Below are 57,671 nucleotides of genomic sequence, written 5' to 3'. Positions count from 1 at the left end.
CGCCAGCAACGTGAACGTGCCGTCGACACCGACGGCCTGCTCGCCCTCGGTGTCCTTGAAGTAGACCGCCGACCCGTCGGAGACGAGCGGCACATGCGGCGCCAGCCACCACCACAGCACTCCGAGCAGCGCACCCCCGAGCAGGGCCATGACCACGGTGACGACGACGGCCTCGATCAGCTCGGTCTTCAGCCCGGGGCCGGCCGGCTTCTCCGGCTCGTACCAGAGATGCCCCTCGCCCCCACCGCTGGTGGGCGGCGGAGCCCAGGGGTCGTTCGGCGGCTGGTTGTGCGGAGGAGGAGTCAACGGTGCGGTCACTCTGCCATCGTGCCAGGCCGGGCTGTGCGCCGCGTCACCGGACGGCGGCCCGACGATACGCCCAGGTGGCGACCGCGAGCGAGACGACACCGACGCCCGCGCACACGGCGAGGTCACCCAGGACGAACGCCCAGTCGGGATTCGGCGCGAACGTCCGCGCGAAGGCCTCCACGCCGTACGTCGAAGGCAGGAGATCCCGTGCGAACTGAATGAAGCCCGGCATCCGGTCGGCCGGCAGCACACCCAGCAGCAGCGCCGCCGACATGCCGAGCTGCCCGAGCACGGTGGCGAGTTCCGGGCGCGGGGCGAGCAGTCCCAGCGCGGCGCCCAGTCCGGCGAGCGCGGCCCCGGCGAGCGGGATCACGGCGACGAGCACCCAGAGGTGGACCATCGGCAGGCCGAAGAGCACGCATCCGAAGACGGCGGTCACCAGGGTGCCGGGGACGGTGAAGGAGGCGTACGCGCCGGCCGCGCCCAGCACCACGGCCGCCGGTGGCACGGGCAGGGTCGCGTAGTGGTCGAGGCCACCGCTGGACCGTAGCTGCCCGAAGTACTGGGCCAGCAGGTTCAGCGCGACGAAGGCCACGACGAGCACCGACGAACCGGCGACCACCGCATGCGCCTCGGCTCCGCCGTCCACCACACCGCGCATCAGGATCATGATCCCGATCGACTGGAAGGTGGCCACGAACAGCAGCGGGATCCGCGCGACCCGTGCACGGGAGAGCTGCGCCCGGTACACCGCGCAGAGCGACGGCCACAGCCGCGCGCGGGGCCCGAGCTCGGCGGCTCCGCGCTCCGCGTGCTCCTCGACGGCCAGGGCGCTGCCCGGCAGGATCTCGGCGGGTACGACACTCACGTCGAGCTGCTCCTCTTCGCTTCGGCTGTCGCCCATTCTCGTACGGCCGCGGCAGCCCTGCCGTTCACATCCGCACCGGCTGTTCTCCGGATCACGCCCGCGTCCCTCACCCCTTGACCAGCCCCTGTGCGCTGCCCGCGCTGCCGCCGAGCGCCAGGTAGACGTCCTCCAGGCTCGGTGTGGCGAGCGTGAAGTCGTCGAGCGCGACGAAGGCGGCGCCCCCGGTCACGGTGGCCACCACGGCGCGGGCTTCCTCCGGGGCCAGCCGGAGTGTCCAGCGGCTCCCGGACTCCACTGCGCGCGGGCGGAGCGCGGCGACCTCGGGCACGTCCAGCGGGGCCTTCTCGCGCCAGACCAGTTCGACACGGACCTCGCCCGCGACCCGCTCTTTCAGTCCGGTCGGCGTGTCGCAGGCGATGACACGCCCTTTGTCGAGGACCGCTACCCGGTCGAGCACGGTCTCCGCCTCGATGACGTTGTGGGTGACCAGCAGCACGGTGGTGCCCGACTCGGCGCGGCGCCGGTCGACGGCGGCCCACACCGCGCGCCGGGCCACCGGGTCCATACCGCTGGTCGGCTCGTCGAGGACCAGCAACGGCCGCTCACCGACGAGCGCGGTCGCGAAGCAGGCGAGCCGCCGCTGCCCGCCGGACAGCTTCTTCAGGGGCCGGGCGGCGAGCTCGGTCAGCCCCAGCTCCGCCAGCACGGCGTCCCGCTCGGCCCGCGCCCGCCGTACGTCGAGTCCCCGCAGCCGCCCGGTGGTCTCGGCGGCGAGCGCCACGGTCAGCTCGTCGAGGGCGGTCGACTCCTGCCCCAGATACGCGAGGATCCGCGCGGCCCGCTCCGGGTGCCGCACGATGTCATGGCCCAGGATCTCCACGGTGCCGTCATCGGGCCGCATCAGCCCGGTGAGCTGCCGAACGAGCGTGGTCTTGCCCGCCCCGTTGGGACCGAGCAGCCCGAAGATCTCCCCGCGCCGGACCTCCAGCGCGACCGCGTCATTGGCCCGCACCTCGGGAGTCCCCGGTGCCCCGCGCCGCCCGCGCGTCGCCGGGTACGTCTTGGTCAGTCCCCGCACAGCACACACGACGCCCCCACCCTGCCGGACCGACTGTGCCGTACGCGTACTCACGAGGGACGAGCCTACGGGGTCCTGGGTGCCGCATTTCCTCTGGGTCGCCCAGCCGAGCCCCCAAGGGGCGGGGACACCGCACTACCAGCCACGACACATGCGCAGCCGCCCCCAACAGTCGGCCCCGAGCCGCTGGGCGCCTTCAGCGCTCTCCCGCCGGCGCGTGCTCGGCCCCCGTCCGCGCATCGATCTCCCGCCAGAACCCGGCGCGAATCGCGTACCGGTCGTGCTCGTCGATCTGGTCGTCCTTGTGTGCCAGCAACCCGAACCGGGCCGCGTACCGCAGCAACTCCCCGTCCACCCGGTGCGGAACCCGCGGATACATCCCCGACAGCTTCTGCAGATGGGACTGGTCGGTCAGCCGTGCCATCCACCGTCGCGCGAACACCTGTCCGACCTCGAAGGGGTCGCCCCCGACGGTCGTGATGTCCTCCTCCCGGTCGGCCCACCGCTGCTCCGCACTCGTGAGCTGCGCCAGCGTCGGCATCGCGGCCGCCTCCGGCGGCTCCGCCGCGCCGCCGGGCCGGTCGACCCACCCCTTGTCGGACGACCACCGCAGCGTCGCGGTGGCCGGGTGCTGCACGGCGTGCGCCCCCGGCCCCCGCATCGCCGCCAGATCCTTCGGTGTCGGTACGCCCTTGGGTGTGGCCGTCCGCTCCTCCGTCCCGTTCGGCGAGGCGTCGGCCGCCGAGGCGTGCTCGGGCTCCACGGGCGCCCGCTCGGCGGCGGCGTGGGCCGACTCCGGCAGCGGCGCCGAGAGGATCGCGGCGATCTCCGGCACCGGCCGCGGCGCGCAGGCCCCGCCGAGGTCCTTGGCCCGTACGGCCTTGGTGATCCACATCCGGTCGAGCACGCGCCGCTCGTCCGCCTCGGCGACCAGGTCCTCGGACTGGTTGTAGTCACCGTCGGCGGCCTGCACCGCCCACAGGTGCACGGCGACGCCGTGCTCCTTGGCGGCCATCATGCCCGGCAGCAGGTCCCCGTCGCCGGTCACCAGGACCACGTCGGAACAGGCGCGGTTGCGGGCCAGCTCGGTCAGCTCGGCGTGCATGGCGGCGTCCACGCCCTTCTGTGCCCACCGCCCGTCGCTGCGGGTCAGGGCGCCGAGCCGTACGGTCACCCGGGGCATCACGCGCAGCCTGCGGTGCTCGGGCTGCGGGACGCGGTCGGGGGCGCCGTCGAACCAGTAGATGCGCAGCAGCGGCCGCTCGGTGTCGGCCTCGGCGCGCTCACGCAACCCCTGGATGAGGGCGGCGTGATCGACGGAGATGCGGGAGCGGGAGGGTTCCCCGGCGAGGAGGCTGGCAGCCGCGCCGAGCAGATACCCGGCGTCCACCAGGACGATGCAGCGGTCCACGCGATCCACCCTCTTTCCGGGAGGTTTGCTTCGGGCTTCCTTCGAGTCTGCCCGACCACGCGGAGGTTAACGGCCGGAACTCGATCTTCGGCGTGGCGATTCGCCGATGGGGCCCGTCGTCGTGGCACTCGCTTCGACCACTCTCGTCACGGACGGTGATTTTCCAACATGCGCGCCTTGTCGTGTCATGTGAGTCTGGTCGCGGCCCTGGCCCCTAGATCCCCCACAGGAGGCAGATCACCATGGCCAAGAACAAGAAGCAGGACCGCAAGCAGCCGCAGTCCGAGCGCGCACGGCAGGAGACGCAGCGCTCCCCGGTGGAGCCGCAGTCCGAGCAGCACGCGACCCCGATGACGCCCGGCGACATGGCCCGCAAGGGGCGGCACAAGCGCTTCGGTCACAACTGATCTGCGTGCACGGGCTGTTGCAGCCCGGGTACACCGAGGGGCGCATCCGGTGATCCGGATGCGCCCCTCGCGCGTGTGCGCCCGTCGGCCCGCCGGGGCCCGCTCAGCCGGCCAGGCAGGACGGGCCGAGCAGCACCTTCAGGTCACCGAACAGGGCAGGGTCGGGCTTCACCCGGTGCCGGTCGAGGCGGAGGACGGTCGTCTTGGTCGGGCCCTGGAGTCGGATGCGGACCTCGCTGTCGCCCTTGTGGTGGGTGAGGATCTCGCCGAGCCGGCTGACCATGGGCGGGGTGACCCGGGTGGCCGGGATGGTGAGGATCACCGGGGCGTTGGTGCCCGCGTTCGACAGGTCGGGGACCTGCATCTCCATCGCGACCAGCCGCGGCACATCCTCGCGCTTGTCCAGACGGCCCTTGACGAAGACGACCGCGTCCTCGACGAGTTGGGTCGAGACCAGTTGGTAGGTCGCCGGGAAGAACATGCACTCGATGGAACCGGCGAGGTCCTCCACCGTGGCGATCGCCCAGGCGTTGCCCTGCTTGGTCATCTTGCGCTGGAGGCCCGAGATGATGCCGCCGATGGTGACGACCGCGCCGTCCGCGTGCTCGCCGCCGGTGAGCTGGGCGATGCCCGCGTCGGCCTTGTCCGACAGCACGTGCTCCAGCCCGAAGAGCGGGTGGTCGGAGACATAGAGACCGAGCATCTCCCGCTCCTGGGCGAGCAGATAGGTCTTGTCCCACTCCTCGGTGGTGAACTCCACGTCAAGCCCGAAGCCCGGCTCGCTGCTCTCCTCCTCGCCCATGCCGCCGAAGAGGTCGAACTGGCCCTCGGCCTCCTTGCGCTTGACCGCGACCACGTTGTCGATCATCGAGTCGAAGTGCGCGGTGAGGCCCTTGCGGGTGTGCCCCATCGTGTCGAACGCGCCCGCCTTGATCAGCGACTCCGTGGTGCGCTTGTTGCAGGCGACCGCCTCGACCTTGTCGAGGTAGTCGGGGAAGGAGGCGTACTTCCCCTTGGCCTTGCGGCTGCGGATGATCGACTCGACCACGTTCGTGCCGACGTTGCGCACGGCTTCGAGGCCGAAGAGGATCACGTCGTCGCCCTGGGCGGCGAAGTTGTGCTCGGACTCGTTGACGTTCGGCGGGAGCACCTTGATGCGCATGCGCCGGCACTCGTTGAGGTAGACCGCCGACTTGTCCTTGTCGTCCTTGACCGAGGTGAGCAGCGCGGCCATGTACTCGGCCGGGTAGTTGGCCTTGAGGTAGGCGGTCCAGTAGGAGACGAGTCCGTACGCGGCGGAGTGTGCCTTGTTGAAGGCGTAGCCGGCGAAGGGGACCAGGACGTCCCACAGGGCCTGGATGGCCTCGTCGCTGTAGCCGTTCTTCTGGGCGCCGGCCTGGAAGATGGTGAAGTTCTTCGCCAGTTCCTCGGGCTTCTTCTTGCCCATCACACGGCGGAGGATGTCGGCCTCACCGAGCGAGTACCCGGCGATGATCTGGGCGGCCTTCTGCACCTGCTCCTGGTAGACGATCAGGCCGTAGGTGACCGCGAGGACCTCTTCGAGCGGCTCCTCCAGTTCCTTGTGGATCGGCGTGATCTCCTGGCGCTTGTTCTTGCGCTCCGCGTAGTTGATGTGCGAGTTCATGCCCATCGGGCCCGGCCGGTAGAGGGCCGAGACGGCGGAGATGTCCTCGAAGTTGTCGGGCTGCATCTGGCGCAGCAGGGAGCGCATGGGGCCGCCGTCGAACTGGAAGACGCCGAGGGTGTCGCCGCGGCAGAGCAGTTCGAAGGTCTTGGGGTCGTCCAGCGGGAGGGCGAGCATCTCCAGGTCGATGCCCTTGTTGGCCTTCACCATCTTGATGGCGTCGTCCATGATCGTGAGGTTGCGCAGGCCGAGGAAGTCCATCTTCAGCAGGCCGAGCGACTCGCACTGCGGGTAGTCCCACTGGGTGATGGTCACGCCGTCGGTGTGCCGCACCCAGATCGGGGCGTGGTCGACGATGGGCTCGCTGGACATGATCACGCCGGCCGCGTGCACACCCATCTGCCGGACCAGGCCCTCGACGCCCTTGGCGGTGTCGATGACCTTCTTCACGTCCGGTTCGTTCTCGTACATCGACCGGATCTCGCCCGCCTCGCTGTAGCGCGGGTGGGAGGGGTCGGTGATGCCGTTGAGGTCGATGCCCTTGCCGAGGACGTCGGCGGGCATGGCCTTGGTGAGCCGGTCGCCCATCGCGTACGGGTAGCCCAGCACGCGCGCGGAGTCCTTGATGGCGTTCTTCGCCTTGATCTTGCCGTAGGTGCCGATCATGGCGACCTTGTCGGCGCCGTACTTCTCGGTCACGTACCGGATCACCTCGACGCGCCGGCGCTCGTCGAAGTCGATGTCGACATCGGGCATGGAGATGCGCTCGGGGTTGAGGAACCGCTCGAAGATCAGACCGTGCGGGATCGGGTCGAGGTCGGTGATGCCCATGGCGTACGCGACGATCGAGCCGGCCGCGGAACCTCGGCCGGGGCCGACCGCGATGCCCTGCTTCTTGGCCCACATGATGAAGTCGGCGACCACGAGGAAGTAGCCCGGGAAGCCCATCGAGATGATGGTGTCCATCTCGTACTCGACCTGCTTCATGCGGTCGTCCGGGATGCCGTCCGGGAAGCGGCGGTGCATTCCGCGCATGGTCTCCTCGCGGAACCAGCTGACCTCCGTGTAGCCCTCGGGGATGTCGAACTTCGGCATCAGGTTCCGGGCCTCGAACATGCCGGTGGTGTCGATCTGCTCGGCCACGAGGAGGGTGTTGGCGCAGCCCTCCTGCCAGGCGTCCGAGGAGTCGATGGCGTACATCTCGTCCGTGGACTTCAGGTAGTAGCCGGTGCCGTCGAATTTGAAGCGGTCCGGGTCGGAGAGGTTCTTGCCGGTCTGGATGCACAGCAGGGCGTCGTGCGCGGTCGCCTCGTGCGCGTATGTGTAGTGCGAGTCATTGGTGACCAGCGGGGGGATGCCGAGCTTCTTGCCGATCTCCAGCAGGCCGTCGCGGACCCGGTGCTCGATCTCGATGCCGTGGTCCATCAGCTCCAGGAAGTACCGGTCCTTGCCGAAGATGTCCTGGTACTCCGCCGCCGACTTCAGTGCCTCGTCGAACTGGCCGAGGCGCAGCCGGGTCTGCAGCTCGCCGGAGGGGCAGCCGGTGGAGGCGATGAGGCCCTCGGACCACTGGGAGATGGTCTCCTTGTCCATCCGGGGCCACTTCTGCAGCCAGCCCTCGGCGTACGCGTCCGAGGAGAGCTTGAAGAGGTTGTGCAGGCCCGTCTTGTTCGCCGCCCAGATCGTCTTGTGGGTGTAACCACCGGAACCGGACACGTCGTCACGCTTCTGGTGCGGCTGGCCCCACTGGATCTTGCGCTTGTTGCGCCGGGACTCGGGGGCGACGTACGCCTCGATGCCGATGATCGGGGTGACGCCGGCCTTCTTCGCGGAGTGGAAGAAGTCGTACGCCCCGTGCAGGTTGCCGTGGTCGGACATGGCGATGTGGGTCATGCCCATCTCGTTGCACGCGTTGAACATGTCCTTGAGCCGCGCGGCACCGTCCAGCAGCGAGTACTGGGTGTGGACGTGCAGGTGCGTGAACGGCGGCTTTGACACGGCTTCGGCCTCCAGGGGACACGGGGAAAACAGGCGTGGAAAACGGGCGTGAACGACTTCCCCACGGGCTGCGGACAGTCTGGGGGACAGCGTCGAAGTCTATGCCTCGGGACTGACACGAGGAGGGGGCTCCCCCGTACCTTTCGGGGAGGAGTCGTGGGCACTCCCGCGACTCCTCGGACGTTGAGAAGCCGACCCACCCGTGATCCCCCAGGAGGCACCCAGCGATGTCGGTTCCGCAGCTCGACGACGAGCGACGCGGCGAGGAGATCCTCGCCGTCTTCGACACCGCCTTCGGCCGGCTCCTGGCCGCCGACCCGGCCGCGTTCCGCGTGAAGTTCCGGAAGATGGCGGCCTCGGCCTTCGCGTTCTACCGGGGCACGGCGTGCCTGTTCTACAAGGACCTGGACCAGGAGAAGACGGGCGGGCCCTACCTGGACGAGCGGACCTCGCGCGTGTGGATCCACGGCGACCTGCACGCGGAGAACTTCGGCACGTACATGGACGCCACGGGCCGTCTGATCTTCAACGTGAACGACTTCGACGAGGCGTACGTCGGCCCCTTCACCTGGGACCTGAAGCGCTTCGCGGCCTCCGTGGCGCTCATCGGGTACGCGAAGGCGCTCAGCGACGAGCAGATCACGGAGCTGGTGGAGATCTACGCGGCCGCCTACCGCGAGCGCATCCACGCCGTGGCGGCGGGCGCCAAGCGGGACGAGGTGCCGCCGTTCACGCTGGACACCGCCGAGGGCCCGCTCCTGGACGCGCTGCGGGACGCCCGCTCGCTGACCCGCTTCGGCCTGCTGGACTCGATGACGGAGATCCGTGACTTCGAGCGCCGCTTCGCGCCGGGCGGCGGCTCCATCGAGCTGGACGCGGCCACGCGCTACAAGGTGCTGGCCGCCTTCGACGGCTATCTGGAGACGCTCCCCGAGTCCTCGCTGACCCGCCCGGACTCGTACCGGGTGAAGGACGTCGTCGGCCGCCGGGGCATCGGCATCGGCTCGGCGGGGCTGCCGTCGTACAACATCCTGCTGGAGGGCAACAGCGACGCGTTGGAGAACGACGTCGTGATCTACATCAAGCAGGCCCAGACCCCGGCCGTCTCCCGGCACATCACCGACCAGCGGATCCGGGAGTACTTCGAGCACGAGGGCCACCGCACGGTGATCTCGCAGCGGGCCCTTCAGGCGCACGCCGACCCGTGGCTGGGCTGGACCGAGCTGGACGGCGCCGGGCAGCTGGTCGCCGAGGTGTCGCCGTACGCGGTGGACCTGGACTGGAGCGACATCGACGACCCGGAGGAGATCGCGGCGGTCGTCGCCGACCTCGGCCGGGCCACGGCCACCATGCACGCGGCGGCGGACGACCTGACGGGGCAGTCCCTGGTGCCGTTCTCCACGGAGCGGGCCATCGACGCGGCCATCGCGGCCGACGAGGAGGGCTTGGCGCCGCTCCTGGTGGACTTCGCGCACTCCTACGGGGCACGCGCGCGTGCGGACCACCAGATCTTCGTCGACCTGTTCCGCAACGGCCGGATCCCCGGCCTGTAGACGTCCGTCGTCCACCGTCGGCGGCAAGGGGCCTTAGCGGCGAGGGGCCTTTAGCGGTCCCTTACGTGAGCGCATGGGAGACTTTCCAACGCCATGGACATATCCGGGACCCCTCTCAGAGCCGTACGCGCGGCGCTGTTCGCGACGGTCGTCGTGACGCTCGGCACCGCGTCGCACGTGTTGCTGTCCGGGGTCCCGCTGCCGCTGACGACCGTCGCCGTGATCGCCGGCGCCGTCTTCGCCGTCTCGTACGCGCTGGCGGGCCGAGAGCGCGGCTTCGGCCGGATCGCCGGTGTGCTGGTTCCGCTGGAACTGGCCGCCGACACCGTGTTCACCGCCGGTCAGCACGCCTGTTACGGCGAGGCGGGCGGCCCGGTCACGGGTCCGCTGCGCCAGCTCGGGCTCGATGTGTTGTGCGGCGGCAGCGTCGGAGCACCGCTGGCGCGGGTCACCGGAGGTTCCGAGCGGGCGTCCACGCTGCTGGCCGGTGCCGGCCCGGCCGCCGCCTGGCTGCTGCTCGCCGCGCACATCGGCGTGGGGCTGTTGGCCGCCGCCTGGCTGCGGCGCGGCGAGCGGGCGCTGGCCCAACTGCTGGACGCCGCGGTCGCCGCCGGGTTCCGGCCGCTGCTGATCGCGGTCGCGGTGGTCGCGGTACTGCCCGCCCGGGCGGAGCACCGGCCGACGCGCACCGCGCACCGCCCGGCCACCGCCCGCACCCTCCTCCACACCCACTCCCTGGGACGGCGTGGACCGCCGTGCTCGGTCACCTTCGCGTGACCACTTTCGGTCACCTTCGCGTGACCGCTTCTGGTCACCTTCGCGTGACCGCTTCTGGTCACCTTCGCGTGACCACCTCCTGAGCAGGAGCAGGTCCCCGACCACACGTACACACGTTTCCGCGCACCACGCGTGCGCGTCCCCAGGGAGTTCACCCACATGAGCAAGCGGAACAGCAACGCGGCGAAGTCGGCGGCCCGTGAGCGGCTGCGCCTGGAGCGCGAGCGTCAGGCCAAGCGGGCCAAGGTCAGGCGGCAGGCGATCGTGGCGTCCTCGATCGTCGCGGTCCTCGCGATAGCCGGCGGCATCGGCTACGCCGTCGTCCAGAACGGCAAGCCCACGAAGTGGGAGGAGGCCGCCGACGCCAAGGTGGTCGCCCCCGCCAACACCTCGGGCAAGAACGGCACCACCGTGCTGATCGGCGACTCCAAGTCCGACAACGTGGTCCACCTGTACGAGGACCCGCGCTGCCCGGCCTGCGCCAGCTTCGAACAGACGGTCGGCGAGACGGTCGACAAGGGCATGGAGGACGGCGACTACAAGCTCTCCTTCACGCTCGGCACCTTCCTCGACGGCAGCCTCATGGGCGAGGGTTCGAAGAACGCCCTCAGCGCGCTCGGCGCCGCCCTGAACGTCAGCCCCGAGGCGTTCCTCGACTACAAGGCCGCCCTGTACTCCGCCAAGTACCACCCCTCGGAGTCGACCGACGAGTTCGCCAAGGACGGCTATCTGATCAAGGTGGCGAACACGGTCGACGCCCTGAAGAACAACAAGGAGTTCCAGGACGCCGTGGAGAAGGGCACCTACGACGCCTGGGCGATGAGGATGAGCAAGTCCTTCGACGACGCCGAGGGCGTCCGGTCGACCCCGACCATCAAGATCAACAACAAGAAGATCACCAACCCGTCCTCACCCGCCGAGTGGGAGACGGCGCTGAAGAACGCGGGGATCACCAAGTAACGCCTGCACGCCGGTGCCCGCGCCGTGCGCTTGCGCCGCGGGTTTTCGCCGCCGGTTTGCGCCGCCGGTTTACGCCGTTCGCCCCCCTGAGTGCGGGCACCCTCTGAGGATTCCCTCGGGGGCGCCCGCACTCATGCCCGGCTACGGCGCGATGAAGGGCTTGACCCGCTTGCGGTAGTCCTTTGGTTCGACCTCGTTGTAGTACTTGTCCGCGTCCTCGCCCTCCGAGGTGAAGATGTAGTACGGGCACTCGTCGGACTCGACCTTGCCGGTGTGCTCGTACCGTTCCTTGCCGGTGCGCGCCTCGACCACGCGCAGCCGGTACGCGGTGTTGTACGTCCGGATCTTGAGCGGCTTGCCGTCGGCCTCCATGTCGCAGACCTTGCCGGTCGCGGTGGCCTTGGTGCGCTCGACGCAGACGACCAGCTCCGCCTGGGCGGGCTTGTCCCCGTAGTCGAGGAACCAGCCCTTGGGAAAGTCGCCGTCGGCGGGCACACCGCTCGTCCAGCCGTCACCGGTGCTGTTCATGAGCTGTGCCGGGTGCACGGTCTTCTTCTTGGGGTCATAGGCCGGCAGCCCAGCGAAGCCGAGCCCGTCCGTGCAGACCCGCTCCAGGTCCTGGGTGGTCACCGGCACCTCCGGTTCGTCCTCGGCGGCACCGGCGGCCCCGGCCGCCGACGACCCGCCGCTCCCTCCCCCGGAGGTCCCGGAGGTCCCGGAGGGTGACGAACACCCGCACAGGACCATGCCCAGCACTCCGGCGGTGACCCACATCCGGGCACGCTGCATTGACGACCTCCCTGCCGAAAGAACGAGAAGCAGGCAGGGCATGTCCCCCGGGCCATGCCCTGTCCCCCCTGCCCTGCCGAGACAGCAGCGTGCCGGACGCCGTGCCCCCGGGTATCGGGGAAGATCCCCCATGTAGGTGTGCGGCCGCTGTGAGAGCGGGGGCTAACCTGTACGCCTCGAAGGCGCATTCGACCGTCCCAACAGGGCGCAGGGAGCCTGGAGTTGTCGTCGTTCTCGTCGTTGCCGTCGTTGTCGTCGTTGTCGTCACCCGCCCTGGTCGGCAGGGAGGCGGAGCGCGACCTGCTGGCCGACGCCGTCGGGGCGGCCAGGGACGGGCGGGGTTCGTCGGTGTTCGTGCTGGGCGAGCCGGGCATAGGCAAGTCCCGGCTCGTCGAGGAAGCCGCGTCCGCCGCCGCGTCCGACGGGGCACGGGTGTTGCGCGGGCGGGCCGCCTCCGCGGGGCGTGCGGTGCCGTTGCGCCCCCTGGCGGAGGCGGTGTTCTCGGGGTTGCGCGGCGAGGGGGCGCCCTCGGGCGTCGAGCTGGGCCTCTACGAGCCGTTGCTGTCCCGGCTGTGCGGACTGGCACCCCAGGACGGCGCGCCGCTCGTCGGGTACGCCGAGGCGGTCCTGCGACTCCTGCACGTCCTCGGCCGGGACGGCGGCTGCGTCCTCGTCCTGGAGGACCTGCATGACGCGGACGCCGACACGCTCGCCGTCGTGGACTATCTGACGGACAACCTCTCCGGTCAGCGGGCCGTTCTGCTGGCCACCCTGCGCGGGGAGTCCGGCCCGGCGCTCGACCTCGCCGAGGCCGCCGCGTCCCGGCGTACGGCCCGTACGCTCCGCCTCGAACGCCTCGGGCCCGTCGGCACCGCCGAGTTGGCCGCCCGCTGTCTGGGGCACGAGGGCGCCGAGGACGTTCCGGCGGCGGTGTTGGACCGACTGCACGCCGTCTCCGAGGGCGTCCCCTTCGTGGTGGAGGAACTGCTGCGGGCCATGGTCGACGGCGGCGGTCTCGTGCGGGAGGGGGACTCCCGCTGGGCGGTGGCCGGTTCGCTCGAGGCCGGGGTCCCCGCGACCGTCGCCGCCGCGGTTCTGCAGCGTGTGGACCAGTTGCCGCCGCCGGGTGTCGCCCTGCTGGAGGCGGCGGCGGTCCTCGGCAGACGCTTCCCCGTGGACATCGCCGCCCGCGCCGCGGGCCTGGACCACGCCACGGCCCTCGCCCAGCTCCGCCACGCCGCCCGCGCCCACCTGGTCTCCGGCGCCGCCGCCCCGTCGGAACCCGGCTGGCACACCTTCCGCCACGCCCTGACCGCCGACGCCATCGCCGGGCGGCTGCTCCCGCCGGAGCGAGCGGCCCTCTGTCTGGCCGCGGCGGACGCTATCGAGGCGGCGACAGGAGCGCGAGGGGCGAGCCACGCGGGGATGAACGCCGCCGGGGACAACTCGACACGCCCGGGCACGCCGGGCGCGCCGAGCACGTCGGCCACTACGAGCACGCCGGCCGCGCGGAGCGCCCCTGGCCCCGAGACGGACGTACCTCCCACCCCTCCATCCGCAGAGCCCGGCAGCCGTCTCGCATGGCCCCCGTCGGCAGAGACCGGCAACCTCCTTGCCCTCCCCACGTCCGCGGATGACGGCACCCACCTCACCCTCCCCACATCCGCAGACCCCGCCACCCGCCTCACCCTCCCCACAGGAGACGTCGACGACGACCTGTCCCGCCTCGCCGCCGAGCTGTGCGTGGCCGGTGGCCGGCGGGCACGGGCGGCCGTGCTGCTCACCCGGGCCGGGCGACAGGCGGTCGCGCGGGGCGCTCTGCTGACGGCTGTGGAACTCCTCGACCGGGGCCTGCAGTTGACCGCCGACACCCCGGACACGCCACCCGAGGCCGTGGCCCGGCTGCTGGAGGAGCTGCTCGCCACGCTGGTCCTCACCGGTGACGTACGGCGGGTTCCCGAACTCGGGGACCGGCTGGAGCGGGTCCTGACGGCCTGGGGCGCGCCGGCCGGCCGGCGGGCGGCGGGATTCCTGACGCGGGCCAGGGCCGCGGCGACCGCCCAGCGGTGGGAGGAGGGCCTGACCGCCGTACGGCGGGCCAGGGAGCTGCTCGGCGACACACCCGCCCCGGCCTCCCGCGCCGCCCTGGACGCCGTCGCCGCCCACCTGGTGCTCAACTCACAGCGCCCCGACCGGCTGGAGAGCGCCCGAGCACTCGCCGAGGGGGCGGTCGCCACCGCCGAGGAGGTGGGGTTGCCGGAGGTGGCCTGCAAGGCGCTGAACATGCTCGGATACTGCCTGAGGCCCCACAGCCTCGGTGCGGCCGAGGACGCGTTCACCCGGCTGGTCGGCACCGCCGAGGCCCACACGATGCCGGTGTGGCGCATCCGGGGCCTGCTGGAACTGGGCGTGCTCGACCGGGTCCGGTTCACCGGCACGGACCGGCTCCTGGCGGCGCGCGGGGCCGCCGAGGAGACCGGCGCTGTGCTCATGACGGCCTGGGCCGACATGCATCTGACGCTCGCGCATGTGCTGCGTGACGAACACGACCGGGCGACGGAGTGCGCCCGGCGGCTCGGGGCGACGGCCCGCAGACTACGGCTGCGCGAGGTGGAGTTGATCGGCGTCGGCGTGGACGGCATCATCGCCGCCTCGCTCGGCGACCGGGAGAAGCTCGAAGCCACCGTTCGTGCCCTGGAGCGCGCGCTGGCCGGGCAGGGCGCGGGCGCCGTGTGGGGTTACGCCGACACCTCCGTGTGGGGCTGGGCCCAGGGCATCTGCTCACTGCTGCGGGAGGAACCCGACCGCGCGCTGGCAGAGTTCGCCGAGGCGGACCGGGTCATGCGGGCCCTGCCGAGCACCCGTGGTGTCACCGGGTTCCTCGGCCCGTACCTCCTGCTGCGCACCCTGCGCGGCGCGACCGACTGGACCGAACTGGACGGCCCCGGCACCGCCCGGCTCACCCAGGTCCACTGGGACCGTCCCTTCGCCGGCTGGTCCCGGGCCGTCCTGCTGGGCCGCGAGGGCCGAGCCGCCGAAGCCGCCAAGACGGCGGAGGAATCCCTGACCGGGACCGCCGTCATCCCCTTGGCCGCCCACCTCTGTCTGCGTCTGGGCGCCCAGGCCGCGCTCGCCGACGGCTGGGGCCGGCCCGTCGAATGGCTGCGCACCGCCGAGCAGTTCTTCCACGAGCGGGGCACGACGCGGGTGTCGGCCGCGTGCCGTGCCCTGCTCCGCGAGGCCGGCTCCCCCGTTCCCCGCCGCCGCCAGGGACACGACACCGTCCCCCGGGAACTGCGGCGCGCCGGTGTGACCGCCCGGGAGTACGAGGTCCTGCGCCTGCTCGGCGGCCGACTCGGCAACCAGGAGATCGCCGACCATCTCTTCCTCTCCCCGCGCACCGTGGAGAAGCACCTCGCCAGCCTGCGCCACCGCACCGACAGCCCCGACCGAGCCGCCCTGATCACCCTGGCCAAGCGGTACGCCGACGGCCACTGAGGCCCGCCGCACCGTATTTGGGGGCTGTCCCCCCATGTCCCCCCCTCCCCCGCCGGGACATGCTGAACCCGCTCGTCGGCCGCCTCGAAAGGCGGTCGGCATCGGCCCGTTCAACCACAGGAGCAGCATGGGACTCACCACCCGCAAGGGGTTAAAGGCGGCAGTGACGGCGACGGCGATGGGGGCGGCGGTTCTGTTGTCCGCCGGGCAGGCGCACGCCGCGACCGGCGTCACCGCGAACTCGGCCTTCATCAATGTCAACGCCGCCGCGGGCAAGGCCAACCGGATCACCGTCACCGCTTCGGGCACCAACGTCGTCATCACCGACACCGGTGACACGGTCACCGCCGGCGCGGGCTGCACACAGCGGACCGCGAACTCCGTGACCTGCCCGGCCGGTACCCGGACGCTGATCATCCAGACCGGGGACCTGAACGACTCGGTGCTGCTGCAGGCCAGTCTGCGGGCCTCGATCTACGGCCAGACCGGCAACGACCAGCTCCACGCCCTGGGCACCGGCCAGCGCGCCGTCCTGAGCGGCGCGGAGGGGGACGACAGTCTCTACGGCGGATCCGCCGACGACGACATCGTCGGGGGCACGGGCAACGACACCATGGTGGGCGGCGCCGGCAACGACCGCATCACCGCCCAGGACGGCCTGGGCGGCAACGACTACTCCGACGGAGACCTCGGCAGGGACGTCTGCGTGAGCGATGTCGGCGACCGGGAGTTCTCCTGCGACGACTGACGACGGGCGGCTGACGACACCTCGGTCGCCGCCCGCTCCGGCCACCGCACCACTGAGCCGGTGGCCGGAGCGGGCGAGCCCGGCCGGTGCACAAAGGCCGAGCCCCGCCCGGTGCACGAAGGACGAGCATCGCCCACCACTCCCAGGGGCGAGCACCGCCGACCAGTCCCATGGTCGAGCATCGCCCACCGCTCCCCTGGTCGAGCCCCCCAGGTGCACGGGCATACCAACAGCGCACGGCCGCCTGAACATTGGGCGTATCTCGCGTCTCCTGTCTTACCTCCCGCCTTACCCATCAGTAATCTGATCGCCCGTGACCAGTCGCAGATCTCACTCCAGCCCCAACTCCCCCGCCCCGAGCCGCCGTACGGTCGTCAAGGCCGCCGCGGCCGGAGCCGTCCTCGCGGCCCCGCTGACCGCCGCGCTCCCGGCGAGCGCCGCCGACGCCCCCGCCTTCCTGCACGGCGTCGCCTCGGGAGACCCGCTGCCCGACGGTGTCCTGCTGTGGACCCGCGTGACACCCACCCCCGCGGCGATACCCGGTTCCGGGCTCGGCCCGGACATCGAGGTCGGCTGGACCGTCGCCCTGGACAAGGCGTTCACCAACATCGTGGCCAAGGGCTCGATCACCGCGACCGCAGCCTCCGACCACACCGTCAAGGCGGACGTACGCGGCCTCGCGCCCGCCACCGACCACTGGTTCCGCTTCTCCGCCGGCGGCACCGACTCGCCCGTCGCCCGCACCCGTACCGCCCCGGCCGCCGACGCCGGCACGGCCCACCTGCGCTTCGGTGTGGTCTCGTGCGCCAACTGGGAAGGCGGCCACTTCGCCGCCTACCGCCATCTCGCCGCCCGCGGCGACCTGGACGCCTGGCTGCACCTCGGCGACTACATCTACGAGTACGGCACCGGCGAGTACGGCACCCGCGACAAGGTCGTACGACCGCACGCGCCCACCCACGAGATCGTCTCCCTCGCCGACTACCGCGTCCGGCACGGCCGATACAAGACCGACCTGGACCTTCAGGCCCTGCACGCGGCGGCGCCGTGCGTCGCGATCTGGGACGACCACGAGATCGCCAACGACGCCTGGTCGGGCGGCGCCGAGAACCACACCGAGGGCACGGAGGGCACCTGGGCGGCCCGTCAGTCGGCCGCCAAGCAGGCGTACTTCGAGTGGATGCCGGTGCGCCCGGCGATCGCGGGCACCACCTACCGCCGGCTGCGCTTCGGCAAGCTCGCCGACCTCTCCCTGCTCGACCTGCGCTCCTTCCGTTCGCAGCAGGTGGGGGTAGGCGACGGCGAGGTCGACGACCCGGAGCGCACGCTGACCGGCCGGGCCCAGCTCGACTGGCTGAAGGCGGGGTTGAAGTCCTCCGACACGACCTGGCGGCTGGTGGGCAACCCGGTGATGATGGCCCCCTTCGCCCTGGGCAACCTCACGGCCGACCTCTTCGAGCCCCTCGCCGAACTGCTCGGCCTGCCGAGGGAGGGCCTCGCCCTCAACCCCGACCAGTGGGACGGCTACACCGACGACCGCCGCGAACTCCTGGCCCATCTGCGGACCAACGCGATCACCAACACCGTGTTCCTCACCGGCGACATCCACATGGCCTGGGCCAACGACGTGCCGGTCAACGCCGGTACGTACCCACTCTCGGCCTCCGCCGCCACGGAGTTCGTCGTCACCTCGGTCACCTCAGACAACCTCGACGACCTCGTCAAGGTCCCCGAGGGCACCGTCTCAGCGGTGGCCTCCCCGCTGATCCGCGCCGCCAACCGGCACGTCCACTGGGTCGACACCGACCGGCACGGCTACGGCGTCCTGGACATCACCGCCGCACGGGCGCAGATGGACTTCTACGTCCTCTCCGACCGTACGAAGGCCGACGCGAGGTCGACCTGGGCGCGCTCGTACCGGACGCGGAGCGGGACGCAGAAGGTGGAGCGCACGTACGACCCGGTGTAGGTCCCCGGTGCGGAGCTCCTCGTAGGTCTCAGAGGGAGTCGAGGAAGCCGAGGGCCACCCGCCAGGTGGCCTCGGCGGCCTCCTCGTCGTAGTCGGGCAGCTCGGGGTCGGTGTAGAGGTGCCCGGCGCCGGCGTAGCGGTAGACCTCTACGTCCGCGCCGGCCCTGCGCATCTGGAGGTACCAGGCGCTCAGCCAGTCGTCCGGCTCGAAGGGGTCGGGCTCGGCGACGTGCAACTGGACGGGCAGGTCGTCCACGGAGGCACTGGCGGCGATGTCCGACGTGCCGTGCAGAAGCAGCAGCCCACGGGCGTTCTTGTCACCCAGGGCGAGGGTCTGCGCCGTAGCCGCGCCGAACGAGAACCCGGCGTAGACGAGCCCTCGCTCGGAGTAGGGAGCGGCAGCCAGCACCGCCCGCTTGAGCAGCTCCTCCCTCCCCAGCTCCTCGTTGAAGGCCATGCCCTCCTCGACCGTGTCGAACGTCCGTCCGCCGAAGAGGTCCGGGGTCCACACCTCGTGTCCGGCGGCGCGCAGCCGGTCCGCGGCCTGGCGCACGGCCGGCCGCAGACCGTAGGTCGAGTGGAAGAGCACGATGTTCATGAGGCCCATGGTGCCAGCCGGGTACGACAACGCGTCCGCGCGCACATACCCAGAGGGCGGCCGAAGTCACATGTTCATCACCCCGTGCGGCCGGTTACGTTCGAAGGCATGGAGAACCTACTCCGCCCATTGATCGTCATCGGTGGCTCGGTCGTCCTCACGCTGCTCATCGGCTGGACGACCGATCTGCTGCTGCGCAAAGCGGACCAGCGGCACCACGAGACACCTCTGTGGGGCCTGCTGCGCCGCGGCCGCATCCCCTACCAACTGGTCCTGTGCGCGGCCTTCCTCAGAGCGTCGTACGACGAGGCGCAGCTGCTGGAGCAGCACCGGACCGCCATCGGGCGCGCCCTGACGCTGGTCCTGATCGGCGCGACGGCCTGGCTGGTGATCCGGATCGCGGCGGCGATAGTGGAGACGACGTACAGCCGTTACGCCCGCGCCCACCGCGATGCGGCGCGGGTGCGCCGGGTGCGGACCCAGGTGACGCTGATCATGCGGGTCGTCTCGGCGATCGTCGGTGTGGTGGCCGTGGCCGCGATGCTGCTGACCTTCCCTGCGATGCGCGCGGCCGGCGCCTCGCTGCTGGCCTCGGCCGGTCTCCTGGGCATCGTCGCCGGTATCGCCGCGCAGTCCACGCTGAGCAATCTCTTCGCCGGGCTGCAGATCGCCTTCGGTGACATGGTCCGCCTCGGTGACGTGGTCGTGGTGGAGGGTGAGTGGGGCACGGTCGACGAGATCACCCTCACCTTCCTGACGGTCCGCACCTGGGACGAGCGCCGCATCACGATGCCCGTCTCGTACTTCACCTCGAAGCCCTTCGAGAACTGGTCCCGGGGCGGCGCCCAGATGACCGGCACGGTCTTCCTCCACGTCGACCACGCCGCACCCATGCCCGAGATGCGTGAGCGGCTCCGCGACATCCTGCGCGGCTGCCCCGCCTGGGACGGCCGTCACTACGACCTGACCGTCACCGATTCGACCCCGTCCACGATGGAGGTCCGCGCCCTTGTCACCGCCAAGGATCCCGACGACCTCTGGACGGTCCGAGTCACCGTCCGCGAACAACTGATCAACTGGCTCACCGAGACCCACCCCTACGCGCTCCCCCGCGTCAACACCGCCGACGCGGTCCTGCCGCCGACCCATCCCCACGCCCACACCGACGGCGTGCTCCCCCGCACCGCGCGGGGCCGCGTCCACGAGCCGCCGCGTTCGACGGACCGGGCATGAGTACGGAGGAGTCGGTTGTGCGAGGAGGCACGCGAGTGAGCGGAGAGGCGAGAGAACCGGCGTGAGCGAGAACCGGTGCGGCCTGGGGCGGCCCCCCGAGCAGGGGGCCGCCCCAGAACGGATGAGCGCGAGGGTCACCGATTCGCCGGTTGTTCTCTGCGTACGGTGACCGGGTGAGTACGGTCTCCCCCCTCGTGTCACCGAGGGCTTGTCACCGAGGGCGTCCCTGAGCCGGGCCGGCACTCGGCCCGGCTCACGGTGCCCTGGAGAACGGTGAAAGGGCTGTCCGCGTCCGCCACCCTGGTTCGAGGGTCGGGCCCAGCCGCCGCCGTCAGCCGAAAGCGCCCCCGGCCCGGACGAGCCCTCCCCCCTTCTTCTCCCCCGCCCTCAGTGCCCGCGCTCAGCGCCCCCGTTGACCTGAACGATCTGCGCGGTCACGTGCCCGGCGCCGGGCGAGGCGAGCCAGTGGAGCGTGTCGGCCACGTCGGCCGGTGTACCGGCGCGCCCCGTCGAGGTCTCCGCGACGAGCCGCGCCCGCCGCGTCTCCTCCATGGACTCGCCGAAGAACTCGGTGTCCTCCACATAGCCGGGCGCCACGACATTCACCGTGATCCCGCGCGGCCCGAACTCCCGCGCCAGGTCGAAGGCGTACGGATGCAGCGCCGCCTTCGACGCCGCGTACGCCCCGCTCCCCGACCCCCGGTACGCCGCGATCGAGGACAGGAAGAGCACACGCCCACCAGGCGAGGCCAACCGTTCCTTCAGCGCCTCGGTGAGCAGCACGGCGGTCAAGGTGTTCTGCCGGAAGTTGACCTCCCAGGTGTGGGCGACGGCACCGAGCGGATCGTCCTCGCCCGCCGCCGCGGGCTCCAGCCCGCCGTTCCCCCCGGCACTGTGGATCAACACATCCACGGTCCCCAACTCCGCCGCCACGAACTCGGCGACCCCCCGCGCACTCCTCACGTCGGTGAGATCGGCCGCGTGCGTCAACGCTCCGGGCACCCCCGCCTTCTCCAACACCTCCACCCGCCGCCCGACCAGCAACACCCGGTCCCCGCCTGCCGCGAACACCTCCGCCGCCGCGCGCCCGATCCCCGTACCACCACCACTGATCACCACATTACGTGCCATACCGCAACCCTACAAAACCCCAACTCGCCTTCCCCTCGGCCCTTTTGCCCCCATCACGCACTCCGCACGAACAGGTCACGAAGCAAACACCCAAACCCCGGCCCAGCCACTCCACACCCCCCGCGCCGAACACCAACACCAGGCCAACCACCCACGCCGCCGGCCACCCCCTACCAACCGCCCACGCCGCCGCCCAACCCCGTGCGCGGACGGCCAACACCGCGCTGCCAATCGCGTGCGTCAGCGGCTGGCATCCGCCACCAACCGCCAACGGCCAACCGCCAACCGCCAACGGCGATCAACCCCCACAGGAGACCCGCACCTCTCCACCGCCAAGGAGTAACGGCGGTGCGTGGGTGGGCAAACCCCCCGTCACCGCAGACTACGGACGTCCAAATGCCGCAGCACCCGATCCACCACCTCAGGATCGGCCCCAGGTTCATTCCGCGCGGCCAACACCTCATGCCGAGCCGCGCTCAACATCTCCCCCTGAATCCGCCGCATCCTCCGCAGCCGCCGCACCCGCTGCTCATGCCCCTCCCGCCGCTCCTCCTCCCCCACCTCCGGACTGATCCTCACCCCGATCTCGAAGGCCCGCCGCAACAACCGCTCGGACAGTTCCTCCGGCAGCTCCTCCACCTCCTCGATCTCCTTCAGCCGCCGCTTCGCCGCCTTCGCCGCCCGCACGGCCAACGCCTTCTCGAACTCCTTCTCCACCCCTTCGTCCGCCCGCACCCCCAACCTCCGCACGAGAAACGGCAGCGTGAGCCCCTGAAGCACCAACGTCGCCATGATCACCCCGAACGCGATGAACACGATTTCGTCCCGGTCGGGAAACGGCGCCCCACTGTCCGTCTCCAACGGGATCGCCAGCGCCAGCGCCACGGACGCCACCCCCCGCATCCCCGACCACCACATCACCACGGTCTCGCGCCACGAGACCGGGATCTCCTCGTCGTAGTCCCGCTTCGCGTGCAACCGCCGCGCGAGCCACGTCGCCGGCAGCAACCACACCAGCCGTACGAGCACGACGACGGCCACGACCGCCGCCGCCCAGCCGAGCATCTCGCCCCACCGCCCGGACGCCGTCCGGATCGCGTTGTGCAACTCCAGCCCGATCAACCCGAAGGCGACCCCGGTGACCAGCGTGTCCACGACGTCCCAGACGGTGTGCCCGGCGAGCCGCGTCAGAACGTCGTCGGCACCGAGGGCGTACTCAGCGAGGAACAGCGCGGTCGTGAGCACCGCGAGCACCCCGGACCCGTGCAGTTCCTCGGCCAGCACATACGACGCGTACGGCACGAGCAGGGTCAGCCCGATCTGCAGCGTGGCGTCCTCGAGGAAGTCCATCAGCTTGTTGGCGGCCCAGCCGAGCGCGAGCCCCACGGCGACGGCGACGACCGCGGAGAGCACGAGCTGGAGGGCGGCACGGGGCCAGGAGAAGGATCCGCTCACGGCGGCCGCGATAGCCACGTGGTAGAGCACGATGGCCGTGACGTCGTTGAAGAGGCCCTCGCCCTCCAGTATCGACACCAGCCGGCGCGGCAGCCCGAGCTGTCCCGCCACGGCCGTCGCCGCGACCGGGTCAGGCGGCGCGACGAGGGCGCCGAGCGCCACGGCCGCCACGATCGGCAGCCCCGGCACGATCGCCTGCGCCACGGCGGCCACCGCGGCGGTGGTCACGAACACCAGCGCCACGGCCAGCAGGAGGATGGGGCGCAGGTTCGCGGCGAACTGCCGCCAGGAGGTCCGCCGCACCGCCGCGTACAGCAACGGCGGCAGCAGCAGCGGCAGGATGAACTCCGGCGGGATCTCCACGTTGGGCACGAACCCCGGCACGGCGAGCGATATCCCGAGCAAGGTCATCAGCACCGGCGCCGGCAGCTTCAGCCGCTCCCCCACCGGCACGCTGATCACGGCCCCGAGCAACAACACGAAGTACAGGGCCAACTGATCCATGAAGGCGCTCCGCTGGTGCTAGACGATCAAGACCGACCAGAGCCCCAGAGTGCCCCACCGGCGCCGCCGCAAGCTAAAGCGTCCGCCGCATGGCCCGATGAGGTATCCCCGCGTCCAGGAACTCCGCTCCGTACGCCTCGTACCCCAGCCGCTCGTAGAAACCCAGCGCATGGGTCTGCGCCCCCAGGTCCACCGCGGTCAGCCCCCGCTCCCGCGCCGTCTCCTCGACGGCCCGCACCAGCGCGACCCCGACACCCAGCCCCCGAGCCGCCCGCACGACCGCGAGTCTCCCCAGGGAGCCAACACCACAGGCCTCACCGGTCTTGCCGACGGCGGCCTCCCCGTACAGCAGCCGTCCGGCCCCGAGCGGCACGCCGTCGTCCCGAACCGCGAGCACATGCACGGCCACGGCGTCGTACGCGTCGTACTCCAGGTCCTCCGGCACCCCCTGCTCGACGACGAAGACCTCCTTGCGCACCGCGAAGCAGGCTTCACGATCGCCGGGGTCATCGGCGACGCGCACCACATAGGACACCGCCCTGGAACTCACGCGTCCGTCACTCACGCGTCCGTCACTCACGCGTACGTCTCCTCCCGGACCTTGTCGAGGGCCTCGGTCAGGTCCGCCGGGTAGTCGCTCTCGAACTCGACCCAGCTCCCGTCCCCGGGGTGCTCGAAGCCGAGCCGTACGGCGTGCAGCCACTGGCGGGTCACGCCTAGCCGCTTGGCGAGCGTCGGGTCGGCGCCGTACGTCAGGTCGCCCACGCACGGGTGCCGGTGCGCGGACATGTGGACGCGGATCTGGTGGGTCCGCCCGGTCTCCAGCTTGATGTCGAGCAGCGAGGCGGCCCGGAATGCCTCGACCAGGTCGTAGTGCGTGACCGACGGTTTACCCTCGGCGACGACCGCCCACTTGTAGTCGTGGTTCGGGTGCCGCCCGATCGGCGCGTCGATGGTGCCGCTCGTCGGGTCGGGGTGGCCCTGGACCAGCGTGTGGTACCGCTTGTCGACGGTCCGCTCCTTGAACTGGCGCTTGAGGAACGTGTACGCGTACTCCGACTTGGCCACCACCATCAGGCCGGACGTGCCCACGTCGAGCCGGTGCACGATGCCCTGGCGCTCGGCGGCTCCGGACGTCGAGATCCGGTACCCGGCGGCGGCGAGCCCGCCGATGACGGTCGGTCCGGACCAGCCGGGGCTGGGGTGAGCGGCCACGCCGACGGGCTTGACGATCACGACCACGTCATCGTCGTCGTGCACGATCTCCATGCCCTCGACCGGCTCGGCGACGACCCGCACCGGCGCGGGCGCCTGCGGCATCTCGACCTCCAGCCAGGCCCCGCCGTGCACCCGCTCCGACTTGCCGACCACCGACCCGTCGACCGTGACCTTCCCCGCGGCGGCGAGCTCGGCGGCCTTGGTGCGGGAGAAGCCGAACATGCGGGAGATGGCGGCGTCGACACGCTCACCCTCCAGGCCGTCCGGCACGGGCAGGGTACGGATCTCGGGAATCGTGCTCACCCGTCGAGTATGCCGGACGGGTGACGCACCCCCGACCGTGCCTGTGGACAACCCTCCTCGACAGGACCCCGCGGGCTCAGTCCTTGTGGACGGTCCCGTCCGGGTCGAGTCCCCGGAACGACAGCAGCACGATCAGGATCCCGCCGCACACGATGGCCGAGTCCGCGAGGTTGAACACCGCGAAGCCCTTGGGCGCGATGAAGTCGACGACCGCACCCTCGAAGACACCCGGCGACCGGAAGATCCGGTCGGTGAGGTTGCCCAGCGCACCGCCGAGCAGCAGGCCGAGCGCGATCGCCCACGGCAGGCTGTAGAGCTTGCGGGCGAGCCGGGCGATCACCACGATCACGATCGTCGCGATCATGGTGAAGATGATCGTGAATGCCTCGCCGAAGCCGAAGGCCGCGCCCGCGTTGCGGATCGCCTCGAACTTCAGCCAGTCCCCGATGATCTCGATGGGCTCGTGGTGCTCCAGCTTCGCGACCACGATCATCTTGCTGACCAGGTCGAGCGCGTACGCCAGCGCGGCGACGCCGAACAGCACGGCGATCCGGCGCTTGCCGCGCGGCCGCGCGGCCGCGTCGGCCTCAGTCGCGGCGCCGTTCCCACCGTCCGACTGCTCAGGGTCGGCCCCCGCCGCCTCTGGAATGTCCGGCGTACCGATGATGCGCTCCGCCTCTGCCACGTGAGTCCCTCAACCTAGGTTCCTGACTGAGGACAAAGGTACGACACGACCCTCGCGGACCAGGGCTTCAGGCGCCGATCGCTAGCGCCGTTCCTGCTTCTGCTTGCACTCCACGCACAGTGTGGCCCGGGGGAAGGCCTGCATTCGCGCCTTTCCGATGGGATTGCCGCAGTTCTCGCACAGCCCGTACGTACCCGAGTCGAGCCGGTCCAGGGCACGCTCGGTCTGGTCGAGCATCTCGCGCGCGTTGTGGGCGAGCGACAACTCATGCTCGCGTGTGATGTTCTTCGCCCCGGTGTCGGCCTGGTCGTCGCCGGCACCGTCCCCGGAGTCCCGCATCAGGCCCGTGAGGGCCCGCTCGGAGGCCTCCAGCTCGGCCCGTAGCCGCACCGCCTCGGACTGCAGCTCCGTCCGGGCCTCCGCGACCTCGGCCGGGCTCCAGGGGTCCTCACCGGGGCGTACCGCGAGCTCGCCGGGCTCCACCGCGGCGGGCCGTGCCTTGGGAACGGCGGAGGGCTTCTTCGCCGCCGTAGCCGTACCAGGAGTGTTCTTCGCAACCACCGTCGTGGCTCCCGTCGTCTCGGCGGCCTCGGCCGCGCCCGCCTTCTTGGCCGTGCTCTTCTTCGCCGACGTGCTCTTCTTCGCCGACGTGCTCTTCGTGCTCCTGCCGACCGCGCCCTTCGCGGAAGCGCCCTTACCGCCGCTCCCGCTCCCGCGCACGGCACCGCCCGTCCCGGCGACGGCCTCCTCCGCCACCGCCTTCTCCGCCATCGCCTTCTTCGCGACCGGCTTCGCGGCAGCGGCCTTCCTGGCCGCCGCCTTCTTCGTCACCGTCTTCTCGACGACCGACTTCCTGCCGCCCGACTTCACCGCCGCGGCCTTGTCAGCCACGGCCCTCTCTCCCGCGTCGCCGCCGGAGGCCACCGTGGATCTGCCTGACGCCGACTGCTGTACGGCGGTCTTCTTCGCCACCATGGCCGCGGCCCCTTCACATATCGTGATCTTGCACGCGAATCGTGCTGGGACGATAAATCGACCCGAGTCCCGCGGCAACGGGGCAGACCACGCGTTCCACCCTCCCCGCGACCGTCGCGCGGCGAGCCTGCAAGCGTTGTGCCCAGCTCCCCGCCGGGTATTCCGCCTGGCCGGACGTCCCAGGATCCGGACGTTCGATCCACTCCATTCGGGTCACCCCCGCAGGTCATCGCACTCCGGCCGCCGAGTCCGCCACGAACCCCGCCGCGCCCCTCCTCCGGCCGCCGGAAAACCGGTCGGCCGCTGTCCGTGCGGCGCCGTACACTGGGCGGAGCGAGAAGCGTGGATGGGGACGAGTAGCGTCGTACGCAGCCCAGAGCGACCCGGGGACGGTGGAAGCCCGGGGGCGAGCGCGATGTGAAGATCACCCCGGAGCCGCCGGAAGAAAGCCGCAGTCCGAGCGACATGGCGAGTAGACCCGGTTTCGCGACCTCAATGAGGGGGCTCACCGGCGCGTACGGCGCGGCGGGGGAGCCAAGGAGGGTGGTACCGCGGGAGCGCGCCGCACACGGCGTACGAAGGATCGAAGCTCTCGTCCCTCCGACGGAAGGCAGCAAGTCCGTTGGAGGAAGCCCGCTCATGACAGAGCCGACGTACCGCCAGGTGCCCGCCCAGGTCGATCTGCCCGCGCTCGAGCACGCGGTGCTCGACTTCTGGCGCGAGCAGAAGATCTTCACCAAGAGCCTGGAGCAGTCCGAGGGCCGCCCCGAGTGGGTGTTCTACGAGGGTCCGCCCACCGCCAACGGCATGCCGGGCGCCCACCACATCGAGGCGCGCGTCTTCAAGGACGTCTTCCCCCGCTTCCGCACCATGCGCGGCTACCACGTGGCCCGCAAGGCCGGCTGGGACTGCCACGGCCTGCCCGTGGAGCTGGCGGTCGAGAAGGAGCTCGGCTTCAACGGCAAGAAGGACATCGAGGCGTACGGCATCGCCGAGTTCAACGCCAAGTGCCGCGAGTCCGTGACCCGGCACACCGATGCCTTCGAAGAGCTCACGACCCGCATGGGTTACTGGACCGACCTGAACGACCCCTACCGCACCATGGACCCCGAGTACATCGAATCGGTCTGGTGGTCGCTCAAGGAGATCTTCAACAAGGGCCTGCTGGTCCAGGACCACCGCGTCGCCCCCTGGTGCCCCCGCTGCGGCACCGGCCTGTCGGACCACGAGCTGGCGCAGGGCTACGAGACGGTCGTCGACCCCTCGGTGTACGTCCGGTTCCCGCTCACCTCCGGTCCGCTCGCCGGTGAGGCCGCGCTCCTGGTGTGGACGACCACGCCCTGGACGCTGGTGTCCAACACCGCGGTCGCCGCCCACCCCGAGGTCACCTACGTGGTCGCCACGGACGGCGAGGAAAAGCTCGTCGTCGCCGAGCCGCTCGTCGCCAAGGCGCTCGGCGAGGGCTGGGAGACCACCGGCCAGACCTTCACCGGCGCCGAGATGGAGCGCTGGACGTTTCAACGTCCCTTCGAGCTCGTGGAGTTCCCGGCCGCGGCCCACTACGTCGTGAACGCCGAGTACGTCACGACCGAGGACGGTACTGGCCTGGTCCACCAGTCCCCCGCCTTCGGTGAGGACGACCTCAAGGTCTGCCGCTCGTACGGCCTGCCCGTGGTGAACCCGGTCCGCCCCGACGGCACCTTCGAGGAGGACGTCCCCCTCGTCGGCGGCGTCTTCTTCAAGAAGGCGGACGAAAAGCTCACCGAGGACCTCCAGCAGCGCGGCCTGCTCTTCAAGCACACCCCGTACGAGCACAGCTACCCGCACTGCTGGCGCTGCCACACCGCGCTCCTCTACTACGCGCAGCCGTCCTGGTACATCCGCACCACCGCCGTCAAGGACCGTCTCCTCCAGGAGAACGAGAAGACCAACTGGTTCCCCGACTCGGTCAAGCACGGCCGCTTCGGCGACTGGCTGAACAACAACATCGACTGGGCGCTCTCCCGCAGCCGCTACTGGGGCACCCCGCTGCCGATCTGGCGCTGCGAGGAGAACCACCTGACCTGCGTCGGCTCCCGCGAGGAGCTGACCCAGCTCTCCGGCACCGACCAGTCGGAGCTGGACCCGCACCGCCCGTTCATCGACGCGGTCACCTTCCCCTGCCCCCAGGCTGGCTGCGGCAGCACCGCCACGCGCGTCCCGGAGGTCATCGACGCCTGGTACGACTCGGGCTCGATGCCGTTCGCGCAGTGGGGCTACCCGTACAAGAACAAGGACCTCTTCGAGTCCCGCTACCCGGCCCAGTTCATCAGCGAGGCCATCGACCAGACCCGCGGCTGGTTCTACACGCTGATGGCCGTCGGCACCCTGGTCTTCGACAAGTCGTCGTACGAGAACGTCGTCTGCCTCGGCCACATCCTCGCCGAGGACGGCCGCAAGATGTCCAAGCACCTGGGCAACATCCTCCAGCCGATCCCGCTCATGGACCAGCACGGCGCCGACGCCGTCCGCTGGTTCATGGCGGCCGGCGGCTCCCCCTGGGCGGCCCGCCGCGTCGGCCACGGCACGATCCAGGAAGTGGTGAGGAAGACCCTCCTCACGTACTGGAACACGGTCGCCTTCCAGGCCCTGTACGCCCGCACGTCGAACTGGGCGCCCAGCCCGGCGGACCCTGCCCCGGCAGACCGCCCGGTCCTGGACCGCTGGCTGCTCTCCGAGCTCCACGCCCTCACCGACCAGGTGACCGGGGCCCTGGAGGCCTACGACACCCAGCGCGCCGGCAAGCTGCTCTCGGCGTTCGTCGACGATCTGTCCAACTGGTACGTACGCCGGTCGCGCCGCCGTTTCTGGCAGGGTGACAAGGCCGCGCTGCGCACCCTGCACGAGGTCGTCGAGACGGTCACCAAGCTGATGGCCCCGCTGACCCCGTTCATCACCGAGCGGGTCTGGCAGGACCTGATCGTGCCGGTCTCCCCCGGAGCCCCCGAGTCCGTGCACCTGGCCTCCTGGCCGGAGGCGGACCTCTCGGCGATCGACCCCGAGCTGTCGAAGCAGATGGTCCTGGTCCGCCGCCTGGTCGAGCTGGGCCGGGCCACGCGCGCGGAGTCCGGCGTCAAGACCCGTCAGCCCCTCTCCCGCGCCCTGGTCGCGGCGACGGGCTTCGACGCACTGAACCCCGAACTGCACGCACAGATCACGGAGGAGCTGAACGTCAGCTCACTGGCCTCGCTCTCCGAGGTCGGCGGCTCCTTGGTGGACACCACCGCCAAGGCCAACTTCCGGGCGCTGGGCAAGCGCTTCGGCAAGCGCGTCCAGGACGTGGCCAAGGCCGTGGCGAACGCCGACGCGGCCGCCCTGTCCCTGGCCCTGCGCGAGGGCACGGCGACGGTCGAGGTCGACGGCGAGACGATCACCCTCGCCCCCGATGAGGTCATCATCACGGAGACCCCCCGCGAGGGCTGGTCGGTGGCCTCCGACTCCGGCGCGACGGTCGCCCTCGACCTGGAGATCTCGGAAGAACTCCGCCGGGCCGGTCTCGCCCGAGACGCCATCCGCCTCATCCAGGAGGCCCGCAAGAACAGCGGCCTCGACGTGGCCGACCGGATCGCACTGCGCTGGACGGCGACGGACCCGGCGGTGGCCGCGGCGCTGACCGAGCACTCGGCCCTGATCGCGGACGAGGTCCTCGCGACGGACTTCGCCTCCGGCGAGGCCGACGACACGTTCGGCAGCCCGTTCACGGACGAGGCCCTGACGCTGACGTTCCGCCTCCGCAAGGCGTAACGCCCGCGCCGGGCCGAGGCACGCCCTGTCGGCCAGGGCCACCCTTGCGGGGGCAGGGCCACGTCCTGCCCCGTAAGCCGGTCCTCGCACTGCGGCCGAGATGTGGCTGATCGTGCAGTCCCCCGCGCCCCTGCAGGGGCGCGGGCTCAGCGGCCCCACCTCCCTGGCCGCTCCCTAGCCGCTCCGTGGCTGTCCCAGCTGTCTCTAGCTGTCCCTGACTGCGGGCAATCGTGCCGCTGGGGCGGCACGGGTGGGCGCAGCGGCACCCTGCCAGCGCCGGCAAGCACCTCCTACCCCCGCCCGGCAACAGCCGCCGGGTACCCCGAAGGCCTGGGGCACCGAAATTCTCGGCGCCCCAGGCCTTCGGCGTTGCGTACGTAGGACATCCGCCCCCCGCCCCCGAACAAACACCCACCAGAACCCGACCGCGCACAGCACAAGGGCGGGGCCCCGGATCAAAAATCCGGGGCCCCGCCCTGAACGCTGCCGACGCCTACGGCGTACCAGTAATCGTCAGTTGTCGTCCTCGTCGATGAGGAACCCACGCATCGGCGAGGGAGCCTGCCCCATCGGAGAGGGACCCTGCGGCCGCACCGGAGCCATCGGCTGGGTCATGGCCGGCGACATCTGCTGCTGGCCGCCGTAGGAGGGCGCCGCCGGAGCAGGAGCGCCGCCCATGCCCCCACCCATGCCCTGGTTGCCGCCGTACGACGGGGCGCTCGCGCCGGCCGGAGCCATGGAGGGCGCCGGGGACGGCGGCAGCGACGCGGTCGCCGGAGTGCGCGGCGGGGCGAGCGAGTCGTCCGCCTGGGTCTCCAACTGACGCAGCTGCGACTCCAGGTAGGACTTCAGACGCGTGCGGTACTCGCGCTCGAAGCCCCGCAGGTCCTCGACCTTGCGCTCCAGCGTGGCGCGGGCGGACTCCAGAGAGCCCATCGCGACACGGTGCTTCTCCTGCGCGTCCCGCTCCAGGGCGTCGGCCTTGGCACGGGCGTCCCGCTCCAGACCCTCGGCGCGGCTACGGGCCTCGCCGACGATCTTGTTGGCCTCGGAACGGGCCTCGGCGATCGCCTGGTCGGCGGTCTGCTGGGCCAGCGAGAGCACCCGCGCGGCGCTGTCGCCGCCGGGACCCTGACCGGGGCCGCCCATCGGACCACCCATGGGGCCGCCCATCGGGCCCCCCATCTGCTGCATGGGAGGCTGGCCGCCCATGGGACCCTGGCCCATCTGGCCCTGGCCCATCTGCGGCTGCATCTGGCCCTGACCCATCGGGCCCTGGCCCATCGGTCCCTGACCCATCGGGCCGGGACCCTGCTGTCCGCCCTGGCCACCAGGGCCGGCGGGCAGCTGCGGAGCACCGCTCGGCAGCTGGGGCGGGCCACCCATGGGGCCCCCCATCTGCTGCGGCGGGCCCGATATCCCAGCGGGTACGGGTCCACCGGGACCGCGCATACCCTGCTGCTGCATGCCGCCTTGTTGCTGCATGCCACCCTGCTGCATGCCACCTTGCTGCATGCCACCCTGCTGCTGGTCCTGAGGCTCCGGCGGCTTGCGCATGTTCTGCTGGTTCTGGGCAGCAGCACGCGTGGCCGCGGCCAGTTTGGCGCGCAGGTCCTCGTTTTCGCGGAGTAGTCGCGTCAGTTCGGCTTCGACCTCATCGAGGAAGGCATCGACCTCGTCCTCGTCATAGCCTTCTCGGAGGCGGACGGTCGTGAACTGCTTGTTCCGCACGTCCTCGGGGGTCAACGGCATCTCTTCACCTCAACGTAGTCGTCGGCAGTCGGCAAGACCGTATCTGTCACATCGCTCACATCGCGTTCCGCACGAGCGTGATCAGGATGTAGACGATGATCATCAGAACGAAGAAGGACAGGTCGAGCGCCACGCCCCCGAGACGCAGCGGCGGAATGAACCGCCGCAGAAGCTTGAGCGGTGGATCAGTGACAGTGTAGGTGGCTTCCAGAACGACCACCATCGCCTTGCCGGGTTGCCACGAGCGGGCGAACTGGAAGACGTAGTCCATGACCAACCGGAAGATGAGCACGATGAGGAAGCACATCAGCGCGATGTAGATGACATCCAGAACCACGCTCATGACCTGTGCTTCCCTCTCCCCTGTTTCCTGTTCCGTGCTGTTCGTTCCGGTGGTGCGTCTCAGCTCTGGTTGAAGAACCCGCCCTCTGCGATACGGGCCTTGTCCTCCGCCGTGACATCGACGTTAGCAGGCGACAACAGGAACACCTTCTGCGTCACCCGCTCGATGCTGCCGTGAAGACCAAACACCAAACCGGCCGCAAAGTCGACAAGTCGCTTCGCATCTGTGTCATCCATCTCAGTCAGATTCATGATCACCGGAGTGCCCTCACGGAAGTGTTCCCCGATGGTACGGGCCTCGTTGTAGGTCCGCGGGTGCAACGTGGTGATCCGGTAAGGCTCTCGTTCGGACACGACCTTGGGCATGATCACCGGTGCGTTCTTCTCCAGACTCGAACGTTCTTGTGTGATGGACGCCACGGGCGCGATCCGGGCGGGTCGCGCCGATTCCGCGGGAAGCGAAGTGGCGTGCGACACGGGCTCGCGCTGCACGGGGGGCTGCACCACTCGCACCGATTCATCCCTTTGGGGCTGATGTGACTGGTGTGCCTGATGCACCGGTTCATGCCGGCGGTGGTCCCGCTCGGGCTCCGGGTCGAGCTCGGGCTCGAAGTCGTCATCGGGGTCGAATCCCCTGCCGTCGTACCCATCGTCCTCCACGAGGCCGAGGTAGACCGCCATCTTGCGCATCGCGCCGGCCATGCTCTGAGTCCTCCGCTCTGTGGTGGATCGACTGACGACTTCCCAAGTGCCCGCGATCCACGAGGTCGTTGCGCCCGCCTCTCGACGGAATGACCATATTTTCTGCTGTGGTCCGACTTCTTGGCGACGTTACCCGAGCCTGGGACGGACTCCGAGTACCGCAGTGCCGACGCGTACATGTGTCGCTCCGGCCGCCACGGCGTCCTCGAGGTCCGCACTCATCCCTGCGGAGACCATGTTGGCAGCCGGATGGGTTCGGCGCAGGTCGGTCGACAAATCCACCAACCGCTCGAACGCGGCCCGTTGGCGTCCGGCGTACTCCCCGGTGAGCGGCGCGACGGTCATCAGACCATCGACCCGCACCCCCGGCGACCGAGCCAGGAGGTCGGCCAACTCTTCGATCCCGTCCGGCCCGACACCTCCTCGCTCGCCCCGGCCGCTCTCGTCGGCGTCGAGCGCGACCTGGATGAGACATCCCACCTCACGCCCGGCCCGGACGGCCTCTTTCGACAGAGTCGTGACAAGCCTGGAACGATCGACGGACTGCACGAGATCCGCATAACGCACCACGGAACGGACTTTGTTGGTCTGCAGTTGCCCCACGAAGTGCCACACAAGGGACAGATCCGAGCATTCGGCCGCCTTGGGCGCGGCGTCCTGGTCCTTGTTCTCGGCGACGTGGCGCACACCGAGTTCCGACAGGATGCGCACATCGCTCGCCGGGTAGGTCTTGGTGACCACGATCAGGGTCACCTCCTCCCGCTTGCGACCGGCGGCCACACACGCGGCGGCGATCCGCTCCTCCACCTTCGCCAGGTTCGCGGCGAGTTCTGCCCTACGGTCCGTCATGCCCATCAGCCCAGCCAGACATATCCCGCGAGTCGCCCTGTGGCGCGGTCGCGACGGTACGAGAAGTGGTCGCGCGACTCCAGCGTGCACACGGGCGACTGCTCCCGGTCGTGCACCCCGAGGCGCTCCAGTTGTGCGTGCACTCCGGCGCACACATCCACCGAGGGCGTGCCCCAACTGGTCTCGGCGTACGCCGCCGGCTCGACGGAGGCCACCTCCGCGCGCATCGTGTCGGGCACTTCGTAACACCGGCCACAGACGGTGGGGCCGGTGCGGGCGACGATCCGCGCGGGGTCGGCGCCGAGGTCGATCATGGCCCGTACGGCGGCGGGGACGACCCCGGCGACCATGCCGGGCCGGCCCGCGTGTGCGGCGGCCGCGACCCCGGCGACGGGGTCGGTCAGCAGAACGGGTACGCAGTCCGCGGTGAGGACGGCGAGCGCGAGTCCGCGCCGGGTGGTGACGAGCGCGTCGACGGACGGGACGTCGCCGGTACCCCACGGCCGGTCGACCACGGCCACGTCCGCGCCGTGCACCTGGTTCATCCAGACCACCCGGTCCGGCTCCAGGCCCAGTGACTTGGCCGCCAGCTCCCGGTTGGTGCGTACGGCTTCGGCGTCGTCCCCGACCGCCCCGCCGAGATTGAGCTCGTCATACGGAGCGGCGCTCACCCCGCCCCACCTGTCGGTGAAGGCGAAGTGCGCGCCGCTCACGTTCTCGCGCCGTCCTATCACTTGAGGAAGTCCGGCACGTCCAGCTCCTCCGCCGCGCTGTCCGTGTAGGACCGGGACGGCGGGACCGGCGGGGTGACCGGCAGCTCGTTCACCGGCTCGGGGGCGGGCTCGGGCTCCTCCTTCGGCTTGACGCTGCCGAGCGAGCCGAAGGAGGGGCGGGTCTCGGCGGGCCGTACCGGCGCGGGCTCCTCGCGCTTGGCCGAGGCCGAGCCGAGGATGTTGTCCCGCTTGGCCGGGGGCTGGCCGCCGTCGAACCCGGCGGCGATCACGGTGACGCGGACCTCGTCGCCGAGCGCGTCGTCGATGACCGCGCCGAAGATGATGTTGGCCTCGGGATGGGCGGCCTCGCTGACAAGCTGGGCGGCCTCGTTGATCTCGAAGAGACCGAGGTCGGAGCCGCCGGAGATGGAGAGCAGCACGCCCCGGGCGCCGTCGATGGAGGCCTCCAGCAGCGGGGAGGAGATCGCCATCTCGGCGGCGGCCACGGCGCGGTCGTCGCCGCGGGCCGAGCCGATGCCCATGAGGGCCGAACCGGCCTCGGACATCACGGACTTGACGTCGGCGAAGTCGAGGTTGATCAGACCGGGCGTGGTGATGAGGTCGGTGATGCCCTGGACACCGGAGAGCAGGACCTGGTCGGCCGACTTGAAGGCGTCGAGGACCGAGACCTGGCGGTCCGAGATGGACAGCAGCCGGTCGTTCGGGATGACGATGAGGGTGTCGACCTCTTCACGGAGCTCGGCGATGCCGTCCTCGGCCTGGTTGGCGCGGCGACGGCCCTCGAAGGTGAAGGGGCGGGTGACCACGCCGATGGTGAGGGCGCCCAGCGAGCGGGCGATGTTGGCCACGACGGGCGCGCCGCCGGTGCCGGTGCCGCCGCCCTCGCCGGCCGTCACGAAGACCATGTCGGCTCCCTTGAGGACCTCCTCGATCTCCTCGCGGTGGTCCTCGGCGGCCTTGCGGCCGACGGCCGGGTTGGCGCCGGCGCCGAGTCCGCGGGTGAGTTCGCGGCCGACGTCGAGCTTGACGTCGGCGTCGCTCATCAACAGAGCTTGCGCGTCGGTGTTGATGGCGATGAACTCGACGCCCTTGAGACCGACCTCGATCATCCGGTTGATGGCATTGACACCACCGCCGCCGACACCGATGACTTTGATGACTGCGAGGTAGTTCTGCGGTGCTGCCACGTCGAAGGCCTCTCGCCTCGAGTTACGTGTCGCCGCCTCGCGAGGGACCCGCGATCCGACGACTGATGCCGAAGTGGGACGGTCCGAACGCCGACCCGAACCCTAACGCTGAAGTTTAGGGTTACCAGTGTGACTGTTCCTTGGACTCTTCCGAACAGGACACTAAGTCGACAAGTGGCGCACGTTCAACGAACACGCCGAACCTCCCGTTTTTCTTTTCACCCTATGTGATCAGCCATAGCGCTGCCCAACCAGGGTGCTGGCCTGCGCGGATGTGCGTCAACTCCCTGCTGACGCGGGCGCGGTGGGGACACTCACGTCGAAGTGCCCCGCGTTCGGGGCGGCTTTCATCAGGGCGGTGAGCGCACGACCCTTCGCACGCCCCTTCTCCGCGCTCCCCCACAAGACCGTACGGTCTCCGCTCAACTCCAGCGAGATCGAGTCATAGGAACGGACCTTGACGACCAGGGTCTCGGGCGTGATCGCGGCCGGAATGGCACGGGCGACGCGCACGGCCTCCCGCACGAGCCGGTCCTCTCCGAATCGCCGCAGACTGGCGGCTGAGGAACCTGAGCGGGACAGCGCCAATTCCAGTGTGGGAACGCCCTTCGGGGCACGCGAAACCGTGGCAAAACGCACACCTTTCGCGTCTACTTCGACGTACTTGCCCGAATTTCCGACTGCCTCGACAATCAGAACCGGAGTACGTTCGCTCACTTTCAGCCCGATTCCATGGGGCCAGGAGCGGATGACCTCCACCGAGTCGATCCGGGGCAATGTCCGCAGCAGTCGCGACTCGATCGCCTCGGTGTCGACGGAAATGAGGGGTTCGCCGAGCGGCACGTCGGCCGCCTCGCGGACCTGGGCCTCGGTCAGCACCTGGACGCCCGACACCGACACCCGCTCGGCCCGCAGCCACGAGGAGCCGTACAGAACCCAGAGCGAGACGCCGGCCATCAGCACCAGGGCGGCCGCGACGGCGATCAGTGCCCGGGGGCCGGGGAGCCGCCGCCGCGGCGGCGGGCCGGAGTCCAGATCCTCTTCTGCACCGCGTTCGGCGGTGGTCGGTCCGGCCACGCTCCCCTGCCTCCCGTGTCAGGCCGCCGCCTAACGGCGCGACGCGATCGCCTCGTACACCATCCCGACGAGCAGGTCGTCGGCGTCCCGGCGGCCGAACTCACCGGCGGCACGGGACATCTCGTACAGCCGGTGCGGGTCGGCGAGGACGGGCAGGACGTTCTGCTGCACCCACTGGGGGGTCAGTTCCGCGTCGTCGACCAGCAGTCCGCCGCCGGCCTTGACCACCGGCTGGGCGTTGAGCCGCTGCTCGCCGTTGCCGATGGGCAGCGGGACATAGGCGGCCGGGAGCCCGACGGCGGAGAGTTCGGCGACGGTCATCGCGCCCGCGCGGCAGAGCATCATGTCGGCAGCGGCGTACGCGAGGTCCATCCGGTCCACGTACGGTACCGGGATGTACGGGGGCATCCCCGGCATCTGGTGGACCTGCGGCAGTTCGTTCTTCGGGCCGACCGCGTGCAGGATCTGGATCCCGGCCTGCTGGAGGTAGGGCGCTACCTGCTGGACGACCTCGTTGAGGCGGCGGGCGCCCTGGGAGCCGCCGGAGACCAGCAGCGTCGGCAGGTTGGGGTCGAGTCCGAACATCGCGCGGGCCTCGGGGCGTGCGGCGGCACGGTCGAGGGTGGCGATGGCGCGGCGCAGCGGGATGCCGATGTAGCGGGCGTCGCGGAGCTTGCTGTCCGGGGTGGAGACGGCGACCTTGGCGGCGTACCGGGAGCCGATCTTGTTGGCGAGGCCGGGGCGGGCGTTGGCCTCGTGGACGATGATCGGCACGCCGAGGCGCTTGGCGGCGAGGTAGCCGGGCAGGGCGACGTAGCCGCCGAAGCCGACGACGGCGTCCGCCTTGGTGCGCTCCAGGATCTGCTCGGTCGCCTTGATCGTGCCGCGCAGCCGGCCGGGCACGGTGATCAGCTCGGGGGTGGGCTTGCGCGGCAGGGGTACGGCGGGGATCAGCGCGAGTTCGTAGCCGCGCTCGGGGACGAGGCGTGTCTCCAGACCGCGCTCCGTGCCCAGGGCCGTGATGCCCACGGTCGGGTCCTGCCTGCGCAGGGCGTCCGCGAGGGCGAGCGCGGGCTCGATGTGACCGGCGGTTCCGCCACCGGCGAGTACGACATGCACCGAAATTCACCGCTCTCCGGACGAACGTGCCGAGGCACGTCGTCGCATCGTGTTCCATCTCCCCGGCCCCGTAGGGCCGCCGCCACGCTTTCTACCAAAGCGGGGTTGCCGCATGGCAAGCGCCGCCCTCGCAGCGGGTTCGTCGCGCGCGAACGCGATCAGCAACCCGATGGCGAACATGGTCGGCAGCAGGGCGGAACCTCCGTAGGAGAACAGCGGGAGCGGGACTCCGGCGATCGGCAGCAGACCGAGCACCGCACCGATGTTGATCACCGCCTGAGCGGTGATCCAGGTGGTCACGCCTCCCGCGGCATACCTGACGAAGGGGTCCTCCGTGCGTCCGGCCACGCGGATACCCGCATAGCCTAGAGCCGCGAAGAGGGCGAGCACCGACAGCGTCCCCGCGAGGCCCAGTTCCTCACCGGTGACGGCGAAGATGAAGTCGGTGTGCGCTTCCGGGAGTTGACCCCATTTTTCCACACTGGCGCCGAGTCCGGAGCCGAAGATTCCGCCCGAGGCGAGGGCGTAGATGCCGTGCACGGCCTGCCAGCAGTCGGCGCCGTCCGTGCGGGGTTCGGTGGCTCCGATACAGGCCAGGCGGGCCATCCGGTTGTCGCTGGTGGTGATCAGGGCGAACCCGATGAGTCCGGCGACGGACAGCACGCCCCCGAAGAGCCGGGTCGGGGCGCCCGCCAGCCACAGCAGACCGAACAGGATCGCCGTGAGAATGATCGCGGTGCCCATGTCGCCGCCGAGCATGATCAACCCGAGCAGCAGGAACGCCACCGGAACGAGCGGTACCAACATGTGCTTCCACTGCGCGAGGAGCCGCTTGTCCTCCTTGCGGGCCAGCAGGTCCGCGCCCCACAGCACCAGCGCCAGCTTGCCGAACTCGCTGGGCTGGATCTGGAACGAGCCTCCGATGGCGATCCAGTTCTGGTTGCCGTTGATCGACTCCCCTATCACCTGCACCAGGGCCATCAGGAAGACACAGCCGGCCAGGATGGGGTACGCGAGCGCCCGGTGCAGCTTGACCGGCATCCGCGAGGCCAGGAGCAGCAGCACGGTGCCGATCGCCGCCGCGAGGAACTGCTTGCGGAAGAAGAAGGTCCCAGGCAGCGACATCTGCAGGGCCTTGATCTGCGAGGCCGAGTACACCATCACCAGACCCAGCACGGTGATCAGCAGACTGCCGCCGAGGATCAGGTAGTAGGCGGTCAGCGGCCGGTCCCAGGCCTTGCGCGCCCGGGTGTGGAGCCGCCGCACGGGGTTCTCCCGCGGCTGCCTGGGGATGGGGGGCCGTCTGGTGAGGCGCTGGACGGGGGGACGGCCGGTACGGCTACCGGGCATCGCGGAGCCCCTCCGGCCCACTGCCTGCGGACGCCGGGCCCGGAGCCGTGCCACCGGCGGTCAGCCGCCCACGACTCACCGACCAGATCCGTGTCATGGGCGTTCCCTCCCTGTCCTGCCCAGCGCCGCCAGGCAAGGGCGGGCCGGGTCAGCCGTCAGCGGCGGCGAGTTCACGGACGGCCTCCGCGAACGCGTCCCCACGCTTGTTGTAGTTGACGAACATGTCCATCGACGCACAGGCCGGCGCCAGCAGCACGGTGTCGCCCGCCCGCGCCAGTGTCCGCGCCTCGCGGACGGCGGCGAGCATCGCCCCAGTGTCGGTCCGTTCGAGGTCGACGACCGGCACTTCGGGGGCGTGTCGCGCGAGCGCTTCGCGGATCAGCGCGCGATCCGCGCCGATCAGCACGACCCCCCGCAGCCGCTTCGCCGCGCCGGCGACGAGTTCGTCGAAGGTCGCGCCCTTGGCGAGGCCGCCGGCGATCCACACGATCGACTCGTAAGCGGCCAACGAGGCCTGCGCGGCATGGGTGTTGGTGGCCTTGGAGTCGTCGATGTACGCGACGCCGTCCACCTCGGCCACGTGCGCGATGCGGTGCGCGTCCGGCGTGAAGGCCCGCAGCCCGTCCCGGACGGCCGCCGCGGGCACTCCGAAGGCGCGCGCGAGGGCGGCCGCCGCGAGGGCGTTGGCGATGTTGTGCGGTGCCGGCGGGTTCACGTCCGAGATCTCGGCGAGCTCCTGGGCGTTCTTCTGCCGGTTCTCGACGAAGGCGCGGTCGACCAGGATGCCGTCCACGACACCGAGTTGGGACGGCCCCGGCGTTCCGAGTGTGAACCCGACGGCCCGGCAGCCCTCCTCGACGTCCGCCTCGCGCACCAGGTCCTCGGTGGCCTTGTCGGCCATGTTGTAGACGCAGGCGACGCGGTTGCCCTCGTAGACGCGGCCCTTGTCCTTGGCGTACGCCTCCATAGAGCCGTGCCAGTCGAGGTGGTCGGGGGCGAGGTTGAGGACGGCGGCGGAGTGGGCGCGCAGGGAAGGCGCCCAGTGGAGCTGGTAGCTGGACAGCTCCACTGCCAGTACGTCGTACTGCTCGTCGCCGAGGACGACATCCAGCAGCGAGACCCCGATGTTTCCGACGGCGGCCGTCCGCAGCCCCGCGGCCGCCAGGATCGAGGCGAGCATCTGGACGGTCGTGGTCTTGCCGTTGGTGCCCGTGACGGCCAGCCAGGGCGCCGCGTCGGGACCGCGCAGGCGCCAGGCCAGCTCGACGTCGCCCCAGATCTCCAGGCCGGCCTCACGGGCGGCGGTGAAGAGCGGCTTGTCGGGTTTCCAGCCCGGGGTGGTGACGATCAGCTCGGTGCCTACCGGCAGGGTCGCGCCGTCGCCGAGGCGCACGGCGATGCCGAGCGCCTCCAGGTCGGCGGCCTGCGCGCGGGCGCGCTCGTCGTCGCCGTCGTTGACGACCGTGACGACGGCGCCGAGGCCGTGCAGGACCTTGGCCGCCGGGATGCCGGAGACGCCGAGTCCGGCGACGGTGACGTGCTTGCCCTGCCAGTCGGTCACTTGTCGGCCGCCCATCCCGCGTAGAAGAGGCCCAGTCCGACGATCACACAGATGCCCTGGATGATCCAGAAGCGGACCACGACAAGAACCTCGGACCAGCCCTTGAGCTCGAAGTGGTGCTGGAGCGGGGCCATGCGGAAGACGCGCTTGCCGGTCAGCTTGAACGAGCCGACCTGGATGACGACCGACATCGTGATGAGGACGAACAGACCGCCGAGGAGCGCGAGGAGCAGCTCGGTGCGGGAGCAGATCGCGAGACCGGCGAGCGCGCCGCCGAGGGCAAGCGAACCGGTGTCACCCATGAAGATCTTGGCCGGCGAGGTGTTCCACCACAGGAAGCCGAGGCAGGCACCCATCAGCGCGGACGCCACGATGGCGAGGTCCAGTGGATCTCGTACCTCGTAACAGGCGGCCGGGTTGGTCAGCGTCTGCGTGTTGGCGCAGGACTCCTGGAACTGCCAGACGCCGATGAAGGTGTAGGCGCCGAAGACGAGCACCGAGGCGCCGGTGGCGAGACCGTCCAGACCGTCGGTCAGGTTCACGCCGTTCGACATGGCGAGGATCATGAACAGCGCCCAGATGACGAACAGCACCGGGCCGATGGTCCAGCCGAAGTCCTGGACGAAGGAGATCTTCGTGGAGGCCGGCGTCTGGTCCCGGGCGTCCGGGAACTGCAGCGCGAGGACCGCGAATCCGATGCCGACGATCAGCTGGCCGGCCATCTTCGCCTTGGCCCTCAGACCCAGCGAACGACGCTTGACGATCTTGATGTAGTCGTCGAGGAAGCCGACGAGGCCCATGCCGCCCATCAGGCCCAGCACCAGCAGACCCGAGAAGGCGGGCGTCTGGCCCGTGATCACCTTGGCCAGGAAGTACGCGATGATCGTCGCCAGTATGAAGGCGATGCCACCCATGGTCGGGGTGCCGCGCTTGCTGGCGTGCTCGCGCGGGCCGTCGTCCCGGATGTACTGGCCGTAGCCCTTGCGGGCCAGCAGTTTGATCAGCAGCGGGGTGCCGACCAGGGTCAGGAAGAGACCGATGACTCCTGCGAACAGGATCTGATTCATCATCGCGCGGCAACCTCACCCTCGTTGCCGCTGTCGAGCAGCGCCTGCGCCACGCTCTCGAGCCCGACCGACCGGGACGCCTTCACGAGTACGACGTCTCCCGGGCGCAACTGACTGCGCAACAGGTCGACCGCCGCCTGTGCGTCGGACACGTGCACCGACTCCTCACCCCACGAACCCTCGTTATATGCGCCCAGTTGGAGCCAGGACGCTTCCCTGCCCCCCACCGCGACGAGCTTGCCGACATTGAGCCGGACGGCGAGCCGTCCGACCGCGTCGTGCTCGGCGAGCGATTCGTCCCCGAGCTCGGCCATCTTGCCGAGCACCGCCCAGGTCCGCCGCCCCTTGCCCATCGCCGCGAGCGCGCGCAGAGCGGCTCGCATGGACTCGGGGTTCGCGTTGTAGGCGTCGTTGACGACCGTCACGCCGTCCGGGCGCTCGGTGACCTCCATCCGCCAGCGGGAGAGGGAGCCCGCTTCGGAGAGCGCGGTGGCGATCTCGTCTGCGGACATGCCCAGCTCATGGGCGACGGCGGCCGCGGCGAGCGCGTTCGACACGTGGTGCTCACCGTACAGGCGCATGGTCACATCGCTTGCACCGGAGGGTGTGTGAAGCCTGAACGCGGGCTGTCCGGCGTCCGTGAGCGTCACGTTCTCGGCGCGTACGTCCGCTTCGTCTGACTCTCCGAAAAGAATCACACGGGCCTTCGTCCGGGACGCCATGGCGCGTACGAGGGGGTCGTCGGCGTTGAGGATCGCGGCGCCGCCGTCCTCCGCGGCGGGCAAGGCCTCCACCAGCTCGCCCTTGGCCTGCGCGATCTGCTCGCGGCCGCCGAACTCGCCGATGTGGGCGGTGCCGACGTTGAGCACGAGGCCGATCCTCGGCGGTGTCAGCTCGGTGAGGTACTTGATGTGACCGATGCCTCGGGCGCCCATCTCCAGGACGAGGAAACGGGTCTCCTCGGTGGCGCTGAGCGCGGTGAGGGGCAGCCCGATCTCGTTGTTGAGGGAGCCGGGTGTGAACACCGTCGGCGCCTTGCGCCGGAGCACCTGGGCGATCAGGTCCTTGGTGCTGGTCTTGCCCGCGGAGCCGGTGAGGGCCACGAGGGTCGTGCCGAGCTTGTGGACGACGTGCCGGGCGAGGGCACCGAGGGCGCTCTGCACATCGGCCACGACGATCGCGGGCACACCGACGGGACGGGACGCCAGCACCGCTGCCGCGCCCGCCTCGACGACCGCGGCCGCGTAGTCGTGGCCGTCCACGCGCTCGCCGACGAAGGCGACGAAGAGGCTGCCGGGTTCCACCTCACGGGAGTCCCGGACGACCGGTCCGGTGACGCGCACCGACGGATCCGGTATGTCGTGCGTCTGCCCGCCGACGACTTCTGCGATCTCGGCGAGGGAGAGGGCGATCACAAGTTCATCCCTGGGTCTGCTGGATTGCTTCGCGGAGCACCTGGCGGTCGTCGAAGGGACGTACCACGCCGGCGATGTCCTGGCCCTGCTCGTGGCCCTTGCCCGCGACCAGCACGGTGTCGCCCGGCTGTGCGCGGGCCACGGCCGCGGCGATCGCGGCGGCCCGGTCCTCGAAGAGGAGGACGTCGCCGCGCTCGTGCGCCGGCACGGACGCCGCGCCTTCGAGCATGGTGGCGAGGATCGCGAGGGGATCCTCGGAGCGGGGGTTGTCGGAGGTCAGTACGGCGGTGTCGGAGAGCCGTGCCATGGCGGCGCCCATCGGTCCGCGCTTGGTCGTGTCCCGGTCGCCGCCGCAGCCGAGGACGACGTGCAGCCTGCCCTCGGTGACCTTGCGCAGCGCCTTGAGGACCGACTCGACGGCGTCGGTCTTGTGGGCGTAGTCGACGACCGCGAGGTACGGCTGCCCGGCGTCCACGCGCTCCAGGCGGCCCGGCACGCCCGGTACGGCGGCGATGCCGTCGGCCGCGGTCTGCGGGTCGATCCCGGCGACGGCCAGCGCGGCGACGGCCGCCAGGGTGTTGGCGACGTTGAAGGTGCCCGGCAGCGGCGACCTGGCGGCGATCCGCTCGCCCTTGGGCCCGACCACCGTGAACGTCGAGTCCAGCGGCCCGACCCGGGCGTCCTCGGCCCTCCAGTCGGCGTCGGGGTGTCCCTCGGCGGAGAAGGTGACGATCGGGACCGTGGCTTCCTCGACGAGCCTGCGGCCGTACTCGTCGTCGAGGTTGACGACGCCGAGCCTGCTGCGTTCCGGTGTGAACAGCCGGGCCTTCGCCTGGAAGTAGTCCTCCATGTCGGAGTGGAACTCCATGTGTTCCGGGCTGAGGTTGTTGAAGACGGCGACGTCGAAGACGCAGCCGTCGACCCGGCCGAGGACCAGGGCGTGGCTGGAGACCTCCATGACGACCGAGTCGACGCCTCGTTCGCGCATGACCGCGAAGAGGGCCTGGAGGTCGGTGGCCTCGGGGGTGGTTCGCTCGGACTTGATGCGTTCGTCGCCGATGCGCATCTCGACCGTGCCGATGAGGCCGGTGGAGCGGACGCTCTTCAGGCCGCCCTCGACGAGGTACGCGGTGGTGGTCTTGCCCGAGGTGCCGGTGATGCCGATCTGGAGCAGGTCGCCTCCCGGGCGGCCGTAGATCGTGGCCGCCAGCTCGCCCATCCGCCCGCGTGGGTTGTCGACGACGAGGGCGGGAAGCCCTGCGGCGGCGGCGCGTTCGGCGCCGCCGGGGTCGGTGAGCACGGCGACGGCGCCGAGGCCGACGGCCTGGTCGACGAAGTCGGCGCCGTGCAGTCGGGCACCGGGCAGGGCGGCGTACAGGTCGCCGGGGCGGACGGCGCGCGAGTCGTGGGTGATGCCCGTGACCTCGACGACTGCCGCGCTCGCCGGCTGCTCGGCACCCAGCTGACCGGCGAGTTCCGCGAGGGATGCGGCGGAGACATGGGCCGGCCGGGGCGGTCCCGGATAGGTCACGGGAACGTCCTTCTGGGTGGTTTGGGACTGATCAGCGTGTGGCACGGCGGTGAGCGTACCGGGCCCACCCCTGCCGGAGCTAAAGGGGAGCCCGCGCGAAGCGCGGTCCGGCAAGGGTGGTGATGGGTGACGGGTGGGCGAGGGTTTGTGCGAGCGGCCCTGGGACGCGTGGTTCCCGGGGCCAGGGGTGATCATGGTCACGAGTCGGTTCCTGGCTGGTCGCACTGATCGGTGAAGGGATCAGGATGTGGTCAGGAGCGGGGTTCGGAGGCGGTCAGGGTCTGAAGGTGACGGGCAGGTTCGCGGGCTTCGCCCCGGTGGGCGGGACCTGGAGGGTCTTCAGAGCGAACTCCATGACCTCCTTGTAGATGGGCCCGCAGATCTGGCCGCCGAAGTAGCTGCCCCGGGTGGCGTTCTGGATCGCGCAGTAGACGGTGATCCGCGGCTTGTCCGCGGGCGCGAACCCGGCGAACGACGAGGTGTAGCCCCGGTACCTGCCGGTGGCCGGATCCACACGGTTGGCCGTACCCGTCTTGCCCGCGACCCGGTAGCCGGGGATGCGTGCCTTGGTGCCCGTGCCCTCCCGGTCGTCCACCACGGACTCCAGCATCCGGGCGAGGGTCTTCGCCGTCTTCTCGCTCACGACCCGTGTTTTCTGGGGTGTCGGAGCCGGGGTGAAGCGGCCGTCCGGGCCCTTGGTGCCTCGTACGAGGGTGGGCTCGACGCGTACGCCGCCGTTGGCGACCGTCGAGTAGACGGAGGCAGCCTGCATCGCGTTCAACGACATGCCCTGGCCGAAAGGAATCGTGTACTGCTGCGAGGTGGACCAGTCGCCGGGCGCGGCGAGGATGCCCTTGGTCTCTCCGGGGAAACCGAGGCCGGTGGGGCTGCCGATGCCGAACTTGCGCAGGTACGAGTGGAGGATCTGGTTGGACTCCCGCTGGTTCCTGCCGAGTTCGCCGGTGGCGAGGATGGTGCCGATGTTGCTCGACTTGGCGAGGACGCCGTTGAGCGTCAGGTACCAGGTCCGGTGGTCGATGTCGTCCTTGAAGAGCCGGTCGCCCCGGTGCAGCCGGTTGGGCACGGTGACGTGCGTACCCGGGGTGGCGACGTTCTCCTCCAACACGGCGGCCATCGACATGACCTTGGCGGTGGAGCCGGGCTCGTAGGCGTCCTGGAGGGCCGCGTTGCCCAGGGCGTCCGGGTTCGCCTCGGTGAGGTCGTTGGGGTCGAAGCCGGGCGAGTTGGCCATGGCGAGGATCTCGCCGGTGCGGGTGTCCTGGACGATCACATAGCCGCGATCCGCCTTGGACTTCCTCACCTGCTCGGTGATGGCGTTCTGCGCGGCCCACTGGATGTCGCGGTCGATGGTCAGCTCGACGTCGGAGCCGGCCACCGCGGGCGTCTCGGCGGAGCCCGCGGTGGGGACGAGGCGGCCCCCGGACTGGGCGTAGCGGATCTTGCCGTTCTTGCCCGACAACTGCTTGTTCAGCAACTGCTCGACACCACCGCCGCCCTTGCCCTCGGCGTTGACCCAGCCCAGTATCCCGGCGGCCAGGTCGCCGTTGGGGTACACGCGCTTGCTGCTGGGCTCCTGGAAGACGCCGGCCAGCACGTTGACCGTGCTCTTGTCCTCCCTGGCCTTTTTGACGAGCGCGGTCTTCAGGTCGGTGATCTGGTTCCAGACCTGGGGGGTCTGACGGCGGGCGAGCAGCACGTAACGCGTGTTCGGGGTGCGCAGTTTCTCGGTGATGGTCTGCTGGTCAGCGCCGAGGATCGGTGCGAGGAGCGCGGCCGCCTGCTCGGGTCCGTCGTCGACCTTGAGCTCCTTGCGCGTGAACATGGTGGGGTCGGCCGTGATGTCGTTGGCGTCCGTGCTGATGGCGAGGTCGACGCCGTTGCGGTCGGTGATCCCGCCGCGCTCGGCGGCCAGCACCCGGCCGACGTACCGGTTCCGGTCGGCCTTGGCCGCGTACTCGCTCGCGTCGACGGCCTGCACCTGGAGGAGCCGTACGACGAAGGCGATCATCACCAGGGTCAGCGCGAGGCTCACCAGACGCAGGCGCGGACGCGGGCTGCCGAGGTGGATGGTGCGCGCGGCCGGCTGCCGGGGCATGGCCGGGCGACGCTGTGCGGTGGGGCGGGCGCCGGGGCCCGGTCGGCGCTGCCTGCCGCCCTGGCGCACGGGCCGGGCGGGTCCGGGTACGCGGCGGCGCGGGGGCTGCCTGCCTGAATCGGCCACTTCCGTCACCTGCCGGGGGTCGTCGGGAGCTGGGGGGACTGCACGGACGGGGTGGTGGGGGTGGGGATCGCGGTAGGAGTGGCCGCGGGTGCCGGCGTCCGGAGCTGGGGCCGCGGCCGGGCCGGGGCCGACACCGGGAGCGGCGTTCGCGTCGGGGACACCGAGGGCGCGGGCGGTGTCGGGGCGGGGGGTGGGCTCTCGGGGAGGCCGGGGTCGAGAACCTCGGGCGCGAGGACGAGCGGCATACGGGCCGGGGACTGCTGGACGGCGGGCCTGGGCACACCCATGACGGTGCCGTCCGGGTTCAGGAAGGCCGGGTCGCCGCCTGGAACCATGCCCAGTTCACGGGCGCGGCGCAGGAGTGCGTCGGGCGCGGAGTAGGCGTCCACGTCCCGCTGGAGCGCCTGCTCCTCGTCGGTGTAGCTCTTCACGTCGTCCTGGAGGTCGTCGAGCCTGAACGACCCTTCGCTGAGCGCGGAGTTCAGCACGAGGAGGCCGATGAGGCCGCCCCCCAGCAGCAGAACGACGAGGAGGACGAAGGGGGTGCGGGCCGCTCCCTTGGACCTCGCGGGCAGGAGCCGCGCGAGACGGGCGGCGCGGCCCCTCAGTTCGGGTTTCCCGCTCACGCGCCCTCCCTGCGAATTCGTTCTCCGGACTCACTCACCGTCCCCGCGAGTTCGCTTGTCGGCCTCACTCACCGTCCCCTTCACGCACCGTGTGCGGTCGCCTCGTACGCCTCATAGACCTCATGCGCTTCATGCGCTTCATGCGCTTCATGCGACGTCCTCCCGTACGCGTTCCGCCCCGCGCAGGCGTGCGGGGGCGGCGCGCCGGTTCTCGGCGACTTCTTCCTCGGTGGGAAGTTCGGCACCACGGGTGAGGAGCTTGAGCCTCGGCTGATAGCGCTCGGGGACGACGGGCAGTCCGGGGGGCGCGGTGGTGGCGGCGCCCGCCGCGAACACCTGCTTCACCAGACGGTCTTCGAGCGAGTGGTACGACAGCACGGCGATCCGGCCGCCGACCGCGAGGGCCCGCACGGCGGCGGGGATCGCCCGTTCCAGGACGGTGAGTTCGCCGTTGACCTCGATGCGCAGGGCCTGGAAGGTGCGCTTGGCGGGGTTGCCGCCGGTGCGCTTGGCGGCCTGGGGCAGGGAGTCGCGGATCAGTTCGACGAGGCGCGCGCTGTTACTGAAGGGCTCCCTGTCTCGCTCGCGCACGATGGCGGAGACGATCCGCTTGGCCTGCTTCTCCTCGCCGTACGCCCGGAGGATGCGGACGAGTTCGCCCGCCGGATAGGTGTTGAGGACCTCGGCTGCGCTGATGCCGGTCGTCTGGTCCATCCGCATGTCGAGGGGGGCGTCCTGGGCGTACGCGAAGCCCCGGTCGGCCTCGTCGAGTTGCATGGAGGAGACGCCGAGGTCGAACAGGACGCCCTGGACGCGGGGGAGGTCCAGACGGTCGAGGACGTCGGGGAGTTCGTCGTAGACGGCGTGCACCAGGGTGGCGCGCTCACCGAAGGGGGCGAGCCGTTCACCGGAGAGGCGCAGGGCCTCCTTGTCGCGGTCGAGGGCGACGAGCCGGGCCCCGGGGAAGCGGGTGAGGAGCGCTTCGCTGTGACCGCCGAGGCCAAGCGTGCAGTCGACCACCACCGCGCCGGGCTCCGTGAGGGCCGGGGCCAGCATGTCCAGGCACCGCTGGAGCATGACGGGGACGTGGCGGCTGTTGCTCAAGGGGCCCTCTCAGGTCCGGCGCGAGCCGCACGTACGCGCCGCGCACGCGGGGAGACACCGGGCTGTCACCGGTTCTCCTTGGGGTTTCGGTCCAGCGGAAGGTTCCGCCTCCCGCTCGGCGTCACTTTAGTCCACGGCCCTTCGCGGTCAATCAACCGGCCTGCGCGTCGGGACATCTCCCCCGTGATGCCACGAACAAGGAGGAATCACTCGTACGGCGGCGATCCCGCCACTCCTGTGGGTTACCTCACAACAAGCCTCAATGACGTTCTTTGTCCCCTCTCACAGAGCGCCCACAGTGGGGGTGACCAGTACCGTCTTGGCTATGACGACCTCCGCAGCAGTTCCCACCGGCCCCGAAGGCGCCATATCCAACGGCACCGTCACCGACCGTCTCGTCGAGGCGAACCAGCGGTACGCCGCCGCGTTCACCGACCCCGGGATGGACGCCCGCCCCGTCCTCCGGGTCGCGGTCGTGGCCTGTATGGACGCCCGCCTCGACCTGCACGACGCACTCGGCCTGGAGCTCGGCGACTGCCACACCATCCGCAACGCCGGCGGTGTGGTCACCGACGACGTGATCCGCTCCCTCACCATCAGCCAGCGCAAGCTCGGCACCCGCAGCGTGGTCCTCATCCACCACACCGGCTGCGGCCTGGAGTCCCTCACGGAGGACTTCCGCACCGAGCTGGAGGTGGAGGTCGGCCAGCGCCCGGCCTGGGCGGTGGAGTCCTTCCGGGACGTCGACCAGGACGTACGGCAGTCCATGCAGCGAGTACGCACCAATCCGTTCCTGCTGCACTCCGACGACGTGCGCGGCTTCGTGTTCGACGTGAAGACGGGCCTGCTCCGGGAGGTCGACCCGGCCTGACCCCCGTCATGCGGACCCTCGGAACCGCCCTCCTACCCCCCGAGGGCGGTCCGGCGCAGCTTCGGTTTCCTGTCAATCTGCTGGCATCTCGCCCTTCAAAGGGCCGCAAACCTGACATATCGCGGCCAGTTATCCACAGGCGAGTGACACGGATTGGTAACGGCAGCAAGAATGCGGGTGTGGCGTCACGCTGAGCAGTTCACGCGTGGTGTCCGTGTTTCGGGGTGGGCCGGTCCGCATCGCAGAGCGACGGCCCGGAGAAAGAACGGGCCGAGGAGGGCCGGGTGACGACCTATGACGATCGAGCGAGCCTCACTGATCTGACCAGCACTGTGGAGCGAGTCCGCAGTTCGGTCGAAGGAGTGATCGAGGGCAAGCCTGAGGTCGTACGGCTTTCGTTGACAGTGCTGCTCGCCGAGGGACATCTTCTGATCGAAGACGTACCCGGCGTCGGCAAGACCATGCTGGCCAAGGCACTGGCGCGGTCCATCGACTGCTCGGTACGGCGTATCCAGTTCACGCCGGACCTGCTGCCGTCGGACATCACGGGTGTGTCCATCTGGGATCAGCAGCGCAAGGAGTTCGAGTTCAAGCCGGGCGCGATCTTCTCTCAGATCGTGATCGGCGACGAGATCAACCGCGCCTCGCCGAAGACCCAGTCCGCGCTTCTGGAGTCCCTGGAGGAGCGCCAGGTCACGATCGACGGCACGACGTACGAGCTGCCGAGCCCCTTCATGGTGGTGGCCACGCAGAACCCGGTGGAGATGGAGGGCACCTACCCGCTGCCGGAGGCACAGCGCGACCGCTTCATGGCCCGCGTCTCCGTCGGCTACCCCAGTCCGGAGGCCGAGCTGCAGATGCTTGACGTTCACGGCGGGGTCTCGCCGCTGGAGGACATGCAGCCGGTGGCGCACGCTCACGAGATCGTGAAGCTGATCGAGGCCGTCCGGGGCGTGCACGTCGCCGAAACGGTCCGGCGCTACGCGGTGGACCTGGTCGGTGCCACCCGCACCCACCCAGACCTCAGACTGGGCGCCTCGCCGCGCGCCACGCTGCACCTGCTGCGTGCGGCGAGGGCCACCGCCGCCCTGAACGGCCGGGAGTACGCACTGCCGGACGACATCCAGTCACTGGCCGTGTCCATCCTCGCCCACCGGCTGCTGCCCACCGCCCAGGCCCAGCTCAACCGCCGTACGCCGGAGCAGGTCGTCCAGGAGATCCTGCAGCGCACACCCGTGCCGCAGGCTCCCCAGGCACAGAGCGGCTTCGGCTCGGTCCACGCCACGCCCGCGTATCCGAAGCAGCCACCGCGGAGGCTTGGATGAGCACCGCCGGGCCGGCGCCCACACCGGAGCAGGACAAGGGCGGGCTGCGCACGGCCCTCGCCGGCCTCACCACGCGCGGGCGTTCCTTCCTGGCCGCCGGCGTGGCGGCCGCCATCTGCGCGTACGTCCTCGGGCAGAGCGATCTGCTCCGGGTCGGACTGCTGCTCGCCGTGCTGCCGCTGGTCTGCGCGACCGTGCTGTACCGCACCCGTTACCGGGTCGCGGGCAGCCGTCGTCTCTCCCCCGCGCGCGTGCCGGCCGGCAGCGAGGCCCGCGTCCATCTACGGATGGACAACGTCTCGCGGCTGCCCACCGGCCTGCTGATGCTCCAGGACCGGGTGCCGTACGTGCTCGGTCCGCGCCCCCGGTTCGTCCTGGACCGGGTGGAGGCGGGCGGACGCCGCGAGGTGTCCTACCGCGTCCGCTCCGATCTGCGCGGCCGCTATCCCCTGGGCCCGCTGCAGCTACGTCTGACCGACCCGTTCGGCATGTGCGAGCTGACCCGCTCCTTCTCGACCTACGACACCCTGACGGTCGTCCCGCGTGTGGAGGCGCTGCCGCCGGTGCGGCTGAGCGGTGAGGCGAAGGGGTACGGCGACGGCAGGCAGCGCTCGCTGGCGCTGGCCGGCGAGGACGACGTGATCCCGCGCGGGTACCGCCACGGCGACGACCTGCGCCGGGTGCACTGGCGTTCGACCGCGCGCTACGGCGAGCTGATGGTGCGCCGTGAGGAACAGCCCCAGCGCGCCCGCTGCACGGTCCTGCTGGACACGCGGGGCGAGGCGTATCTGGGCGCGGGCCCGGACTCGGCCTTCGAGTGGGCCGTCTCCGGCGCCGCGTCCATGCTGGTCCACATGCTCGAGCGTGGCTTCTCCGTACGACTGCTGACGGACACCGGCAGCTCGGTGCCCGGCGAGGGCGCCGACGGCTTCGCGGGCGCCAGTCAGGAGTCCGCCGACGCGGCCGGGCTGATGATGGACACCCTCGCGGTGATCGACCACTCCGACGGCACGGGCCTGTCGCCCGCGTACGACGTGCTGCGAGGCGGCAACGAGGGTCTGCTGGTCGCCTTCCTCGGCGACCTCGACGAGGAGCAGGCGACGGTGATCGGCAAGATGCGTCAGCGCAGCGGCGGGGCGGTCGCCTTCCTGCTGGACAGCGAGACGTGGACGACCGAGCCGGGCGAGGTGCCCGGGGCCGGCGGCGCGAGCGAGGAGTCGCTGCGGCTGCTGCACGAGGCGGGCTGGACGGCGCTGACCGTACCGCGCGGCGCCTCGCTGGCGGAGCTGTGGCGCCAGGCGGACCGGCAGCGCACCGGCGTGCTGTCCGGGAGCGGTGGGGAGGGATGGTCATGAGCGGTCGGGCGAGACTGGCCCTGTGCGCCTGGGCCGCCACCGTCATGGCGGCGTGCGCCCTGCTGCCGCTGGTCGATCCGGCGACCTGGATCGTCCAGGCGGCCTTCCTGCTGGGTGTGCAGACCGTCGTGGGAGCGCTCACCCGTAGGGTCCCCCTGGCACGGCCGCTGACCGTGGCCGCGCAGGCGCTGGTCACGCTGATGATGCTGACGCTGATATTCGCCCGGCAGCAGGCGGTGGCCGGCATCGTGCCCGGCCCGGAGGCGTTCCAGCGCTTCGCGACCCTGCTGCAGACGGGCGCCGAGGACGTCGGGCGGTACGCGATCCCGGCGCCGCTGAGCGACGGCATCCAGCTGATGATCATCGGCGGTGTGCTGGTGATCGGCCTCCTGGTGGACGCGCTCGCGGTGACCTTCCGCAGCGCTGCCCCGGCCGGTCTGCCGCTGCTCGCGCTGTACTCGGTCGCCGCGGGACTATCCGACGGCGCCGCGTGGCTCTGGTTCGTGCTGGCGTCCGCCGGCTATCTGCTACTGCTCCTGACCGAGAGCCGCGACCGGCTCTCGCAGTGGGGCCGGGTCTTCGGCGGCGCGCCCCACGGCCCGCACGCGGAGTCCACGAGCGGCGCCGTCGCCCCGGTGCGTACCGGGCGGCGCATCGGCGCGGTCGCGCTGGGCATCGCCCTGGTGGTACCGCTGGGGATGCCCTCTCTCGACGGCGGGCTGCTGGCCGGCGCGGGCGGCGGTCTGGGCAGGGGCTCCGGTGGTGGTGGCACGATCTCCGCGGTGAACCCGGTGGTGTCGCTGCGCGACAGCCTGAACGTGGACGAGGACCGCCAGGTCCTGTCCTACCGCACCAACACGGACAACGTGCAGGAGATGTATCTGCGCATCGTCTCACTGGACGACTTCGACGGCACCTCCTGGAAGCCGACCGAGCGCTCCATCACGGAGGTGCCGGACGAGTTCGGCACCCCGACCGGCCTCGGCTCGGACGTCAAGCGGTCCACGATCACCACCCGGATCGTCGCGGCCGAGGACTACGAGCAGGACTGGCTGCCGATGCCGTACCCGGTGACCAAGGTGGACATCGACGGCGACTGGCGGTACGAGCCGGTGGGGCGCACCCTCGTCGGCGACCACGAGCAGGACACCAAGGGTGCCCAGTACACGGTCGAGAGCCTGATCGTGCGGCCCACGGCGAAGCAGCTCTCCGAGGCGCCGGAACCGCCGCCGTCGCTGCGGCGGGAGTACACCAAGGTGCCCTCGTCGCTGCCGTCGGTGGTGGCGCGGACCGCGCTGGAGGTCACCAAGGGCGCGACGAACGACTACGAACGGGCTGTGAAGCTCCAGGACTGGTTCGCGTTCAGCGGCGAGTTCACCTATGACACCGAGGTACGGGCCGGCACGGGTGCCGAGGCGATAGCCCGGTTCCTCCGGGAGAAGGAGGGCTTCTGCGTCCACTTCTCCTTCTCGATGGCGGCGATGGCCCGCACGCTGGGCATACCGGCCCGGGTGGCCGTGGGCTTCACCCCGGGCACCCCGCAGACGAACGGCACGATGTCGGTGGGCCTGCGGGACGCGCACGCCTGGCCGGAGCTGTACTTCGAGGGCGTGGGCTGGACCCGCTTCGAGCCGACCCCCAACCGGGGCACGACTCCTCCGTACACGGTGCCGGAGGAGTCCGGCACCAGCGGCCTGCCCGATGTGCCCCGGCCCTCGCAGTCGGCGTCCACGGCGCCGTCGGCCGAGCCGTCGGCGAGCGAGAGCTGCACGCCGCAGGAGGCGAAGCTGGGGGCCTGTGGGACCGAGTCCGCGGCGGCCGTGGCGGGTTCCGACGATGACGACGGCTCGTTCTGGGGGCTGCTGTTCTTCTCGCCGTGGACCCTGTTGATCCTTCCGGGGGCACTGCTCGCGGTACTGATTCCGTTGCTGCCGATGCTGTGGCGGCTGCGGGTCCGGTCCAAGCGGCTCGGCGCGCACGAGGGTGCGCTGCCGAAACCGGCCCTGGGGTCGGCGTCCGCCAGGGAGGTGGCCGACGAAGGTGGCCGGACGGGCGGTGCCCAGGGGTCCCCGGGTAGGGCCACCGCGTACGGGCGTACGGAGGCGGCGGCTGCCCATGCGCTGGCCGCCTGGCAGGAGGTGACCGACACGGCGTGGGACTACGGCATCGCGCCGGACGAGTCGCAGACGCCCCGTAAGGCCGCCGCGCGGATCGTACGGCTCGGGGAGCTGGAGCCGTCGGCCGCGGAGGCGGTGCACCGCGTCGCGGCGGCGGTGGAGCAGGTTCTGTTCGCTCCGCGTCCGCAGGTTCCGTCGGGTCTCGCCCGGGACGCGCAGCAGGTCGGGGTCGGTCTGCGGGCGCACGCCGGCCGCCGGACGAAGCTCAGGGCACTGCTGTTGCCCCGTTCGACCGTCCGTGTCGTCTGGGCCCTCTCCGCCCGCTGGGCGGCGACCAGCGACAACCTGCTGGCCCGTATCCCGACCTGGCGACCGCCCTGGCGACGTCCCTCAACGAGCCAGAACGGCTGAGCTCCGCACGCGTCTGCCCCCGCCGGGTTCACTTGGCGGGGGCAGACGCATCAGTGGGAGGGCCCGGCTCGCACCGCGAGGGCGGACACAGCAGGGGAAAGGCCCAGCTCGCACCGCGAGGACAGACACGACAGCGAGAGGGCCCAGCTCCGCACCGTAAGGACAGACACGACAGCGAGAGGGCCCAGCTCGCGCTGCGAGGGCAAGCGTGTCTGTGACAACGCCCGGCTCGGGTGAGGGCAGACGGGGCTGTGCCTGTCGGTTCGTCCCAGTCGGGCATGGCTCTGTGGCGCGCCAGCCTCGGCGGCCACCGCGCCGTGGGTGGGTGCAGCCGGACAACGCTTGGCGGAAGGCAGGAGGGGCCATTGACGCGGCCACCGGGCGTTCGATTTTCGGGCGTGCGTGAAGGGTGACCGCCCTCGGGCGATCACCCTTCGTCCGTCTTCAGATGTGGCTGTAGGGTCGGCGATCCGGCGGGCTCAGTGTCCCTGCTCGTCACGACGGCGCTGCCAGCGCTGTTCGATTCGGTCCATCATGGAGCGGCGCTGTCGTGACTGACGACGCGCACCGGCGGAGCCAGTGGCTCCGGCGGGCTGCTCACCCGGCTTGGGGGCCTTGCGCCAACCGGTGACGGCGAGCACCGCGCAGCCCAGCATGACGAGGAACCCCACCACGCTGACCCAGATCTGCTGTGCGACCATTCCGGCCATGAGGAGCGCGATACCCACCAGAAAGCCCGCGACCGCCTGGTAGACCCGCCGCCGGGTGTACGTACGCAGCCCGCTTCCCTCAAGCGCTGACGCGAACTTGGGATCTTCGGCGTACAGCGCTCGCTCCATCTGCTCGAGCATGCGCTGCTCGTGCTCTGAGAGCGGCACGGAGTCCTCCTCATCGTGCGGTCGCCAGGGCGACCCGGGGGGTCCTCTTCAGGATAGGCAGGGAATCGCCCCCTTGAAACCCGCCCCTCTACGCCAATTCGCCAACCGGAACCCGCCATGGCACCCCGACTCGCTGAGGTGTGAATTCCCCAGCGAACGGCCCGTCATGCCGGAACGGCCTCCCTCGATCATACGGCTCCGAGCGCCCGATCGGGGGGCCTGTGGCGTACTCCATCCGCCGCCGCGCCCCTGATCAGCGGGTCACCCCGTCCACCGCGGGAGACGGCTCAGGACTCGGCGGTCCCTCGCGTCTCCCCCAGCACATGGAGTTGTGTGGCCACGGAGTGGAAGGCGGGCAGCTCGGCAGCGGCCGCCTCGAGCTGGAGCAGGGCGTCCAGAGCGCCGGGTTCGGTGTCGACGAGGACACCGGGGACCAGGTCGGCGAAGACCCGGACGCCGTGCACGGCGGCGACTCGGAGGCCCGCGCCCTCGACGAGGGCGGTGAGCTGCTCGGCGGTGAAGCGGTGGGGAACCGGATCACCCTCGCCCCAGCGTCCGTTCGGGTCGTCGAGCGCCTGCCTGGCCTCCTTGAAGTGCCCGGCGAGGGCCCGTGCGAGCACCGCGCCGCCCAGTCCGGCGGCGAGCAGGCTGAGCACACCGTCGGGGCGCAGCGCGGCGACCGCGTTGCCGAGGCCCTCGGCCGGGTCGTCCACGTACTCCAGCACGCCGTGGCAGAGCACCGCGTCGTAGCCGCCGCGCTCCGCGACGTCGAAGAGGCCGTGCGCGTCGCCCTGGACGCCCCGCACGCGGTCGGCGACCCCGGCTTCGGCGGCCCGGCGCTCCAGCGCGAACAGGGCGTTGGGGCTGGGGTCGACGACGGTGACGCGGTGGCCGAGGCGGGCCACGGGCACCGCGAACTTGCCGCTGCCGCCGCCGGTGTCCAGCACGTCGAGCGACTCACGCCCCGCGGCCTTCACCCGGTGGTCCAGGGCGTCCCGCAGGACCTCCCAGACCACGGCGGTACGCAGGGAGGCACGAGGGCGGGAGGGATCGGAGCGCAGCGACGTGGCCTGGGCGTGCTGATGGGAGACGGGCGGGCGCATCGGGTCCGACACGGCAGTTGACTCCTCGGCGCGGCACCGCCTGGTGTGCGGCGGAGCGATGGGCTTGCGTCTCCGCCGGGCCGGTGGCCACGGCGGAGGGTGCTGATGTCCCCAACCCTAATGGGCGCCGCCGGGGCGGTCGGTCAGCCGGCGTCCGGGACCCCTGGCCCGCCGTCCTGCCGGGGCTGTGGCAGTACCGGCTGGAGCACCAGCATCCGCTCCACGAGGCGCAGGAACATCGCCACGTCGCGTATGAGGTCGTCGGCGTCACGCGGGCTCGCCGCGCCCTGGATGCCTGCCTCGGCGCGTGCCCGGCGGGCGGCGCCGGAGGCGAACAGCGCGCTCCACTCGGCGAGTTCGGGAGCTATCTCGGGGAGCACTTCCCAGGCGCTCCGGATCCGGGCCCGTCGCTTCGGGGTCGGTTCGGGGCGACCCCGGGCGGCGAGGACGGCGGCGGCGGTGCGCAGGGCGGCCAGGTGGGCGGTGGCGTACCGCTCGTTGGGCGTATGGAATCCGGACGCCTCGTCGAGGCCGGCGCGGGCCTGGGCGAGCAGGTCGAGGGCGGCGGGCGGGGCCGTCGCCCGGCGCAGCACGGGGTGCACGTCGCTCGCCGGGCCGGTCAGTGAGGGGGCAGGGCCGGGGACACGGCGCCGATGGGCGGCTGCTGCGTGGTGGCTGGCCATGACGAACCTCCTGTCGTCTTCGTGACGGCACGCCCTGACACGAGGTGCCCGTATGTGCTCATCGTGCGGTATGCCACTGACAATCCGTTCTGACCTGGGCCTTTGCTTCAATCAGAGGTTCGGAGTAGTTTTTGCACTGACCAGTCAGTTCAATTCTGTGGAGAGGTCTCGTGGCATGGGAGAGCCAGCGGAGCCGGACGCCGGGCAGGGGGTGGCCGTCGGCGTACCCGTCGGCGCCGAGGACTTCGGGCTCAAGGGACCGCGCGGCTGGGCGTTCCGGGGTGTCGGGTTCGGCGCTGAGGCCGGTTCGCTGGTGGCGGTCGAGGGGCCGTCCGGGTCGGGCCGGACCTGCCTGCTGCTCGCCCTCACCGGCCG

At 70.7% G+C, this 57,671-nt stretch carries 46 protein-coding genes (2 of these 46 cut by a window edge); 14 read left to right on the top strand and 32 right to left on the bottom strand.

The features are described 5' to 3' along the window. The 4 genes from ACFY9I_RS29320 to ACFY9I_RS29305 all read right to left on the bottom strand — a co-directional run. A protein-coding gene (locus tag ACFY9I_RS29320; protein ID WP_391006992.1) for a DUF2567 domain-containing protein crosses the window boundary here: on the bottom strand, nucleotides 1–318 show its beginning. The gene continues 348 nt to the left of window position 1, outside the view; only the first 318 of its 666 coding nucleotides appear in the window; the start codon lies at nucleotides 316–318; its stop codon lies beyond the left edge, outside the window. A gap of 34 nt (nucleotides 319–352) precedes the next feature. Beyond that, complete coding sequence (locus ACFY9I_RS29315; protein WP_391006990.1) at nucleotides 353–1,177, bottom strand: ABC transporter permease; 825 nt, start codon at nucleotides 1,175–1,177, stop codon at nucleotides 353–355. Nucleotides 1,178–1,283: 106 nt separating this feature from the next. Then, nucleotides 1,284–2,309, bottom strand: a complete 1,026-nt coding sequence (locus ACFY9I_RS29310; protein ID WP_391006988.1) for an ATP-binding cassette domain-containing protein — start codon at nucleotides 2,307–2,309, stop codon at nucleotides 1,284–1,286. A gap of 142 nt (nucleotides 2,310–2,451) precedes the next feature. Then, complete coding sequence (locus tag ACFY9I_RS29305; RefSeq protein ID WP_391006986.1) at nucleotides 2,452–3,666, bottom strand: NYN domain-containing protein; 1,215 nt, start codon at nucleotides 3,664–3,666, stop codon at nucleotides 2,452–2,454. 242 nt (nucleotides 3,667–3,908) lie between these two features. On the opposite strand from ACFY9I_RS29305, the gene ACFY9I_RS29300 reads away from it, so the two are divergent. After that, nucleotides 3,909–4,073, top strand: coding sequence for a hypothetical protein (locus ACFY9I_RS29300; RefSeq protein WP_391006984.1), 165 nt, complete (start codon nucleotides 3,909–3,911; stop codon nucleotides 4,071–4,073). 103 nt (nucleotides 4,074–4,176) lie between these two features. Here the strand turns inward: ACFY9I_RS29300 and dnaE are convergent, their stop codons facing one another. Continuing rightward, nucleotides 4,177–7,716, bottom strand: coding sequence for a DNA polymerase III subunit alpha (gene dnaE, locus ACFY9I_RS29295; RefSeq protein ID WP_391006982.1), 3,540 nt, complete (start codon nucleotides 7,714–7,716; stop codon nucleotides 4,177–4,179). Between the two features lie 227 nt (nucleotides 7,717–7,943). Here dnaE and ACFY9I_RS29290 point away from each other — a divergent pair, with 227 nt between their 5' ends. The 3 genes from ACFY9I_RS29290 (at nucleotide 7,944) to ACFY9I_RS29280 (ending at nucleotide 11,006) form a co-directional block, all read left to right on the top strand. Further along, entirely contained in the window at nucleotides 7,944–9,269 is a 1,326-nt protein-coding gene (locus ACFY9I_RS29290) for a DUF2252 family protein (protein ID WP_391006981.1), read from the top strand. Between the two features lie 93 nt (nucleotides 9,270–9,362). Continuing rightward, entirely contained in the window at nucleotides 9,363–10,046 is a 684-nt protein-coding gene (locus ACFY9I_RS29285; RefSeq protein WP_391006979.1) for a hypothetical protein, read from the top strand. A gap of 159 nt (nucleotides 10,047–10,205) precedes the next feature. Further along, on the top strand, nucleotides 10,206–11,006 hold the full coding sequence (locus ACFY9I_RS29280; RefSeq protein ID WP_391006977.1) for a thioredoxin domain-containing protein: 801 nt from the start codon (nucleotides 10,206–10,208) through the stop codon (nucleotides 11,004–11,006). A 141-nt stretch (nucleotides 11,007–11,147) separates the two neighbouring features. Here ACFY9I_RS29280 and ACFY9I_RS29275 read toward each other — a convergent pair whose 3' ends face one another. Then, nucleotides 11,148–11,795, bottom strand: coding sequence for a hypothetical protein (locus ACFY9I_RS29275; protein WP_391006975.1), 648 nt, complete (start codon nucleotides 11,793–11,795; stop codon nucleotides 11,148–11,150). A gap of 222 nt (nucleotides 11,796–12,017) precedes the next feature. Between ACFY9I_RS29275 and ACFY9I_RS29270 the strand changes: the two genes are divergently transcribed. From ACFY9I_RS29270 to ACFY9I_RS29260, 3 genes are all read left to right on the top strand, one after another. After that, nucleotides 12,018–15,293, top strand: coding sequence for an AAA family ATPase (locus ACFY9I_RS29270; RefSeq protein WP_391006974.1), 3,276 nt, complete (start codon nucleotides 12,018–12,020; stop codon nucleotides 15,291–15,293). Between the two features lie 127 nt (nucleotides 15,294–15,420). Beyond that, nucleotides 15,421–16,041, top strand: a complete 621-nt coding sequence (locus ACFY9I_RS29265) for a calcium-binding protein (RefSeq protein WP_391006972.1) — start codon at nucleotides 15,421–15,423, stop codon at nucleotides 16,039–16,041. Between the two features lie 313 nt (nucleotides 16,042–16,354). Continuing rightward, nucleotides 16,355–18,010: an alkaline phosphatase D family protein gene (locus ACFY9I_RS29260; RefSeq protein WP_391006970.1), complete on the top strand. Its 1,656-nt coding sequence runs from the start codon at nucleotides 16,355–16,357 to the stop codon at nucleotides 18,008–18,010. 28 nt (nucleotides 18,011–18,038) lie between these two features. On the opposite strand, the gene ACFY9I_RS29255 is transcribed toward ACFY9I_RS29260, so the two are convergent. Continuing rightward, nucleotides 18,039–18,608, bottom strand: a complete 570-nt coding sequence (locus tag ACFY9I_RS29255) for a dienelactone hydrolase family protein (RefSeq protein ID WP_391006969.1) — start codon at nucleotides 18,606–18,608, stop codon at nucleotides 18,039–18,041. Between the two features lie 108 nt (nucleotides 18,609–18,716). Here ACFY9I_RS29255 and ACFY9I_RS29250 point away from each other — a divergent pair, with 108 nt between their 5' ends. Beyond that, nucleotides 18,717–19,841: a mechanosensitive ion channel domain-containing protein gene (locus tag ACFY9I_RS29250; protein WP_391006967.1), complete on the top strand. Its 1,125-nt coding sequence runs from the start codon at nucleotides 18,717–18,719 to the stop codon at nucleotides 19,839–19,841. A 387-nt stretch (nucleotides 19,842–20,228) separates the two neighbouring features. Here ACFY9I_RS29250 and ACFY9I_RS29245 read toward each other — a convergent pair whose 3' ends face one another. From ACFY9I_RS29245 to ACFY9I_RS29220, 6 genes are all read right to left on the bottom strand, one after another. After that, nucleotides 20,229–20,972, bottom strand: a complete 744-nt coding sequence (locus tag ACFY9I_RS29245; protein ID WP_391006965.1) for an SDR family oxidoreductase — start codon at nucleotides 20,970–20,972, stop codon at nucleotides 20,229–20,231. 372 nt (nucleotides 20,973–21,344) lie between these two features. After that, on the bottom strand, nucleotides 21,345–22,931 hold the full coding sequence (locus tag ACFY9I_RS29240; protein WP_391006963.1) for a Na+/H+ antiporter: 1,587 nt from the start codon (nucleotides 22,929–22,931) through the stop codon (nucleotides 21,345–21,347). Nucleotides 22,932–23,004: 73 nt separating this feature from the next. Beyond that, nucleotides 23,005–23,466, bottom strand: coding sequence for a GNAT family N-acetyltransferase (locus ACFY9I_RS29235; RefSeq protein ID WP_391007012.1), 462 nt, complete (start codon nucleotides 23,464–23,466; stop codon nucleotides 23,005–23,007). Between the two features lie 41 nt (nucleotides 23,467–23,507). After that, nucleotides 23,508–24,452, bottom strand: coding sequence for an RluA family pseudouridine synthase (locus ACFY9I_RS29230; protein WP_391006961.1), 945 nt, complete (start codon nucleotides 24,450–24,452; stop codon nucleotides 23,508–23,510). A gap of 76 nt (nucleotides 24,453–24,528) precedes the next feature. Beyond that, nucleotides 24,529–25,137 (bottom strand): signal peptidase II, encoded by a 609-nt coding sequence (gene lspA / locus ACFY9I_RS29225; protein ID WP_391006959.1) that lies wholly within the window; start codon nucleotides 25,135–25,137, stop codon nucleotides 24,529–24,531. A gap of 81 nt (nucleotides 25,138–25,218) precedes the next feature. Next, nucleotides 25,219–26,112 carry a TraR/DksA C4-type zinc finger protein gene (locus tag ACFY9I_RS29220; protein WP_391006958.1) on the bottom strand — a complete coding sequence of 298 codons (894 nt, stop codon included), beginning with the start codon at nucleotides 26,110–26,112 and terminating at the stop codon, nucleotides 25,219–25,221. Nucleotides 26,113–26,751: 639 nt separating this feature from the next. Between ACFY9I_RS29220 and ileS the strand changes: the two genes are divergently transcribed. Next, on the top strand, nucleotides 26,752–29,895 hold the full coding sequence (gene ileS, locus ACFY9I_RS29215) for an isoleucine--tRNA ligase (RefSeq protein WP_391006957.1): 3,144 nt from the start codon (nucleotides 26,752–26,754) through the stop codon (nucleotides 29,893–29,895). Between the two features lie 513 nt (nucleotides 29,896–30,408). On the opposite strand, the gene ACFY9I_RS29210 is transcribed toward ileS, so the two are convergent. The 16 genes from ACFY9I_RS29210 to rsmH form a co-directional block, all read right to left on the bottom strand. Continuing rightward, on the bottom strand, nucleotides 30,409–31,647 hold the full coding sequence (locus ACFY9I_RS29210) for a DivIVA domain-containing protein (RefSeq protein ID WP_391006955.1): 1,239 nt from the start codon (nucleotides 31,645–31,647) through the stop codon (nucleotides 30,409–30,411). A gap of 55 nt (nucleotides 31,648–31,702) precedes the next feature. Further along, nucleotides 31,703–31,990, bottom strand: coding sequence for a YggT family protein (locus ACFY9I_RS29205; RefSeq protein ID WP_391006953.1), 288 nt, complete (start codon nucleotides 31,988–31,990; stop codon nucleotides 31,703–31,705). A 59-nt stretch (nucleotides 31,991–32,049) separates the two neighbouring features. Further along, nucleotides 32,050–32,691, bottom strand: a complete 642-nt coding sequence (locus ACFY9I_RS29200; RefSeq protein WP_391006951.1) for a cell division protein SepF — start codon at nucleotides 32,689–32,691, stop codon at nucleotides 32,050–32,052. Between the two features lie 129 nt (nucleotides 32,692–32,820). Continuing rightward, nucleotides 32,821–33,540, bottom strand: coding sequence for a YggS family pyridoxal phosphate-dependent enzyme (locus tag ACFY9I_RS29195; protein ID WP_391006949.1), 720 nt, complete (start codon nucleotides 33,538–33,540; stop codon nucleotides 32,821–32,823). 5 nt (nucleotides 33,541–33,545) lie between these two features. Then, complete coding sequence (gene pgeF, locus ACFY9I_RS29190) at nucleotides 33,546–34,274, bottom strand: peptidoglycan editing factor PgeF (RefSeq protein WP_391006947.1); 729 nt, start codon at nucleotides 34,272–34,274, stop codon at nucleotides 33,546–33,548. Beyond that, a complete protein-coding gene (ftsZ, locus tag ACFY9I_RS29185; protein WP_391006945.1) occupies nucleotides 34,271–35,461 on the bottom strand; it encodes a cell division protein FtsZ in 1,191 nt (396 codons plus the stop codon). The genes pgeF and ftsZ overlap by 4 nt, the downstream gene beginning before the upstream one ends. Before the next feature lie 279 nt (nucleotides 35,462–35,740). Continuing rightward, on the bottom strand, nucleotides 35,741–36,538 hold the full coding sequence (locus ACFY9I_RS29180; RefSeq protein WP_391006943.1) for an FtsQ-type POTRA domain-containing protein: 798 nt from the start codon (nucleotides 36,536–36,538) through the stop codon (nucleotides 35,741–35,743). 30 nt (nucleotides 36,539–36,568) lie between these two features. Then, complete coding sequence (gene murG / locus ACFY9I_RS29175) at nucleotides 36,569–37,657, bottom strand: undecaprenyldiphospho-muramoylpentapeptide beta-N-acetylglucosaminyltransferase (protein ID WP_149822651.1); 1,089 nt, start codon at nucleotides 37,655–37,657, stop codon at nucleotides 36,569–36,571. Nucleotides 37,658–37,663: 6 nt separating this feature from the next. After that, nucleotides 37,664–39,007, bottom strand: coding sequence for a putative lipid II flippase FtsW (gene ftsW, locus ACFY9I_RS29170; protein ID WP_391006941.1), 1,344 nt, complete (start codon nucleotides 39,005–39,007; stop codon nucleotides 37,664–37,666). Between the two features lie 148 nt (nucleotides 39,008–39,155). Next, nucleotides 39,156–40,583, bottom strand: coding sequence for a UDP-N-acetylmuramoyl-L-alanine--D-glutamate ligase (gene murD, locus ACFY9I_RS29165; protein ID WP_391006939.1), 1,428 nt, complete (start codon nucleotides 40,581–40,583; stop codon nucleotides 39,156–39,158). Continuing rightward, nucleotides 40,565–41,638, bottom strand: coding sequence for a phospho-N-acetylmuramoyl-pentapeptide-transferase (gene mraY, locus ACFY9I_RS29160; protein ID WP_391006937.1), 1,074 nt, complete (start codon nucleotides 41,636–41,638; stop codon nucleotides 40,565–40,567). The genes murD and mraY overlap by 19 nt, the downstream gene beginning before the upstream one ends. Continuing rightward, the gene (gene murF / locus ACFY9I_RS29155; protein ID WP_391006935.1) at nucleotides 41,635–43,050 is read right to left on the bottom strand and encodes a UDP-N-acetylmuramoyl-tripeptide--D-alanyl-D-alanine ligase; all 1,416 of its coding nucleotides are present in this window, start codon (nucleotides 43,048–43,050) and stop codon (nucleotides 41,635–41,637) included. Before murF ends, mraY begins: the two co-directional genes overlap by 4 nt. Before the next feature lie 4 nt (nucleotides 43,051–43,054). Beyond that, nucleotides 43,055–44,782: a UDP-N-acetylmuramoyl-L-alanyl-D-glutamate--2,6-diaminopimelate ligase gene (locus tag ACFY9I_RS29150; protein WP_391006933.1), complete on the bottom strand. Its 1,728-nt coding sequence runs from the start codon at nucleotides 44,780–44,782 to the stop codon at nucleotides 43,055–43,057. A gap of 73 nt (nucleotides 44,783–44,855) precedes the next feature. Further along, on the bottom strand, nucleotides 44,856–46,637 hold the full coding sequence (locus ACFY9I_RS29145) for a penicillin-binding transpeptidase domain-containing protein (RefSeq protein WP_391007010.1): 1,782 nt from the start codon (nucleotides 46,635–46,637) through the stop codon (nucleotides 44,856–44,858). Nucleotides 46,638–46,828: 191 nt separating this feature from the next. Beyond that, nucleotides 46,829–47,449, bottom strand: a complete 621-nt coding sequence (locus ACFY9I_RS29140) for a hypothetical protein (RefSeq protein WP_391006932.1) — start codon at nucleotides 47,447–47,449, stop codon at nucleotides 46,829–46,831. 147 nt (nucleotides 47,450–47,596) lie between these two features. Next, entirely contained in the window at nucleotides 47,597–48,553 is a 957-nt protein-coding gene (rsmH, locus tag ACFY9I_RS29135; RefSeq protein ID WP_391006930.1) for a 16S rRNA (cytosine(1402)-N(4))-methyltransferase RsmH, read from the bottom strand. A gap of 262 nt (nucleotides 48,554–48,815) precedes the next feature. Between rsmH and ACFY9I_RS29130 the strand changes: the two genes are divergently transcribed. The 4 genes from ACFY9I_RS29130 to ACFY9I_RS29115 all read left to right on the top strand — a co-directional run bounded on the left by ACFY9I_RS29130 (nucleotide 48,816) and on the right by ACFY9I_RS29115 (nucleotide 54,632). Continuing rightward, entirely contained in the window at nucleotides 48,816–49,424 is a 609-nt protein-coding gene (locus tag ACFY9I_RS29130; RefSeq protein WP_391006928.1) for a carbonic anhydrase, read from the top strand. A 284-nt stretch (nucleotides 49,425–49,708) separates the two neighbouring features. Then, the gene (locus tag ACFY9I_RS29125; RefSeq protein ID WP_391006926.1) at nucleotides 49,709–50,749 is read left to right on the top strand and encodes an AAA family ATPase; all 1,041 of its coding nucleotides are present in this window, start codon (nucleotides 49,709–49,711) and stop codon (nucleotides 50,747–50,749) included. After that, nucleotides 50,746–52,104 (top strand): DUF58 domain-containing protein, encoded by a 1,359-nt coding sequence (locus tag ACFY9I_RS29120; RefSeq protein WP_391006924.1) that lies wholly within the window; start codon nucleotides 50,746–50,748, stop codon nucleotides 52,102–52,104. The genes ACFY9I_RS29125 and ACFY9I_RS29120 overlap by 4 nt, the downstream gene beginning before the upstream one ends. After that, nucleotides 52,101–54,632: a transglutaminaseTgpA domain-containing protein gene (locus tag ACFY9I_RS29115; RefSeq protein ID WP_391006923.1), complete on the top strand. Its 2,532-nt coding sequence runs from the start codon at nucleotides 52,101–52,103 to the stop codon at nucleotides 54,630–54,632. Before ACFY9I_RS29120 ends, ACFY9I_RS29115 begins: the two co-directional genes overlap by 4 nt. Before the next feature lie 479 nt (nucleotides 54,633–55,111). Here ACFY9I_RS29115 and ACFY9I_RS29110 read toward each other — a convergent pair whose 3' ends face one another. The 3 genes from ACFY9I_RS29110 to ACFY9I_RS29100 form a co-directional block, all read right to left on the bottom strand. Further along, a complete protein-coding gene (locus ACFY9I_RS29110; RefSeq protein WP_391006921.1) occupies nucleotides 55,112–55,510 on the bottom strand; it encodes a DUF3040 domain-containing protein in 399 nt (132 codons plus the stop codon). A gap of 287 nt (nucleotides 55,511–55,797) precedes the next feature. Continuing rightward, a complete protein-coding gene (locus ACFY9I_RS29105; protein WP_391006919.1) occupies nucleotides 55,798–56,625 on the bottom strand; it encodes a methyltransferase in 828 nt (275 codons plus the stop codon). 131 nt (nucleotides 56,626–56,756) lie between these two features. Then, nucleotides 56,757–57,296, bottom strand: coding sequence for an SAV_6107 family HEPN domain-containing protein (locus ACFY9I_RS29100; RefSeq protein ID WP_391006917.1), 540 nt, complete (start codon nucleotides 57,294–57,296; stop codon nucleotides 56,757–56,759). A gap of 175 nt (nucleotides 57,297–57,471) precedes the next feature. Here ACFY9I_RS29100 and ACFY9I_RS29095 point away from each other — a divergent pair, with 175 nt between their 5' ends. Next, a protein-coding gene (locus ACFY9I_RS29095) for an ATP-binding cassette domain-containing protein (RefSeq protein ID WP_391006916.1) crosses the window boundary here: on the top strand, nucleotides 57,472–57,671 show its 5' end (the start). 727 nt of this gene lie beyond the right edge of the window; 200 of the gene's 927 nt are visible here — the first part of the coding sequence; it begins with the start codon at nucleotides 57,472–57,474; its stop codon lies beyond the right edge, outside the window.

Origin of the sequence: Streptomyces sp. NPDC012510, assembly GCF_042955065.1 — a bacterium.
GTDB lineage: Bacteria > Actinomycetota > Actinomycetes > Streptomycetales > Streptomycetaceae > Streptomyces.
Note: the sequence above shows the minus strand (reverse complement) of the source record. Positions and strands in the feature narration are given on the sequence as shown.

What these genes read in the sequence shown, in the direction of transcription:
- ACFY9I_RS29265 (WP_391006972.1), top strand. Translation starts at nt 15,421, where the DNA reads ATGGGACTCACCACCCGCAAGGGGTTAAAGGCGGCAGTGACGGCGACG.
- ACFY9I_RS29240 (WP_391006963.1), bottom strand. Translation starts at nt 22,931, where the DNA reads ATGGATCAGTTGGCCCTGTACTTCGTGTTGTTGCTCGGGGCCGTGATC.
- murD (WP_391006939.1), bottom strand. Translation starts at nt 40,583, where the DNA reads ATGGGCGGCCGACAAGTGACCGACTGGCAGGGCAAGCACGTCACCGTC.
- ACFY9I_RS29280 (WP_391006977.1), top strand. Translation starts at nt 10,206, where the DNA reads ATGAGCAAGCGGAACAGCAACGCGGCGAAGTCGGCGGCCCGTGAGCGG.
- ACFY9I_RS29275 (WP_391006975.1), bottom strand. Translation starts at nt 11,795, where the DNA reads ATGCAGCGTGCCCGGATGTGGGTCACCGCCGGAGTGCTGGGCATGGTC.
- ACFY9I_RS29220 (WP_391006958.1), bottom strand. Translation starts at nt 26,112, where the DNA reads ATGGTGGCGAAGAAGACCGCCGTACAGCAGTCGGCGTCAGGCAGATCC.
- ACFY9I_RS29255 (WP_391006969.1), bottom strand. Translation starts at nt 18,608, where the DNA reads ATGAACATCGTGCTCTTCCACTCGACCTACGGTCTGCGGCCGGCCGTG.
- ACFY9I_RS29300 (WP_391006984.1), top strand. Translation starts at nt 3,909, where the DNA reads ATGGCCAAGAACAAGAAGCAGGACCGCAAGCAGCCGCAGTCCGAGCGC.
- ACFY9I_RS29100 (WP_391006917.1), bottom strand. Translation starts at nt 57,296, where the DNA reads ATGGCCAGCCACCACGCAGCAGCCGCCCATCGGCGCCGTGTCCCCGGC.
- ACFY9I_RS29210 (WP_391006955.1), bottom strand. Translation starts at nt 31,647, where the DNA reads ATGCCGTTGACCCCCGAGGACGTGCGGAACAAGCAGTTCACGACCGTC.
- ACFY9I_RS29250 (WP_391006967.1), top strand. Translation starts at nt 18,717, where the DNA reads ATGGAGAACCTACTCCGCCCATTGATCGTCATCGGTGGCTCGGTCGTC.
- ACFY9I_RS29120 (WP_391006924.1), top strand. Translation starts at nt 50,746, where the DNA reads ATGAGCACCGCCGGGCCGGCGCCCACACCGGAGCAGGACAAGGGCGGG.
- mraY (WP_391006937.1), bottom strand. Translation starts at nt 41,638, where the DNA reads ATGATGAATCAGATCCTGTTCGCAGGAGTCATCGGTCTCTTCCTGACC.
- ACFY9I_RS29290 (WP_391006981.1), top strand. Translation starts at nt 7,944, where the DNA reads ATGTCGGTTCCGCAGCTCGACGACGAGCGACGCGGCGAGGAGATCCTC.
- ACFY9I_RS29200 (WP_391006951.1), bottom strand. Translation starts at nt 32,691, where the DNA reads ATGGCCGGCGCGATGCGCAAGATGGCGGTCTACCTCGGCCTCGTGGAG.
- ACFY9I_RS29115 (WP_391006923.1), top strand. Translation starts at nt 52,101, where the DNA reads ATGAGCGGTCGGGCGAGACTGGCCCTGTGCGCCTGGGCCGCCACCGTC.
- ACFY9I_RS29285 (WP_391006979.1), top strand. Translation starts at nt 9,363, where the DNA reads ATGGACATATCCGGGACCCCTCTCAGAGCCGTACGCGCGGCGCTGTTC.
- ileS (WP_391006957.1), top strand. Translation starts at nt 26,752, where the DNA reads ATGACAGAGCCGACGTACCGCCAGGTGCCCGCCCAGGTCGATCTGCCC.
- ftsW (WP_391006941.1), bottom strand. Translation starts at nt 39,007, where the DNA reads ATGCCCGGTAGCCGTACCGGCCGTCCCCCCGTCCAGCGCCTCACCAGA.
- ACFY9I_RS29195 (WP_391006949.1), bottom strand. Translation starts at nt 33,540, where the DNA reads ATGACGGACCGTAGGGCAGAACTCGCCGCGAACCTGGCGAAGGTGGAG.
- ACFY9I_RS29130 (WP_391006928.1), top strand. Translation starts at nt 48,816, where the DNA reads ATGACGTTCTTTGTCCCCTCTCACAGAGCGCCCACAGTGGGGGTGACC.
- ACFY9I_RS29245 (WP_391006965.1), bottom strand. Translation starts at nt 20,972, where the DNA reads ATGGCACGTAATGTGGTGATCAGTGGTGGTGGTACGGGGATCGGGCGC.
- ACFY9I_RS29205 (WP_391006953.1), bottom strand. Translation starts at nt 31,990, where the DNA reads ATGAGCGTGGTTCTGGATGTCATCTACATCGCGCTGATGTGCTTCCTC.